The 57671-nt window shown below is 47.1% G+C and carries 41 protein-coding genes, 1 tRNA gene and 1 pseudogene (2 of these 43 running past the window's edge); 24 read left to right on the plus strand and 19 right to left on the minus strand.

The features are described 5' to 3' along the window. The 4 genes in view from EHQ17_RS02880 to EHQ17_RS02895 are tightly spaced (at most 34 nt apart) and all read left to right on the plus strand, a layout consistent with a single transcriptional unit that may run on beyond the window. Positions 1–1878 carry the 3' portion of an adenylate/guanylate cyclase domain-containing protein gene (locus EHQ17_RS02880; RefSeq protein ID WP_135595473.1) on the plus strand. It extends 999 nt beyond the left edge of the window, so the window shows 1878 of its 2877 coding nt (coding positions 1000–2877); its start codon lies beyond the left edge, outside the window; its stop codon occupies positions 1876–1878. Continuing rightward, positions 1862–3982 carry a FecR family protein gene (locus EHQ17_RS02885; protein WP_135595472.1) on the plus strand — a complete coding sequence of 707 codons (2121 nt, stop codon included), beginning with the start codon at positions 1862–1864 and terminating at the stop codon, positions 3980–3982. The genes EHQ17_RS02880 and EHQ17_RS02885 overlap by 17 nt, the downstream gene beginning before the upstream one ends. Continuing rightward, on the plus strand, positions 3972–5120 hold the full coding sequence (locus EHQ17_RS02890) for an LIC11435 family protein (RefSeq protein ID WP_135595471.1): 1149 nt from the start codon (positions 3972–3974) through the stop codon (positions 5118–5120). The genes EHQ17_RS02885 and EHQ17_RS02890 overlap by 11 nt, the downstream gene beginning before the upstream one ends. A gap of 34 nt (positions 5121–5154) precedes the next feature. Continuing rightward, positions 5155–7524 carry a hypothetical protein gene (locus EHQ17_RS02895; RefSeq protein WP_135595470.1) on the plus strand — a complete coding sequence of 790 codons (2370 nt, stop codon included), beginning with the start codon at positions 5155–5157 and terminating at the stop codon, positions 7522–7524. A gap of 17 nt (positions 7525–7541) precedes the next feature. On the opposite strand, the gene EHQ17_RS02900 is transcribed toward EHQ17_RS02895, so the two are convergent. Then, a complete protein-coding gene (locus EHQ17_RS02900; protein ID WP_135595469.1) occupies positions 7542–9422 on the minus strand; it encodes an ABC-F family ATP-binding cassette domain-containing protein in 1881 nt (626 codons plus the stop codon). 52 nt (positions 9423–9474) lie between these two features. Beyond that, positions 9475–10881 carry a sensor histidine kinase gene (locus tag EHQ17_RS02905; RefSeq protein WP_135595468.1) on the minus strand — a complete coding sequence of 469 codons (1407 nt, stop codon included), beginning with the start codon at positions 10879–10881 and terminating at the stop codon, positions 9475–9477. A 172-nt stretch (positions 10882–11053) separates the two neighbouring features. On the opposite strand from EHQ17_RS02905, the gene EHQ17_RS02910 reads away from it, so the two are divergent. Continuing rightward, positions 11054–14098 (plus strand): response regulator, encoded by a 3045-nt coding sequence (locus EHQ17_RS02910; protein ID WP_135595467.1) that lies wholly within the window; start codon positions 11054–11056, stop codon positions 14096–14098. Here EHQ17_RS02910 and EHQ17_RS02915 read toward each other — a convergent pair. Both EHQ17_RS02915 and EHQ17_RS02920 read right to left on the minus strand, forming a co-directional pair. Further along, complete coding sequence (locus tag EHQ17_RS02915) at positions 14093–15055, minus strand: alpha/beta fold hydrolase (protein WP_135595466.1); 963 nt, start codon at positions 15053–15055, stop codon at positions 14093–14095. The genes EHQ17_RS02910 and EHQ17_RS02915 overlap by 6 nt on opposite strands. Positions 15056–15117: 62 nt before the next feature. Continuing rightward, entirely contained in the window at positions 15118–15594 is a 477-nt protein-coding gene (locus EHQ17_RS02920) for a Crp/Fnr family transcriptional regulator (RefSeq protein WP_135595465.1), read from the minus strand. 1355 nt (positions 15595–16949) lie between these two features. Here EHQ17_RS02920 and EHQ17_RS02925 point away from each other — a divergent pair. Together EHQ17_RS02925 and EHQ17_RS02930 are read left to right on the plus strand one after the other, a co-directional pair. Continuing rightward, positions 16950–18176, plus strand: coding sequence for a DUF445 domain-containing protein (locus tag EHQ17_RS02925; RefSeq protein ID WP_135595464.1), 1227 nt, complete (start codon positions 16950–16952; stop codon positions 18174–18176). A gap of 318 nt (positions 18177–18494) precedes the next feature. After that, positions 18495–19496: an alpha/beta hydrolase gene (locus tag EHQ17_RS02930; protein ID WP_135595463.1), complete on the plus strand. Its 1002-nt coding sequence runs from the start codon at positions 18495–18497 to the stop codon at positions 19494–19496. Between the two features lie 105 nt (positions 19497–19601). Here EHQ17_RS02930 and pgsW read toward each other — a convergent pair whose 3' ends face one another. The 7 genes from pgsW to EHQ17_RS02965 all read right to left on the minus strand — a co-directional run bounded on the left by pgsW (position 19602) and on the right by EHQ17_RS02965 (position 25659). After that, complete coding sequence (gene pgsW, locus EHQ17_RS02935) at positions 19602–20705, minus strand: poly-gamma-glutamate system protein (RefSeq protein ID WP_246057348.1); 1104 nt, start codon at positions 20703–20705, stop codon at positions 19602–19604. Then, complete coding sequence (pgsC, locus tag EHQ17_RS02940) at positions 20706–21155, minus strand: poly-gamma-glutamate biosynthesis protein PgsC (RefSeq protein ID WP_135595462.1); 450 nt, start codon at positions 21153–21155, stop codon at positions 20706–20708. Beyond that, entirely contained in the window at positions 21143–22345 is a 1203-nt protein-coding gene (gene pgsB, locus EHQ17_RS02945) for a poly-gamma-glutamate synthase PgsB (RefSeq protein ID WP_135595461.1), read from the minus strand. The genes pgsC and pgsB overlap by 13 nt, the downstream gene beginning before the upstream one ends. Before the next feature lie 4 nt (positions 22346–22349). After that, a complete protein-coding gene (locus EHQ17_RS02950) occupies positions 22350–23609 on the minus strand; it encodes a SpoIIE family protein phosphatase (protein WP_135595460.1) in 1260 nt (419 codons plus the stop codon). Positions 23610–23668: 59 nt separating this feature from the next. Beyond that, positions 23669–24796: a sensor histidine kinase gene (locus EHQ17_RS02955; RefSeq protein WP_135595459.1), complete on the minus strand. Its 1128-nt coding sequence runs from the start codon at positions 24794–24796 to the stop codon at positions 23669–23671. A gap of 108 nt (positions 24797–24904) precedes the next feature. Further along, the gene (locus tag EHQ17_RS02960; protein WP_135595458.1) at positions 24905–25294 is read right to left on the minus strand and encodes an FKBP-type peptidyl-prolyl cis-trans isomerase; all 390 of its coding nucleotides are present in this window, start codon (positions 25292–25294) and stop codon (positions 24905–24907) included. Continuing rightward, positions 25291–25659: an RNA recognition motif domain-containing protein gene (locus EHQ17_RS02965; RefSeq protein WP_135595457.1), complete on the minus strand. Its 369-nt coding sequence runs from the start codon at positions 25657–25659 to the stop codon at positions 25291–25293. The genes EHQ17_RS02960 and EHQ17_RS02965 overlap by 4 nt, the downstream gene beginning before the upstream one ends. Positions 25660–25786: 127 nt before the next feature. Between EHQ17_RS02965 and EHQ17_RS02970 the strand changes: the two genes are divergently transcribed. The 3 genes from EHQ17_RS02970 (at position 25787) to EHQ17_RS02980 (ending at position 30003) form a co-directional block, all read left to right on the plus strand. After that, positions 25787–26833 (plus strand): serine/threonine protein kinase, encoded by a 1047-nt coding sequence (locus tag EHQ17_RS02970; RefSeq protein WP_135595505.1) that lies wholly within the window; start codon positions 25787–25789, stop codon positions 26831–26833. Between the two features lie 157 nt (positions 26834–26990). After that, positions 26991–29279, plus strand: a complete 2289-nt coding sequence (locus EHQ17_RS02975) for an inorganic phosphate transporter (protein WP_135595456.1) — start codon at positions 26991–26993, stop codon at positions 29277–29279. Between the two features lie 229 nt (positions 29280–29508). Then, positions 29509–30003: a GNAT family N-acetyltransferase gene (locus EHQ17_RS02980; protein WP_135595455.1), complete on the plus strand. Its 495-nt coding sequence runs from the start codon at positions 29509–29511 to the stop codon at positions 30001–30003. A 111-nt stretch (positions 30004–30114) separates the two neighbouring features. On the opposite strand, the gene clpX is transcribed toward EHQ17_RS02980, so the two are convergent. The 5 genes and pseudogenes from clpX to EHQ17_RS03005 form a co-directional block, all read right to left on the minus strand. After that, the gene (gene clpX, locus EHQ17_RS02985; RefSeq protein ID WP_135595454.1) at positions 30115–31377 is read right to left on the minus strand and encodes an ATP-dependent Clp protease ATP-binding subunit ClpX; all 1263 of its coding nucleotides are present in this window, start codon (positions 31375–31377) and stop codon (positions 30115–30117) included. Between the two features lie 11 nt (positions 31378–31388). Further along, complete coding sequence (gene clpP / locus EHQ17_RS02990) at positions 31389–32000, minus strand: ATP-dependent Clp endopeptidase proteolytic subunit ClpP (protein WP_135595453.1); 612 nt, start codon at positions 31998–32000, stop codon at positions 31389–31391. Then, entirely contained in the window at positions 31997–33352 is a 1356-nt protein-coding gene (tig, locus tag EHQ17_RS02995; protein ID WP_135595452.1) for a trigger factor, read from the minus strand. Before tig ends, clpP begins: the two co-directional genes overlap by 4 nt. A 36-nt stretch (positions 33353–33388) precedes the next feature. After that, positions 33389–33460 (minus strand) — tRNA-Gly (locus EHQ17_RS03000). Positions 33461–33522: 62 nt separating this feature from the next. Continuing rightward, positions 33523–34080 (minus strand): annotated as a pseudogene (locus tag EHQ17_RS03005) (arylesterase); the annotation flags it as partial. Positions 34081–34228: 148 nt separating this feature from the next. Between EHQ17_RS03005 and EHQ17_RS03010 the strand changes: the two are divergent. The 3 genes from EHQ17_RS03010 to EHQ17_RS03020 all read left to right on the plus strand — a co-directional run bounded on the left by EHQ17_RS03010 (position 34229) and on the right by EHQ17_RS03020 (position 37815). Continuing rightward, positions 34229–35965, plus strand: a complete 1737-nt coding sequence (locus EHQ17_RS03010; RefSeq protein WP_135595451.1) for a glycoside hydrolase family 3 protein — start codon at positions 34229–34231, stop codon at positions 35963–35965. Next, on the plus strand, positions 35965–37128 hold the full coding sequence (gene hemW, locus EHQ17_RS03015) for a radical SAM family heme chaperone HemW (RefSeq protein ID WP_135595450.1): 1164 nt from the start codon (positions 35965–35967) through the stop codon (positions 37126–37128). The genes EHQ17_RS03010 and hemW overlap by 1 nt, the downstream gene beginning before the upstream one ends. 285 nt (positions 37129–37413) lie before the next feature. Next, the gene (locus tag EHQ17_RS03020) at positions 37414–37815 is read left to right on the plus strand and encodes an acyl-CoA thioesterase (RefSeq protein WP_135595449.1); all 402 of its coding nucleotides are present in this window, start codon (positions 37414–37416) and stop codon (positions 37813–37815) included. A 115-nt stretch (positions 37816–37930) separates the two neighbouring features. Here the strand turns inward: EHQ17_RS03020 and ilvN are convergent, their stop codons facing one another. Further along, on the minus strand, positions 37931–38416 hold the full coding sequence (gene ilvN, locus EHQ17_RS03025) for an acetolactate synthase small subunit (protein WP_135595448.1): 486 nt from the start codon (positions 38414–38416) through the stop codon (positions 37931–37933). After that, a complete protein-coding gene (ilvB, locus tag EHQ17_RS03030; RefSeq protein WP_135595447.1) occupies positions 38413–40122 on the minus strand; it encodes a biosynthetic-type acetolactate synthase large subunit in 1710 nt (569 codons plus the stop codon). Before ilvB ends, ilvN begins: the two co-directional genes overlap by 4 nt. Before the next feature lie 451 nt (positions 40123–40573). Between ilvB and EHQ17_RS03040 the strand changes: the two genes are divergently transcribed. The 3 genes from EHQ17_RS03040 to EHQ17_RS03050 all read left to right on the plus strand — a co-directional run bounded on the left by EHQ17_RS03040 (position 40574) and on the right by EHQ17_RS03050 (position 44884). Further along, positions 40574–41683 carry a tetratricopeptide repeat protein gene (locus EHQ17_RS03040; RefSeq protein ID WP_135595446.1) on the plus strand — a complete coding sequence of 370 codons (1110 nt, stop codon included), beginning with the start codon at positions 40574–40576 and terminating at the stop codon, positions 41681–41683. 323 nt (positions 41684–42006) lie between these two features. Further along, a complete protein-coding gene (locus EHQ17_RS03045; protein ID WP_135595445.1) occupies positions 42007–44544 on the plus strand; it encodes a methyl-accepting chemotaxis protein in 2538 nt (845 codons plus the stop codon). A gap of 70 nt (positions 44545–44614) precedes the next feature. Continuing rightward, a complete protein-coding gene (locus EHQ17_RS03050; protein ID WP_002626512.1) occupies positions 44615–44884 on the plus strand; it encodes a hypothetical protein in 270 nt (89 codons plus the stop codon). A 174-nt stretch (positions 44885–45058) separates the two neighbouring features. Here EHQ17_RS03050 and EHQ17_RS03055 read toward each other — a convergent pair whose 3' ends face one another. Beyond that, complete coding sequence (locus EHQ17_RS03055; protein WP_135595444.1) at positions 45059–47062, minus strand: helicase; 2004 nt, start codon at positions 47060–47062, stop codon at positions 45059–45061. 167 nt (positions 47063–47229) lie between these two features. On the opposite strand from EHQ17_RS03055, the gene EHQ17_RS03060 reads away from it, so the two are divergent. The 8 genes from EHQ17_RS03060 to EHQ17_RS03095 form a co-directional block, all read left to right on the plus strand. Next, positions 47230–48531 carry an ABC1 kinase family protein gene (locus EHQ17_RS03060; protein ID WP_135595443.1) on the plus strand — a complete coding sequence of 434 codons (1302 nt, stop codon included), beginning with the start codon at positions 47230–47232 and terminating at the stop codon, positions 48529–48531. Then, entirely contained in the window at positions 48528–48779 is a 252-nt protein-coding gene (locus EHQ17_RS03065) for a FeoA family protein (protein WP_135595442.1), read from the plus strand. The genes EHQ17_RS03060 and EHQ17_RS03065 overlap by 4 nt, the downstream gene beginning before the upstream one ends. A 34-nt stretch (positions 48780–48813) precedes the next feature. After that, positions 48814–50883 carry a ferrous iron transport protein B gene (gene feoB, locus EHQ17_RS03070; RefSeq protein ID WP_425460672.1) on the plus strand — a complete coding sequence of 690 codons (2070 nt, stop codon included), beginning with the start codon at positions 48814–48816 and terminating at the stop codon, positions 50881–50883. Positions 50884–50886: 3 nt separating this feature from the next. After that, the gene (locus tag EHQ17_RS03075) at positions 50887–52848 is read left to right on the plus strand and encodes an LTA synthase family protein (protein ID WP_135595440.1); all 1962 of its coding nucleotides are present in this window, start codon (positions 50887–50889) and stop codon (positions 52846–52848) included. A gap of 4 nt (positions 52849–52852) precedes the next feature. Continuing rightward, the gene (locus tag EHQ17_RS03080; protein WP_135595439.1) at positions 52853–53851 is read left to right on the plus strand and encodes an N-acetylneuraminate synthase family protein; all 999 of its coding nucleotides are present in this window, start codon (positions 52853–52855) and stop codon (positions 53849–53851) included. Between the two features lie 19 nt (positions 53852–53870). Then, positions 53871–54989, plus strand: a complete 1119-nt coding sequence (locus EHQ17_RS03085; RefSeq protein ID WP_135595438.1) for a peptidoglycan DD-metalloendopeptidase family protein — start codon at positions 53871–53873, stop codon at positions 54987–54989. 583 nt (positions 54990–55572) lie between these two features. Then, a complete protein-coding gene (gene fliF, locus EHQ17_RS03090; RefSeq protein WP_135595437.1) occupies positions 55573–57273 on the plus strand; it encodes a flagellar basal-body MS-ring/collar protein FliF in 1701 nt (566 codons plus the stop codon). Then, positions 57273–57671 carry the start of a FliG C-terminal domain-containing protein gene (locus EHQ17_RS03095; RefSeq protein WP_135595436.1) on the plus strand. The gene runs 570 nt beyond the window's last position, so the window shows 399 of its 969 coding nt (coding positions 1–399); its start codon is at positions 57273–57275; its stop codon lies off the right edge, out of view. Before fliF ends, EHQ17_RS03095 begins: the two co-directional genes overlap by 1 nt.

Here is a 57671-nt window from a genome sequence, read left to right on the forward strand (position 1 = left end):
GATCCTTCTTCTACGAAATCCACTTCGGTCGCAAAAACCAAACTTCCCCTTCAGATCAAATTGATGGCGGTGATCTCCCTTTTGATGACGGTAACCGTATCGACGATCATCTTCTTCGCCTCCTCCGCGTTTCGCGGTGATTCCGAAATCCGGGTGCTCCAAAACAATTTAAATTTAGTGAATATACTCGGTTTAAAGATCAAAACCGATATCAACGATATCCTTTCCAACGGTAAACAGATCGCCGGGGCTCTCAACCAAGGCCGGGCGGGAATCGCTTTCGCAGATATCTTTTTTCAAAACGATCCGGACTTCATCTACGCGGGAATGATCCAAAACGGAAACGGAGGAGTTGTTGTTCTCAACGAATTCTTCAACGATCCGTATTTCAGCGAAATCAAATCGCAACCCAAGGAAATCACCGACCTCATTCTTTCCCGTCCCAACATGATCCAGAAGTCGATCGCCACGGGCGGGAAGTTCGAAAACCTCAGCGCTGAGTTCAAGGAACCGATCTTCGCGCTCTCGATCCCTTCCTCTTCGAGCCCCGACGCCAAGGTTTTGGTGCTCGTGCTTCGTTTGGAAAAATTTCTGAGCGCGTTTCAAAAACAGGACATTTCCGAAGTGTTTTTGGTGAACGGCGAAGGGGACCTCATCGCACATTCCGATCCGAAACTGCTCCAGTCCAATACCAATTTTTTGACTCTTCCGATCGTGGAATCCATGATCAACAGTTCGGAAAACACCAAACAGATCGAATACAAGGACAAGGAAGGCAAGGCCTGGTTCGGTTCGTTTCAGAAACTCGGTTTCGGAGGAGGCGCCGTAATTTCCATCGTTCCGGAAGACAAGGCTTTCGAAGCGGTGTATCGGATCCAAAAGACAAACATTCTGATCATGGGAATCGCCCTCTGTCTCGCTCTGATCATCGTGTTTTTCTTTGCGCGCACCATCACGAAACCTATATTAAGTCTTTTGCATGCGACCACGGAAATCGCCCGCGGTAATTTTAAGATCGGAATCAAATCCACCACGAAAGACGAAGTCGGACTTCTCACGGACTACTTCGTGGACATGGGCAAGGGTCTCGAAGAACGGGAAAAGGTCAAGGACGCACTCGGAAGATTCGTAAACAAGGAAATCGCCGAGATGGTTTTAAAACAGGAACTCACACTCGGCGGAGAAAGAAAAATGTGTGCGATCTTCTTTTCCGATATCCGTAGTTTCACTTCCATTTCCGAAAAACTCCAACCGGAGGAAGTGGTCGAGTTCCTAAACGAATACATGACGGAAATGGTGCGTTGTGTGAACGACACGCACGGTATCGTGGATAAATTCATAGGCGACGCGATCATGGCGACTTGGGGCGCAGCAAAGACCTCCAACCAAGACGCGGAAAACGCGGTGACCGGAGCCTTGATGATGCGGGAAGCGTTGCTTCGTTTCAACCAAGGTAGGGGCGGAGACAAAAAGCCCATCATCAAAATCGGATGCGGTTTGAACTACGGTCCAGTCATCGCGGGTCAGATCGGTTCCGAGGAACGACTGGAATACACGGTCATCGGAGATGCGGTAAACCTCGCTTCCCGTGTGGAAGCGTTGAATAAACCGTTCGGCACGGACATTCTCATAACGCAGGATATGTACGACCACGTTTCCGAATTTTTCCACGTGGAAAAAATGCAATCGATCAAAGTGAAAGGAAAGGAAGAACCGCAGGTGATCTACGCGGTTTTGGGCAGAAAAGACGATCCGAATTGTCCACAAACCGTCGCCGAACTCCGGACGAGGATCGGAATCGAATGGGAACCTCCGAAGAATAAGGCGGACAAGTCGTCCGAGCCGGGGGAAGAAGTTAAGTATGAGATACTTGACTGAGGGAAAATACGTAGTCACCGTACTCGCCGGTCTGGGAATTCTATTTAGTATATTATTATACTTTCATCTGTTTTCCGGAAGAAAGACGGGAACCAATCCGGTCATCGGAGAACTCCGTTTTAAGAACAAAAAGGCCCAGAGAAAATTAGATTCCGAAGTGGTCTGGGAGGACATGGAAACCTCGATGCCCGTAATGAATCGGGACACGGTACGTACGGACGACGGTTCCGAAGCGGTACTCGTTCTGAACGACGGAACCGAAATCAAACTCGATCAGAAAAGTATGATCTTTTTGGACTTCTCCGACAAAAACCTGTCCATCGACTTCGCATACGGATCCGTTTCCGCCAACAAGGAAAGCGGAACCGAGCTAAAGATCAAAAGCGGAGGAGCTACGGTCGCCGTCAGTCAAGGAGACTTGAAACTTTCCAAATCGGAGGACCAAGCCCTCAATTTGGAGGTCTCCAAGGGAAGCGCCAAGGTCGTTTCCGGAGATCAGGAATCGAGCGTGACCAACAACCAGGCCATCGAACTCAAAAACGGAAAGTCAGAAATCCGTTCCTTATCCATAGGATTGTCCTCTCCACCGGAAAGAAAATTTTTCCAAAGCGAAACCTCTTCCGTGCCAGTTTCCTTCGTCTGGAACAAGGTGGAATCCGTCCGTGACTACGTCCTGGAAATTTCGGCGCATCCTAGTTTTTCGAAAAAGGTGATTCGCACCAAATCCAATTCGACTGCGGCGAACAAATCCCTCGAAAAAGGAACCTATTTTTGGAGGGTTACGGCGATCAATCCCGCCACTCAAAAACCGGAATACAGCGAAACACGCTCCCTAACTATATTAGGAAATTTGAAACCTTCCGTTTTTACTCCCTCCAAATCGGAGGAATTCAAATTCACTTCCGTCCAACCGAGCGTAACCGTACAATGGACCATCGTGGATTTCGCCAAAGGATATACGGTGGAAATCGCGAAAGACAAATCCTTTTCGGATCTTGTGCTTACGCAGGAAACGCAGGGATCCTTATATCGTTGGGATAAAACCAAGGAAGGAACCTTTTTCGTCCGAGTGACTCCTAAATTTTCCCTAAACGATCTTAAGGCTTCCGTGTCCGAACCGGTTTCGTTTTCGGTACGCAGATTGGAAAAACCGGAACCTCCCGTTCTCAAACGTCCCGCGGAACAGGAAGAGATTTCGCTCCGCAAATTCTCCAAGGAAGGAGGATTGTTCGTATGGTCGGGATCTTCCGAATTCAAGGAATACGTTTTGGAAATCGCACAGGATTCGGATTTTAAAAATCCGATCGTCTCCAAAAAGACGAGCTCCACCTCTTCGGTTTCCCCTCCTCTGCAAAACGCAGGCGCGTATTATTGGAGGGTGAAAACACAATCCAAAGAGGGTGAAGTGTTTTCTTCCGCTTCGCGTCAATTCAAGTTGCTCGCTCTGGAAAATTTGGATCTATTGTTTCCCGCTTCCAATCAGCAGTTGGGACATCCTTCCAATCGTAAATTGACGTTTCGCTGGCAAAGACCGGAACCTTCCGGTATATATCGATTGGAGGTAGCGCAGAATTCCGAATTCACGGGAAACGTGATCCGTGAAACATTCCGGGCATCCATGGGAACGATTTCGCTTCCCGTCGTAGGACAATACTACTGGAGGGTTTCTCTGTTGGGAAGCCAAGGTGAGAACGTTTTGACGAGTCAGATTCAATCCTTCCAGACTTCGGACAACGCTCCTTTCCTCAGCCAAAGCAGCCCCGCTCCCGAGGAATCGATCGATATCTCCAATCGGGAAAGTATCGATTTCCGTTGGGAAGTCGAAGGTGAAAACGACACGATCACCTTCGAACTTTTGGAGTTGAGGGAAAAAGGAGGAGCCAAAACCCTCCTCAAACGAGAACTCAAAACGGATTCCTTTTCGTTTAAGGATTTTTCGATCTTGGACGAAGGCAAATTCCAGTGGAGAATCACCGCGCGTTACAAGGATAAAAACGGGGCGGTGAAATATACGATTCCCGTTTCCCGCAATTTCGAAATCAAGTTGAATAAGACGATACGACCGCCGGAAATTTTATCGCCTAAGGAAATTTATGTGGAATAGAGCCTATCGAATTTTCCTGTTCTGCTGTTTCCTAACCGTCTTCGTTTCTTTAAACGCGGAAGAGGAAAATCAATATCTGGAATGGAAATCCGTTCCCGAAGCGGGCGGTTATATGGTGGAAATCAAGGATTCTCACGGAAGGATTACCAGGGAAAAAACCAAAAACACCAAATACGAAGTGAACCTTTCTCCGGGCGTCTACGAACATAGGATCGGAGTTTTGAATAAATTCGGAAGGGTTTCCGTGTTTTCGGATTGGATCAGTTTCGAAGTGGTACTTTCCCGCGCCCCGGTGGTCGAACCCGATTCGAACCTGCGTCTTCTCCGGGAAAAACTGGGATCTCACTTGGTAGTAAAAGGCGACAACTTCACCGAAGCGATGAACGTCACCCTACTTCTGCCGTCGGGAGAAACGATCAAACCGGAATACGAATTCGTCAGCGCCAAAGAAATCCGCATCAAAACGGAAGGCCTGGATCTTAAAAACGGAAGTTATACTCTCTCTCTCGAAAATCCCCGAAACAAAAAAACCGCGAAAAAAGGGTTTCTCGTTCTTGCGGAATCCGAAACACAACTCGCCGAAATCGTAAAACAAGCGGAAAAGGAAAACCGGGATTCCGGCTCGTTCATGCATTGGAAACCGGCGCTTCAATCTTCCGTGTTACCCGGTTGGGGACAAAATACGCAGGAAAAAACCTACAAATCCTGGATCTTTCCTATTTTGATCGCGGGTGCGATCGCGTATTCCTCTCAACAATACTCGGAATACAACTCCAGCTTAGGCGCGTTAGACGATAGTAAAAACCTCAATCGCGCCCTTCTTTTATTGGACAACCCGGCGTTTCTTCCGTTTGCCACATACAACTATTTGCAGGTGGAATCGAACTACTCGCACGCCACCGCGGAATACAATCAATTCAATCTGTCCTTGGGAATTTTAGCGTTTCTTTATCTATTGAATGTGTCAGATGCGGCATTCGTTGGACCTTCCAGTTCTAAAACGTCCTTGTCCGCCGACGAACCGAAGGTAGTTCCTTATTTGAAAACGGGAACCTCGGACCTACGAGTCGGTCCCCGGTCAGGTCAAGAAATTATTTTTCCGAGTTCGATCGAGTTCGGGTTGAAATTTTTCTTTTAAGTTTGGAATCCTTTCGATAGAATAGGATTTGTCCGTGAAAACGATCCTCCCTACCAACGGAAAAATCTCCCGGATCTTTTTTTCCGCGATTTTTCTTTTAACGTTCCAGAGTTGTATCGCCAAACCCTCCGGGGAAGGCCTTTTGGATACGTATATCTTTTCGAATTTTTTTTCCATATCTCTGACTCCTCTTCCGTTAAACGTAAACGTATCGGGAATGAGCGGAGGTCTTCTCGTTTTACAGGACCAAAATTCGCAAACTTTGAATATAACCTCGAACGGAAATTTCAGCTTCCGCGATCCGATCCAAAGATATTCCTTTTACGACGTTTCCATCCTAAATCAACCGATCGCGTCTCCGGAAAAAATCTGTTCGATAACCAATCCGTCGGGAATCCTCACTCCATTCTTTTCCTATGTGGAAGTCGTCTGCGCGACCAAAACGTATCCCCTTTCCGTAAACGTCTTCGGAATCGCTTCCTCCTCCTCGGGACGTTTACAGATACGCAGCGGAAATACGGACGTTCTCGACGTTACATCGGACGGAACGTATTCTTTCTCCGCGCAGATCCCGGATCAATCCGCTTATTCGCTTCAGATTTTGGGAAGTCCGGAAAATCATACCTGCCAATTCGAAACCGTCGCCTCCTCCTCGGGTACGATGGTTTCCCCGGGGATCGCAGTGAACGTAAACTGTTTGAGCGTGATCGTATCCACTCCTGTGGACCAGACCGTTCTCAAACCCGCGGACAATATCGATCTCACCTTCTCCAAGGAAGTCGCCGGTTGTAATTTGGAAGGAACCGACGTACCTACGGGAAACCTGAAATTCTCACATCCGGCGTCTAACTTGGGTTTTACGGCCATCGACAAAGTGCGGATCTCCTCGGGAGGGGCTTGGGCGGCGGGATTAAATCGATACGTACGGATCACAGGTTGTTTCGATCCGAATACGGGCAAACAATTCAACAACGGAAATCCTCTCGTGTTCACCTATACCGTGGCCAACGAAGTAAAATACGTGACCACGACCGGTGCTCCGGCGGGAACCTGCGACCTGGCGACACCGTGTTCTTCGATCCGTTACGCGATCAATCAGTGTGCGGCAGTTCCTTGTTTCGTATTAGTGGCCGGCGGTACATACACGGTTTCGGATAACGCAACACAAAGGATAGAACTCAGGGATGGGGTCAATCTCCTCGGAGCGTTCAGCAACGATTTTTCGCAAAGAAATTCCAACTCGTTCAAAACGACCGTCCAGGATCTGTCCCCTCCCGGAAATTGCGGCGCAACGGAACCGACCACATGTGCGCCGATTTACGTGGGAGCACCTTTGGCGACGTTGACCGCCAATATTCTCATCAATCAGATCACGGTCCGGCCAAATCCGAACAACGCGTGGGCGACTGGAATCGTATTCAATAATTTGAATACGACCGCCGCCTTCCAAGCCGTCGTCGCAAACAACGGAATCGAAGGTACGTCGTCCTCGGCTCCGTATTCGGCGGGGACCGTTCGATCCGGCATCGCGGCATACAATTCCGGACCCAATCTTTTGATTGCGTATAACTACGTTTTGGCGGGAAGCGGAAACAGCGTATCCGCGGGAATTCTGGCGGACGCATCCGAAGGGGCGATCTACTCCAACTGGGTCAACGGCAACTCCCATTCGGGTACGAGCGCCGCCGATCATTCGATCGGAATCCTGATCCGAAATCTTGCGGGGGCGCAAACCCTTGCGGTTTCGAATAACGTGGTCAACTCGTATCAACAGATCGGCTCCACCGGAGTGACCGCGTTTCGAACCTCTGGAATTTTAACCCTCAACAGTTCCTCTACGAACCTTTTCTTTTTGCACAACACGATATTCGGAGGAGTTGGAACGAACGATTCTTTCGGAATCCAGCAGCTCGGATCCGCGTCCGCGGCAAAAATAGCGAACAATCAGGTATTTACCAATCCCGGCGCTACCGGAAACAAGGTCTGTATGAATTTCACTCCGGCACCGAGTGTGAATCTGGAAGTAAAAGGAAACAATTTATTTCAGTGTACTATATTGGCCAAAACACCGCTCTTTAATTCGACGTTATGCGCCGGAAATCCGGGGCCTTTACGAAACGGGCTTTGTCTTTTGGATCTCGCGCCGGTCAACGTACAAAACTTCAGCCATCCGGTTGTTTTTTTACCGCCGACCAATCCGTTCACGTTCTACTTTTTGGGTACGAACACGAATTGTAGATCCGTGTTCGGAGGAATCGATCCGGCGTATCCCGCGATCAACGTGTTGTATCAGAACGATTTGTTCGGAACGATAAGGACGCCTAACGTGGCACCTGCTCCGGTTCCGGCGGGTTCGTTCGGATATTCGATCGGAGCCTTCGAATACAACGGCGTTTGTCTCTGAAACCGGGAACGACCGGCTCAAATCAAATTCTGCAATTCCTCCCAACGTTCCAGCTTTGCGGGCAGAATGGAGTGGATTTCGGAAAGGCGATTCCCCGCGTTTACGAGATCGTCCGGGGTTCCCGTTCCGGATTGTAAACGGTCCGTGAGCGTTTTTTCCTCCCGTTCCAAGGATTCGATCTCCGATTCGAGAACCTCCAACTCCTTTTTCTGCTGAAAGTTGAGTCCTTTTTTGGAGGGTCTGTTCTTTTCCCGTTCCTCCGATTTGGTTTCGGTCGAGATTTCCTTTTTGTCCTTTTGCTTATTTAGATAATTCTTATATTCCAAATATTCTGAATAGTTTCCGGGGAATTTTTCTACCTCCCCCCCTCCTCCGAAAACGAAAAGATAATCCACGGTCCTATCCATAAAATAACGATCGTGGGAAACCGCGAGGATACAACCTCCGTATTCGGAAAGAAACTCCTCCAAAACGGACAACGTTTTGATGTCCAAGTCGTTGGTAGGCTCGTCGAGGATCAGAAAGTTCGGGTTAGACATGAGAACCGAGACGAGATACAATCTTCTTCTTTCCCCTCCGGAGAGATTCCGAACGGGACTGGCCTGTAGACGTCCGTCGAAAAGGAAAAGTTCGAGCATATCCGCGGCGCTCATCACGGAACCGTCGCTCATGCGTACCGAAACTCCGCATTCCTTTTTGATATATTCAATAACTCTCATATCTTCCGGAAGATCTCGGGAAGTCTGATCGAAGTAACCGAAAGAGGTGTTCATCCCAACGCTAACGTCCCCCGAATCCGGGGTTTCCCTTCCGACGATCAAATTGAGTAGAGTGGATTTACCCGCGCCGTTGGGACCTACGATCCCGATCCGTTCCCCGTTTTTGAACGTATAGGAGAAGTTGGAGATCAAAGGAGAAGTGTAACTTTTGGAAAGATTTTTCAATTCCAGAACCTTTTTTCCCAAACGTCTTCCGGAAACCGAAAAGTCCAAAACGATCTCTTTGCCGGATTTTTTTCGATTCAACACTTCGAGGGCGCGGTCCGTCCGTCCCTTTTGTTTCGTGCCCCGCGCTTTCGGCTGTCTACGAAGCCATTCCAATTCCTTTTTTAAAAAGCGTTTTTCCTTATGTTCGGTTTTCTCTTTGATGGTTTCCGCTTCCGCTTTTTTCTCCAAATAATAAGCGAAGTTCCCGGGAAACGAAAACAGGTTTCCGTTTTCCAATTCCAAAATCCGATCGGTCACTTCCTCCAAAAAATAACGATCGTGAGTGACCAACAAAACCGACTTCTTCGTTTCTATCAAAAAATCCTGCAGCCATAGGATCGTATCCACGTCGAGATGGTTGGTGGGTTCGTCCAAAATCAACAGATTGGATTCTTCCATGAGGGTCTGTACGAGCGCGACCTTCTTCAACATTCCGCCGGAAAGGGTTCCCATTTTTAAGGAAAGATCCGAGAGGTTCAATTCCTTCAACAAAGAACGGAACCACGACTCGAGTTCCCAGGCACCGAGCCGGTCCATTTCCTGCATGATTCTTCCGTATTCGGCTTCGACTTCCGGACCGCCGGAATGCAGACGTTCACAAACGTCCTCGTAAGAACGAACCGTTTCCAAAAGCGGGCTGGGGCTGGAAAATATATGTTCTAAAATCGTGTGATCGGGATCGAAAACCGGCGCTTGAGGAAGAACGCTGGTCTGCAGAATTTTATTTCTTAAGATTTGGCCTTCGTCGGGAACATCCTTACCCGCGAGAAGTTTCAGAAGGCTTGACTTTCCGGAACCGTTGATTCCAAGAATTCCGATCTTTTCGCCTTCGTTGATACCGAAACTGATTCGTTGAAAGAGGACCTTATCCCCAATCTCTTTGGAGATTTTATCGACGGATATGAGATTCATAAGACAGATGCAGGTTCGGTTTCGAAGCGAAGTTGGACAAGTGTTTTTAAACTTAAAATTGAATCTGAATCCTGGTGCCGACCTCGTTCTCGTTCGGAACCAGAACACATTTTCCGCGTAGCTGCCTGGAAAGAATTTCCACGAGTTTGAGCCCTAAGGATTCCGATTGGGAGAATTCGAAACCTCGCGGCATTCCGACCCCGTCGTCCGAAACCTCCAACACGGAACCTTCCGCGCCGGAACGAAGTTTTACGGAAACGGTTCCGATTCTTTCGTCGGGGAAAGCGTATTTCAGGGAATTTGTAACGAGTTCGTTCACGATCAAACCCAAGGGGATAGCCGTTTCAATGGATACGAAATTCGGCTTCGAAGAAACCCCGAACTTCACCCTCTTTTCCCTACCGAAGGAATGCAGAAGACTGACGAGAAGAGTGTTTAGATAATCGTAAAAATCGATTTTCGTAATATTATCGGACTGATAGAGTTCCTTATGGATCAACGCCATCGATTGGATCCGACGTTCGCATTCCTTAAGAATCTGCGATATCCTTTCGTTTTCGGAATGATCCGCCTGAAGACCGAGCAGACTCGCGACGATCTGCAGATTATTTTTGACCCTATGATGGATCTCCTTGAGCATCACTTCCTTTTCTTCCAGGGTCTTTCTGAGTTTTTCCTCGTCTAACTTGCGTTCGGTGATATCCCGGATGATTTGTGTCGCTCCGATGAGATTGTGGGTGGAATCCCGGATCGAACTGTGGCTCAATTCCAAAACGGCCACTTCTTGAACAAGACCGCGTAACGTGCGTTCGGTGGTATAAACTTCTCCGCGAAGGGCCCTGCTCCAATTTTCGATCACGACCGCTCTTTCGATCGGATCGGAGATCAGTTCCGGAAGAACGTTGCCTTCCTCGATTTTTTTACCGTATAGTTTCCAGAAGATCAGTTCGTACGAAGAGTTGAAAGCGATGATTCTAAAATGGATATCCACCGCACAAATCGCGTCCTTGGTCCCTTCGATCACGCCGAGAAGTCTGTCCCTTGTGATCTGCAATTTGGAACGGAGCCGCTCGAGCTCCAGTTCCACGCGTTTGCGCGAATTCACGTCTCGGACGATCACTTGAACATAGGGTGTTCCGTTTTCCGAAAACGGGGTCGCCAAAACCTCCACAAAAAGAGTGGAGCCGTCTTTGCGGACGAATTCCTCCTCGATCAAACCGACCGTGGAACCTTCGCGGTTCATCTTGTGGATCCTTTCTCGAACGACTCCCTGCGACCTCGGATGAACGAATTGAAGCACCGGCTTTCCGATCAATTCCTCCGCGGATTCGTAACCGAGCATTCGTACGAGCGCCTTGTTGGCCGAAAGAATTTTCCCTCCCGAATGGATCGCGAGTCCGTCCCGGGAAAGTTCGAAAAGCATTTGATATCGTTCGTCTGTGACCGTATTGGATTCCATGGTAAAGCGATGTTACAGGCATAGTAGAGGTTTTCGGCGGAAAGTCAATCAAACGAGTTCCTATCGCCCGTATCGTTTTATCAAAAGATTATGATTCCATTTTATTTTGCTTGTTCGAAGATTGAATCCGGTAAATTCTAAACAGTCGTCTTAGCGATGTAAAGTGAAACGAATGAACCGTATACAATCGGATTTTAATTATCTTCTTCTGGATGAATCCGGAACCGGAGTGAATTGGAATTTCACCGGAATCATGGACGAACTTTCCTCCCACCTGGAAGCAAACCTATCACCTGCGGAATGGAATTGGGAAACTCCGAAACGTTGGAATTCCTTTTGGAAAAAAGCGTCCGTATCCGAACGGATCGAAACGATACCGTATACAAAAAAAAACGGGGACGTAGTTCGGCTGCGTCTTCGATCGGTTCCTTCTCGGAATCGCCAAACGTTGCTTCTTTTTTCGGTAGAATCGACGAATCCCGAATCGGAAACCCCGAGCCTTTTTTCGGAAGATCCGGAATTGAGGACGATGCTTTTTCAAAAGTCCGCGAACGCGATTCTTCTTTTAGATCCGGAATCGGACGTTGTCCTGGACCACAATGCCACCGCGATGCGTTCCTTCGAGGTGGAATCCGCCGAATCGATTCGTAGCAGAACCTTTCCTTCCTTATTCGCAGACCTTTCCTTCGAGGAATCGTATCGAACCCTCAAACGGAAGTTCACCGAAACGGAAAACGTATCTCGGGAAGCGGAGTTACAAACCCTTCGAGGAAAGAAATTTTGGGCCAATCTTTCGTTCCGGATCCTTTCCTCGTCTCGGAATCGAATCCTTCTCGTTCAGCTCAAGGACGTAACCGAAAAGATACAAGCCGAAAAATCCCTGGCGGAACACGAGGCCAATCTGAACGCGATCATCGAAAATTCTGAGGCGCTCATCTGGTCCGTGGACAAAGATTACAAACTTATAATATACAATTCCAGATTCGAGACCGTGATGAAAAAATACTACGGACCTACGTTGGAGCCCGGAAGATCCATCTTTCCGGAAAACGTTTCCGAGGAAAACATACGGAATTGGAAATCCTTTTACGACCGCGCCTTATCGGGGGAACGTTTCAGCGTAAACGGAACCAGACCGGGAGAAAAAGAAGGAGAAACCGTATTTTCCGAAACCTCCTTCTACCCGATCGCGGACCCGAAAGGACGAATCACCGGAGTGAGCGCCGTATCCGTGGACATCACGGAAAAAAAACTCGCCGAGGAAAAATTCAGGATCCTTTTCGAACATTCGAGTGAACCCCACGTACTCTACGACGAAAACGGAATTTTCGAATGTAATCCCGCCGCGTTGAATATGCTTCGTTGCAGGGACAAGAACCTTCTTTTGGGAAAACATCCCGCTTCTTTTTCGTCCGGACTGAAACCGGACGGAAGCCCGGTTCAGGAAAACGTTCGAGAGACCGAAGAACGGGCCGTAAAAAAAGGATCTTATACCTTCGAACGAATGTACAAACGGATGAACGGGGAATTGTTCCCCGCCGAAATAACGCTTACACCGATGACCCTCCGCAGAAGAACTGTTTTCCTCGCGGTCTGGCACGAGTTCACCGAGCGAAAGGAATATGAGGATTCTCTAAAGCGTGCCAAGGAGATCGCGGAGGCCGCGTCCAAGGCCAAGACGGATTTTCTCGCGATGATGAGCCACGAGATTCGAACTCCTCTCAACGGAGTGATCGGGACGGTAAGCCTTTTGGAGGGAACTTCTCTGAGTTTGGAACAGAAGGAATACGTGGACATCATCAAATCCAGCGGACAAAATCTTCTCATACTTCTAAACGATATCCTGGATCTTTCCAGGATCGAATCCGGCCAGCTCAAATTGGAACCGCAACCCGTTTCCGCATCCGCCTTATCGCAGGACGTCGTGGGACTATTCCGTTCGATGGCGGAAGAAAAAGGACTTCAGATAGAATTCAAACTTTCTTCCACGGTCCCGAACTGGATCGTCGCCGATCCGTTTCGTTTGAGGCAGATCTTGATGAACCTTCTCGGGAACTCGATCAAGTTTACGGAAAAAGGTAGAATCTCCTTAAACGTGGAAGCGGAAAAATTTCCCAACGACAAACTCCGTCTCATCTTTCGCGTTCAGGATACCGGAATCGGAATACCGGAAGAAAAACTGGAATTATTGTTTAAGGCGTTCAATCAGTTGGACTCGTCTACGACGAGGAAATACGGCGGTTCCGGATTGGGTCTGACCATCAGTAAAAAATTGGCTGAATTGATGAAAGGAGAAATCATCGTCAAAAGCCAAGTCGGACGCGGTTCCGAATTTTCCCTTTCGATCCTGACCGAAAAATTGGATTACAAGGTTCCCGCGGGAATCCAGGAATTACATTCCAAAAATCTGGCGCGTCTCGCGCTCATTTCCGTACGGGACGTATCACTGCGGGAACAAATCAAAAAATTCTGCGAACGGAGCGGTTTTTCCGTACGGATCGCGCGTTCGGGAGCGGACGTGGTACGGATCGTTTCCGAAGAGGAAAGAATCGGAATTTTTCTCACGGATCTGGATCTCCCCGACAAGACGTTACCCGAAATCCTGGACGAACTCAAAAACTCCAATCCGAATCTCCGTCTAACGGTGATCTTGTTTATGGAAAGTGAATTTAGAAATTCCTACTATACCGCGACGGAAGGACTTTTTAATCGGCCGGGATTTAAGATTTTTATGATGTTTAAACCGATCCTTTTGGACGAACTGGCGAAAAACTTCGAAAAGGCGTTTCCCGTCCAGACGATCGGAGAAAATCGATCCGAAAACGGGAAACAAAAGTTGTCGGAGGACATTCCGTTGAGGATACTACTCGTCGAGGACAACGTCATCAATCAGAAGATAGCGCTCCGACTTTTGACCAAACTAGGATATTCCGCGGAGACCGCGTTGAACGGGGTAGAAGCCCTTTCCCATCTTGAAAAAAGGGAATACGATCTCATTTTTATGGATATACAAATGCCGGAAATGGACGGCTTCGAAACGACTCAACGGATCCGGAAAAACGATAGGATACGAAGACCGGTGATCGTCGCGATGACGGCTAACGCGATGGAAGGAGACCGGGAAAGATGTATCGAAGCCGGAATGGACGCGTATATCTCCAAACCGGTCCAAATCGCCGACATAGAATCGACGATCACACATTTGTTCACTTCATAGTTCGAATCGGCGGAGGTTTCCCGTTAAAAAATTCCTGTAGACTTCCGCTGATTCTTTGGGGCGTTCCAACTGAGGGCTATGACCGCAATCCTTGAGTATTACCCGCACCGAACCGGAAATTCCCTTATGTAAAACTTCCGAGGAACTAACATGAATTACACGATCCGAGTCCCCCCAAAGGATCAACGTCCTGGCGCGGATCGAGCTCATCTTTTCCTGTAAGGATCCGAACTCGGTCCGAATTTCCCGATAGATTTTTTCGTTAAATTCCCTACTTCGGATCGCCCGTTCGGAAAAATAAGTCTTTAAGAAAAACGGAATATACGGAGGTTTAACGAAGATAAAATTCATCAGAAACTCGAAATCTTTTTCGTTTTCCACGACGAGCGGATTTTTTCCCCGGGACAGATAACCGGACAACTCACTCGGAATCGGGGAATTCACCCCGGCGGTATCGACTAACGCGAGCGTAACGACCTGATCCGGATAAAGGATCGAATACATTCCCGCGATAAAACCTCCCATGGAATTCCCGATCAGATGAAAACGTTTCAAACCCAGAACGGAAGCGAACCCGTGCAGACGAAGCACCTGTGCGGAAACGGAATACTCGTCTTCGGGCTTACGGTCGTTTTCTCCGAAACCGGGAAGATCGGGCGAGATCACGTGATACGAATCGGTCAGCGTTCTCACAAAACGAGTCCAATTATCCTTATCCCCTCCGAAGCCGTGGATCAAAAGGATGGTCTCCCCCTTTCCCCCTTCCAAATACTTCCATCGATAGCCGTCCGCTACGACGGTTTTCGTTTCCAAATCGGAGCGATAGTGTTCCCAAGCAAGACCGGATTGAATGAGCGTGTTCGTGCAGGAAGAGAAAAAAAATACGACGGAGGCGGTAAAAAGAAAAACCTTCCCGAAGGAAGGCCGTGATCGGAAGGAAGAAAGCTCGAATTTCATTCTAGGTCTCCTTACGTAAACTGGGAGCGAAAAAGCGTCGGTCCCGGGCGAGGGACTTCGGATCAAATCGTATATCGTTTTCTTAATTCTCTCGCATACGTCAAATCGTGCGTCAACATACGGAGACGTTTGGCGAGAAAATGGGAAATTTCTTGATAAAACTTTAACGCCGCTTTGGAATCCCTGTCGAATACCGATTTCAAATGGTCGTAAGGAATCCTGAGCAGCTCGGAACGTTCCATCGCCTCGACGGACGCGGACCGTTTTCCCGGATCCAAAAAGGGCAACTCACCGAAATGATCCCCCGTGGCGATCGTAGTTACGTTAACGTCGTCCCCTTTTTCAGTGGCAGTAAGAACCTTTAAGGTTCCGTAAATCACGACGAAAAAAGCCTTCGCTTCGTTTCCCTCGTGGAAGATCGCATCCCCTTGTTCGTATACTTTGTATTCTGTTTTTTCCGCGATCGAGGCCAACTCGTCTTCGGTAAAATTGGAAAAGAGATAAATCTGCTTTAAAATTTCTTCTTTCGTATGTTGCATAAGTTTTCCCGAAATGCGAGTGTAAATCCCAGTTTAAATAATGCAAGCAGGTTCCGCAATCGATCGCCTGTAAAAAGTCGGACTTGCCCTCTCGGAAAAGACAATCCGAAAGGAGCTTCCTTTTGCCGAGGCAAAAAAGAAGTGTGCCAAAACAAGATAGGAATTCGATCCGCTCCCAACGAAACCAACCCGCTCGTTTTTTTGTTTTCCTACGAACGAAACCGTTTTCGTATTTCCATATTTTCGAATTTCTGGAATTCCGAATTTCGAACAAACGATCCCGTATTTGCGTCGGCTCGGATCGAACGATTCCACATCTGCAGTCCACAACCGCCCAGTTTCGAAAAAAGGAAAACGGATCCTGTTGTTTCGAAAAGCGTTGCGAAACCCAGCCGTATGGAACGCACGAAACAAAACGAAAGACTTAGTCGTATCAAACGTTCTAAGAAATGCAGGAGCTTGTTCGGATCCAGTTGTGTTTCCCGGAAATCGTATCTACCTTCCGGATCAAATCCCCGTCGATGGAACTAGAATCCACTTCGAACTAAAAAGACGAAGACTATATTCCATTTTTTGAATTTATCATTACGAATGACGATCGTTTCCGTCTTCGATTACGAAAAAAAAGACATAGAAAAATTTTCGACGCGTCTTTCGGAAACTTCCGCGTCGATCGAAAGAAGTCGTCCGCTTTGAACGAGTCCGGTCCAAATTCTATCAAATATTTCCTAAGAAATTTCGGCTTCCAAAGCGGAATCGGAGGAGATGTTCCACGTATCCGATCGCAAGTATGTAAGTTTCGCATCCTTCGAATTCATACAATTCCCTCTCGAAGAACCGGAAAACTCGAAAACGAACGATCCAACTCGAACTCACAAGCTGCAACCGAAACTCGAAAACTTCCATCACCGAACCCGTTGCAAAAGTAACGGATCGAAAAATTCTCGAAGGTCTTAAGAAAACATCTCGCTCGTAGGATTCTCTCCTTCACGAACGCTTATGCGGACCGCAAATAAATTTCAAAGACGGTCCCGTTGGAAACAGGATTTCTATCCGAACGTTCGTTGGAGGAGGTTTTCGCACCCGGTTTCCACGTTGAGAAGGCATCCGCCGGGAAGAAATCCGCGAAATAAGACGCCTCTTCAGTTTGTGAAATTTATAATTCTGCAAACCAAATGATAAATTTCGAAGACCAGTCAAACTCGGAACCAAAGTGAAATCCATTCGAAATCGAAAAAAACGCATTCTAGTTTCGTTTTTTTATTCGAATTGTTAGAAAAAAAGATTTGCGGTACCGAATCGGAAGAGCCAAAGTGCAAGAACCGAAAATTATAACGAACGCTACAGGAAATAAGATGGAACTTTTTACCGCCCACAAAGAACTATTCGGGATCTTACTGATGCCGATCACATACGGTTTTGTAGGTTGGTTCACCAACGTGATCGCCCTCAAAATGACCTTTTATCCGTTGGAATTCGTCGGAATTCCTCCCTACTTGGGATGGCAAGGAATTGTACCCAGAAAGTCGCAAAAACTCGCCCTCAAATCCGTAAATATCATGACCGAGCGTTTGATCAAGGTGGAGGATTTTTTTTCCAAGGTGGACCCGGATCAACTCGAAGCGGAATTCCAACCCGTATTAAACGGACTCGTTCCGGAGGCGACCTCGGAAATCATACATCATATCGATCCGGCATTGCGTTCCAAACTGGAAACGGAAACGGAAGCGAAAATCATCGAAGAAGTCCGCAAAAAAAGCGAACATACGGTTAAGAATATTATGATACAAGTGAAGTCCAACGTATCGAGCGTTTTCAACTTCAAATCGCTCGTATTACGCAAGTTAACCGGACCGAACGTAAAACGGATCGTGGATATTTTTCAGGAAGTCGGTTCCAAAGAATTCAAATTCATCGAACACTGCGGATGGTATTTGGGAGGAGCGATGGGAATTCTGCAAGCTCTCGCCTGGAAATTTTTTCCGCATTGGTGGACCTTGCCCGTTCAAGGAGTTATCGTCGGTTACGTCACGAACTGGGTCGCACTCACCATGATCTTTCGTCCTTTATACGAGAAAAAAATCGGACCGCTGCGTTACCGGGGGTTGTTTCTAAAACGACAAGAGGACGTTTCCAAAAAATATTCGAACGTATTCGCTACTCAGGTTTTGACGGCGAGAAACGTTCTCGAGGAGATTTTATACAAACGCGCAGCCCGTTCTCTCGTGGAAACGATACAAGCCGAAATCGAAGCGGAGGTCGAACGCCTTCATCTCGAAGGAAAATTGGATTCGGAAAACGGACGCGAAAACTCCGAATTTGAAACCGCCAAAAAACAGGTAATCGCACGGATTTCCGATTCTTTAGCCGATAGCTCCTATAAACTCGAAACGTATATGGGGAGAGCCATGTCGATCGAAAACAATATGTTCAAGCGGATGAAGGACCTTCCGCCGGAGGAGTTCGAGCCGATACTCCGTTCGGCCTTTCAAGAAGACGAATACGTGCTCATCCTCATCGGATCCGTCTTGGGCGCCTTGGTAGGCTTATTCCAAGGAATATACATGCTTTATGTTTCTTGAATATAAAATATACGTAACGTGAGTACGATTCCACAAAAGAGAGTTCCCCGGAAATTTTCCTAAAAAAACCGAAAGGCGCTCGAAACGGAAAACTCGCATCGATCGTAGAGCTCGATCCGCAAGGATAAAAGTTAACTACCCGCTTTTTCGGATTTGGCGTGTCCTAACTACCGTATTCGATCCGAAAATCGGAGGACGGTGAATACCAAGCCGTCAAATTGGGAAAAAGATCCCTTTTATCCATTCTTGCTTTCGTTTCGGAATCGAAACGGAATTAAGAGGCTTGCTGGAAAGATTCGAAGCGAAAATATCGGAAGAATGAACAAAGCCGTTCCCGAATCCGTCACGAAGAATATTACAAAATCGTTACACGTTCCGATCGAAGACGGTTTGACGATATCCGCAGAAGTCTACGGACCTTTACCGGTTGGGAAAGGTTCTCCGCCTCCGATTCTGTGCATCCACGGATTAACCGGAAATCTTATGAACTTTGCGCCGTTAGCAAGAAATTTAATGCGACAAGGTCTGACGGTCATCGCTTACGATCTCAGAGGAAGAGGAAATTCCTCGAAACCCGAAACGGATTACTCGCACGAAGTACACGCCGAGGACATACTAAAAATCATCGATCATCTGAATCTTTCGAAAGTCAATCTCCTCGCCCATTCTTTGGGATGTTGGATATCGCTCACGTTCGCAAAACTTTATCCGGAACGAACCGAAAAACTCTGTCTCGTTGACGGAGGAGGAAAAATTTCCGTTTTTCGAAAACTTTCTAACCTGCGAATGATTCGGACCTCCCTCGAACGTCTCGGAAGAAACTTTTCCTCACCGGAAGAATATCTTCAGCTGGCGAAAAATTCTCCTATTTTAGGCTCTTGGAACGAAGACGTGGAGGCGTTTTTGCGTTACGAACTCGAGGAAACCACGGACCAAAACGGCGAAAAAGTCTACCGCTGCAACATTCCGCTCCGGGTGATACGATCCGAACTCGTCAACATGGGCGGCGAAATGAAAGCGGAGGACATCCCACTACGTTTTATAAAAAATCCGATTTCAAGTTTTAGAATATTCAAAAAAAATAAAATTCTTCCATATCGTTCGATAACTTCACCCGTACTGATCATACGAGCGGGAAAATCGAACTTCAAAAAAGGGGACGAGTTATTGCCCGATTCCGCCTTGTCCATTTTCGAAAAGGAACTAAATCGACCCGTTTTCCTAACTCTTCCGGATAAAAACCACTATGAAACCGTTCTACTACCGGACCTAAAACGGGACGAAACGATCGTTTGGTTTTTCAAAAAGAAAGAAAGATAGATAGATATAAAATCGGATTTAAGCAAGGAGATAAAACTTTCGTATCAATCGATGAATCGATTCGAATCTGCTAAACCGACGTCCGAATCGAATGTATTTTTTCGCCTAAAGCCGAACGGACGGGTTTTGTGTTTGTTCGCTTCCGTTGGAAATGCGACCCGAGAAAATCCAAAGAAAAAGAATCAAAACAGCCAACGCGAACGCGGCCAAACTACGGGACGGTTTTCGTCTGATGAGAAGATTCGAAGAACCCGGTATCGCCACCGTTCCGATTTCGTATTTCATTCCCGCCTCAGAAGCCAAGGACTCGATTCCGATCACGTGTAAAATCGGGATTTTTTTTTCCAAAAACCGTTTCATTACGGAATCGGGGGACGAGATATTTTCGTCCGAAGAAAATACGATTCCGCGTGGGATTCTTCCCTTCCCCAATCCCGTTCCCGCAGAAACTGTGCCTCCTCCGATGTTCACGTAAAGCAATATATTCGAAGTTTCATATATTCTCATTCTTTTAAGTAATGATTGTTCGAACGAATCCGAGGAAAGAAATCGATATCCGTTTTTAGAGATCGAGTCCCGGATTAAATCCGCACCTTCCTTATCGATTCCGATTCCCCGGTCGTCGATTCCTCCGACGCTGAAAAAGGAGGTTCGGTTTTCGATGAATCCGTTTTTTATTAGGTCGCCTTCCATATCCGGCCACAAAAGCCCGGGAAGATTGGCGCCGAATTGCGAGGAAGAAACGCTTCCGATCACGATGGTTTTTAATCCCATCGCATCGGCCGCCGCAAAAAAAGCGACGTTCAACGCAGGAAAAGAGCCGGTTATTCCTGCGGAAATCGTATCCCCCGGTTTTAACCCCGCTTCCCGAAACCGCTGTACGAACCAAGCCGCAAAATCAGGATGCAACGACACAAGTTTAGCGGAGAGTTTTCCCGCGGAACTAGTAACGGACGAAATTTCTACCCCCACCAAACCGCTGTTATATGGATCAATCACTGGATCGATCGGGATGTTTTTCTCCGATCGTAACGTTTTTATCCGTTCGAACGCGGCGTAGGCCCGTTCACTCGCACTTTTTCGAATTTCATAAGCGTCCTGAAATTCCTCTTCCGGAAAATAGGATACTATTCCGTATAAAGACAAGGCGACTAACGTAATGGCCGAAATCCAAAACGGATTTTTATATCTTCGGAAGACTTCCTGCAACTAAAACGTCCCTCCTAAAAGGAGGATCAAAACCATCCGGAGAATACAAACGCAGACCGTGACTCCAGATACCGTCCGCAAGATCCCCTGTTTTTCCATCGACAACGCGATCAGCCCCGGAACCAGATGTCCAAAACCGGACGTTCCGACGCGTTTTCCCGCGTTGTGTTGGTTCAGAACTTCGCTTAACAAATATGAAATCAGAATGGAAACGATCAGAACGAACGCGATCTTCCTATTTCCGAAGGACAGAAAATGGGGTTCGGCGATCTTATAAATTCCGTAGGTGGAAAATGAAGAGAGCGTAACGATCAAAAGAAACCAGGGATCGGACAGTTCGAGCGCGAAATATCCCGGTACGATCCAACCTCCCGCGTGGATTCCCGTTTTTTCCTCGAAAACGAAACCGATAAGAATTCCGAGTCCAATAGAAAGCGTCAGGATTTCCATGCCGATTTTTCCCGCAAACGATCGCATAACGTTTCCATCCAAACACGTCCGCTTCCCCGAAAATTTCCCGCTCCGATCCAGATCGAGTTCGAAACCGTTTTCGTTTTTTCAGGACTTTCGACCGACGGATCGTAATACCCGGAAGTTTCCCTCTTTTTGTTTCGATCGACAACGAGGGCGGTCCCCCGGTAAACTCTCAAAAACGCTCTCATCCACGGTCCGAAGTAATGGATCGTTTCCACCTCCTTCAATCGTGAAAGTAATTTAGAAAATTCTAAAGTTCTAAATGGCCTTTCCCTTCGGGAATTAAAAACGACGACAACACGTTCGCACCTCCGTTCGTTCATCGCGGAACGGTAGATTTTTTCCCAGGAATCTACGTCGTTCGCCGCAAACGCAAAGATAAAACCGATTTTTTCTCCGTTTGATTCCGAATCGACGATTTTCAACGCGCCCGGATCCGGACGTGTTTTCGACATTCCGTCACGGATCGTAGATTCCGGAATATTCAATTTTTTGCATATTTCGTCCGCAATCTCGAGATTTTCCGAATGTTCCCGATAGGACAGTCGGCTCAGAATTTCCCGGAAACGTTCGGATTTTCCCTTGTCATCCGAGTCCGGAAAAAAAACGGTCGATCGTTTTACTTGAGCGGTTTTAAGCAAAATCGAATTCTCAAAAGAATTTCCCAGAACGAGCGTTCCGCCGGTCGGGACCGTTTCGGCGAAAGCAAGTTCGGTCCATTGAGTCGGATCCCCCCATTCCGAGTGATCGGTACGAAGATTGGTGATCACGGTATGGGTGGCACGAACGAGGAAAGTTTCCGATTTTCTTTGATACTCTTCTTGCACGGCCATACATTCCAAAACGATCGCATCCGCCTTACGTTCGGCCGCATAACGTAGAAATTTTCCCTGTTCCGAAATCGAAATCCGGTTTCTGTCAATTTTAATCTCGCTTCGATCGGGAAATAACAACCTCGGAGAGGAACCGGTGGTTTTCGCGTATACGTTCCATCCTGCCTCGACAAGTACGGAATGGATCAGTCGTGTGACCGAGGATTTGCCTCTAGTTCCGTTGACGTGAATTCGAATCGGAACCGAATCGATATCCGCGGATCTACGCCGTTTTTCCAGGAATAGATAGAGCGAAAAGAGGAAAAATGAAATCGATAAAATGATAAGCGACATCGGATCAATCGGGGGAATTTAAGGATATCAAAAGTGCGGTTATATCGTCTTGAATTTTTTGTCCTCCGAGATGATCCATGAGAGCTTGTAGAATCGCGGGGATGGTTTCCTCCATAGGCTCATCGAATTTTTCCGCCAGGATTCTCTGCACGGACAATTCGCCGAACTGTTGTTTTTCGGAATTAAATTCCTCATAAATGCCGTCCGTAAGAAGAAACAACCTATCCCCGTACTGATACGTCAACGAAAAGATCCCGTATCGGTTTTTCGAATCCAATCCCAATAGGGAACCTGTCCGATCCAAACCCATCACCAAGTCCTTGGAAAGAAAAAATTGAGGAGGATGTCCCCCGGAGGAATACACGATCCTCCTTTGAACCGTGTCTATATCGGCGAGAAAACAGGAAAAAAACATCCCTATGTTTCCGAAATTACGGCAGTATTCGTAGTTGAATTCCGTCAGTAGTTCGCCCGGATCGACTTCCTTCTTTTTTAAGGATTCCAAAATTCCCTTGATCGTCATCGTCAACAACGCCGCTTGGATCCCGTGTCCGGTCGCGTCCGCAACGAACACCCGCAAAACACCGGGACGAATTTCGAAAAAATCGTAGAGATCTCCCCCCACCTCCATCATCGGAAGATAAGCGGAATGGATCTCAATCCCGGAAACGGAAGGCATTACGGAAAGGATCTCCGATTGAAGACGTTTGGCGAGACTCAATTCCTCTTTCATCGCCTTGTAGTAGTTCGCGAGAAGTCTGGACCTCTGTCTTACCTTCTCTTCGAGTTTTTCCAGCAGCTCTTCCTTTTCACGGTCCATACGTTTGAGAGTTTGATTGGCCCGTTTCAATTCCATTAGAATTCTATGTTTTTCTGATATATCTCGGATGATGACGTGGTATTGAAAGTCCCCTTCCGGTCCGGTTACGGAGATCGAAACCTCGGAAACAAGCACGGATTTGTCCTTGCGAATCAGACGAATTGGGCCGAAGGGTTTTTGTCTTTTTTTATCCGGCAGTTTGGCGACGTTTTTCAGGATTCTATAAAACCGATTTCTAATACGAAGAGGAAACTGATGTTCGATGGTTTTTCCGATGATTTCGGAGGCGAGATAACCGGACATACGTTCCGCCGCGGGATTGATGAGAAACACTCTAAAATTCCGATCCAAGGAAACGATCGCATCGATCGCGGACTGGAATAAGATCGAATACCGTTCCTCCGGGTCGTACAATTCTGATTTGGATCGCGCAGGAACGGTCATATACGTTATCGAGAAGAGTCTATTAGAATAAGATAAACCTTCCCGAAGTCAAGGATCTTTCAGAAGGATTCCGGAAGATCGACGTAAAACCGGGTCGTTCCGTTTTCGGATTGAAACGAAAGTTCGCCTCCCATTTCCAAAACGAGATTGTAGGAAACGGTAAGTCCCAAACCCGTTCCCTTACCGATTTCCTTCGTGGTATAAAACGGATCGAAAAGTTTATGACGGTTTTCCTCGGGGATTCCGATTCCCGTGTCTTCTACGACGGTTCGTAGAAAGGGCCTGCCTTTTTTTTTCAGAGGGATCCATTCCAAGGTAAGAAGTTTCGGTTTCGTAGGATCGGTCTGAAGATCCAGCGCATCTTTGGCGTTCGTGAGAAGATTGAGATACACTTGTCGGAGCCTTCCCGCGGAACAAACCGCATACACGGGAACGTCCAAAGGAGGAACGACGACTTCGATTCCCGATTTGCGGAATCCGTTTTTCAAAAGCCCGAAAGTGGAACAGAAAATCGCGGTCAAATCGTGCAACCTCGCCTCTTCCTTTTCCAAGCGCGTGAACGTGAGCATATCTTTTACGATTTCGGAGATACGATTGCTTTCCTGCAGGATGATTCCCGCGTATTTGCGGAGCGGATTTCCCGATTCGATTCCGTTAAAGACCAGTTCCGCGTAGTTGATCACTCCCATCAACGGATTGTTGATTTCGTGTGCCACTCCCGCGGAAAGAGTTCCGATGGCCTCCAATTTTTGTTTTTGAACCCAGGAGTCGGCCGGTTTTTCCGGATCGTTTCCGTTTTCGTAGGAACGCATCGTTCGAGCCGATCGGGAAACTTTCGAAAATTCGGAAATTCTACCGGACTCTAAATATGCAAGAATTTGCATATTTTCGAAATCGAATGCAAAGAAAACGGAATATTCTCGAGAGGAAAAACCGCTTTTGCGGACGGATATCGTGTAGGAAGGCGGATCGGCGACAGCCGGTTCGGGCCAAAGCGAAGGATCCGAAAAATCGGGAGCTGCGCCCGAAAATTCGAAAACTTCTCCCCAGTACGTAGTTCCGACTTCCAATCCCTCTTTCGAAAAACCGAAGGACTTGCAAAACGAGGAATTTGCCCGTTTGATACGGAAGGACGGATCTAAGATACAGCCTGGAACGGGAGAAAGTTCGAAAAAGTTATAAGACATCCGGTGTAAGCTATCGTAAGAACGCTTCCTCACTGATAGATTAGAACCGGATTCCGTTTAGAATCTAACGTCAGAATACGGTAAATTCTGTTTCAAAAAGTAGAATCTTCAGTACACTTTTAGTAATTCCACTTCAAAAATGAGCGTGGAATTCGGAGGAATCGAGGCTCCCGCTCCCCGGGATCCATATCCCAATTCGGGGGGAATGGTGAGTTTGCGGATTCCACCTTCCTTCATTCCTCGAACCCCTCGATCCCAACCTTTGATCACTTCGCCCGCGCCCAAATTGAACGTAAACGGGGTTCTACGATCCCGAGAACTGTCGAATTTCTTCCCGTTTGTGAGAGTTCCCACGTAGTGAACGGTCACATTGGAACCGGAAAAGGCCTCTTTCCCGGTTCCGACACGGATATCCTTGAGAATCAGATCCCCGTCGGCCGACGCGGGAACGTTCGCCCAAAGAATGACAGCCGCCAAACAAAAATAGACTCGTTTCATTTTCCTCTTCCTCCGGTCCTTCTGACCCCGGCCCCGGAAAATCCTCCGGTTTTCGATTGGTTTCCGTGAATTTTTCCGGAACCGGCCGCTCCCCCTTTCAGGGATTGTTTTTTCTCGAATTCTTTTTTGAGCTCTTCCGAATCCACGACGGCGATCTGTTTGCCTTGTATTTCTTTTTTGTGCAAAGCCGCGATGGCTTTGGCTCCCGCCGAATCTTCCATATCCACGGATCCATAGGACAAGGAACGACCGGTCGTTTTATCTTTTTTAATATGCGCTTCTTGAACGGTCCCGAATTCCGAAAAAATCTTTTTCAATTCCTCTTCGGTCAGTTCCTGGGGCAAATTACCTACTGATATTTTCATGATTTTTCCTTCTTACGGAATCAATTTGTAAAATCCGATTCTATTGAAAACCAAATTCTAAACGTGCACGATGGAATGGAGCGTTTTTGTCTTGGAGGAAAACGAAACGAACGAATCCTGGAAGGGAATGGCCGATTTTTTTTCACTCCATCCCGGAGAAATTCTTACCCTGGCCGAAGCCGCCGGTTACGAACCGTCCGGACATTGTATGGCACTCAATAGTTTGGAAAATCGTGTTTTCGATCTTCGTTTGGAAGACGGTTCCCATATCATAACCAAATTTTACCGTCCGGGACGTTGGACCCGGGAACAAATTCTGGAAGAACACCGTTTTTTAGAAGATTTACGTACGGAAGAAATTCCGGTTTGCGCGCCTCTGCGTTTTCCCGACGGAAACACGGTGGCCTCGTTTCAAAACGAAATGTATTATTCGTTTTGGCCTCGGGTGGGCGGACGTTCTCCCGACGAACTGAACGCGGAACAACTTCGGATTTTGGGAAGATTGCTCGCGAGAATTCACAATGTGGGGGCCGCCCAACCGATGAAACACAGAATCACTCTGAATTCGGAGACGTACGGAAACGAACCCCTGAAAACCTTGCTCGCGGGAGAATGGATTCCTCCCGGATGCAGAAACGAATACCAAGACATCGTAAAACGAATCTTGGATCTATATCACCAAGCGATCGAATCGGTTCCGTTCCACAGAATCCACGGAGATTGTCACAAAGGGAATCTTCTCTTCGGAAACGAGGGTTGGTTTTTCGTGGATTTCGACGACAGTTTGAGCGGCCCCGCAGTCCAGGATTTTTGGATGTTACTTTCTAAGGGGCAGGATTCCTTCGAGGAACGGAACAAAATTCTCGAAGGGTATCGGGAATTCAGGGACTTCGACGAGGGCTGGTTTCGGCTCATCGAAATTCTCCGGGCGATGCGTTTTGTGCACTACTCCGCCTGGATTTCCAGCCGCTTTCGAACCGACCCGTCTTTCCCGAAAGCCTTTCCCCAATTTGCGGGCACCGATTATTGGGAAAAGGAAACCTGGGAACTCAAAGAACAGGTTCAACTGATTTTAGATTCCGCCGGAACCCGAAATTTCTACTCCGTTACGGAAATCCCCACCCCGGAAGAAGAGCTGACCAACAAGGATTTTTTTTGGGATCTGGAGGATTAACCGGTTGAATTTTGTAACGGAAAAGTAATAAACACGGATGGGCCGTCGGTAAAATTTCAGTTGTCCGACTTCCCCTATAGAAAACACTCAATCAACTGTTTTACGGATTTCTAAGCGAAAATCGTAGATTCTACAAAAAAACAATCGGAAGCGTTTCATGGACTTTTTCCTAATCATCGTTATCCTTATGGCCATTCTCGGAGTCGGCGACCTTTTGGTCGGCGTTTCCAACGACGCGGTCAATTTTACCAATTCCGCGGTCGGTTCGAAAGCCTCTTCCAAACGGATCATTTTAGTCGTTGCCGGAATCGGGATCATCTTCGGAGCGCTTTCCTCGAGCGGAATGATGGAAGTCGCCCGGAAAGGTATCTTTCATCCGGAAGGATTTGCGCTCCAGGATTTGATGTTCCTGTTTTTGGCGGTGATGTTGACCGACATCGTTCTTTTGGATCTCTACAATACCTTAGGGCTGCCCACTTCCACGACGGTGTCCCTGGTATTCGAACTTTTGGGCGCCGCACTTGCGATCGCATTTTTAAAAACCGGAACCCTCAACGGCGCGTTTCAGATCATCAACTCCGAAAGCGCCTTGAAGATCATTTTCGGAATCGTGACGAGTGTCATCGTCGCCTTCCTTTCCGGAATGATCCTTCAATTCGTATTCCGTTTTATCTTTTCTTTCCACCTCAAAAACTCGATGAAATATTTCGGAGGACTTTTCGGCGGACTTTCCCTAACCACGGTGGTATTTTTCACTCTTTTGTCGGCGATGAAAGGATCCTCGTTCATTCCATCCGAAACGGTAAAATACATCAACGAAAACTTCACCAACATACTGCTCGTCAGTTTCGCCGTATTTTCCGTCGTTTTCCAGATTCTAGTATTATTAGAATGGAATATTCTAAAATTCTTAGTTTTGGTGGGAACCGGTTCGCTCGCTATGGCCTTTGCGAGCAACGACTTGGTGAATTTCATCGGTGTTCCTTTGGCTAGTTTCGCTACATGGACCCTCATCCAACAGGGAGGAGATCCCAACGCTCTGGCGACCGGCCTCGCAGGAAACGTACAAACTCCGAATTTCATCCTATTGGGAGCGGCCTGCGTGATGTTGTTTCCTCTTTGGTTCTCCAAAAAAGCGGCCACGGTCACCCAAACCGAAGTCACACTCGGTTCCCAGGGAGAAACATTAGAAAGTTTTAATACAAGTCTGGTCGCCCGCGTTTTCGTCCAGATCGCGCTCGGAATTTACACTCCGATCAAGGCGATTCTCCCCGCGAGAGTCCGTCACTTCATCGGAAAACGATTCGAACAAAGGAATATCTTCGAAGTGGTAAAAGTCCACGAAACCGAAGCCTTCGATCTTTTGCGAGCTTCCGTAAACATACAGATTTCCAGCGCCTTGATTTTGATCGGAACACTGTACAAACTTCCTCTATCGACCACGTTCGTAACCTTTATGGTCGCCATGGGAACGTCTCTCACCGACGGAGCTTGGAACAAGGAGAATTCCGTAAACCGAGTCAGCGGGGTTTTGACCGTGGTAGGAGGTTGGTTTTTTACCGCCATCATCGCTTCCACAACGGCGGGGATCATCGGATCGATCCTGTATCTGTTCGGCTTTTCTTCGGTGATCGTTCTGGTTTTGGTCGCGGGTTTATTGATCTATCTTTTCGGTAGAATCCACAAAAAACGTCAGGAAACCTACGACGCCAATCTGGAAAAACTGATCACACTCAAAAAACATCCGGAACGCGCTCTCACAAGAACGATCTCTTCCATGCTCGCCAGTTTGAGCGTCGCAAGAAAGGCGCTCAACAACGCCTGCGCGGGTTATGTGAACGGAAAAAAGAAAAACTTCAGACAGACACAAAAACTTCTGAAAGATTTAAAAAAGATGAGGGAGAATTCCCTTTCCAGTTTTTTATCGATCGCCAACAAACATCTGGACGAAGAGGATCTTTCCGCAATCCATCCAGTCACCGATTCCATCAATCATCTCGATCGAATCACGGAAAGTATCTGGAATATTCTGCGGACCGCTTCCAACGGAATCAGCTCCTTTCAGGAAGTTTCCAAAGACGAAAAAGAGGAAGTGAAGGAACTGCGAAAATCGGCTACCAATCTCATGGAACTTTTGGCGGATTCGGATAAGTTTCCCGATCTACTCGAAAAAGCGAGATCGGAAAAGAAAACCAAAAACCTCGAAAAGATCAAACAAAACATCTACAAAAGTCAGATGAAACGTATCAAAAAAGGGGACAGCAAACTCAAGTCCAGCGTTTCCTATTTTGTAATCGTAGACGAACTCTTGGATATCAACGACAATCTTCTTTCTCTTGCAGAACAGTTGAGCGTCGCGATTCCCTGGGCGGAAAAGAAAAAAATCGAACTGCAGGGAAAACTTCAGTCTTCTACCAAAACCGAAGACAAGAAAAAGAAAAAGTAATCTCTTCGATTTAATTTAATTCGATTTAATTCGAAGGGCGATCGTTCTCATCGGGAACGGTCGCCTTTCTTTTGAACGGAAGTTCGGAACAAAAAACGAAATCGAATTACGGTTTTTAGAAAACTCTCGCCCGCCGGGTTTCATTCAAACTTGACGTCTCGTATAAAAATGCCGGAGTAGAGAGGGATTCGCTTCCTAAAAAATCGTAAGCGACTCGCAAAAGGTTTCTATGGAATTCGAAATCAAATCCTATCCCCTCGAACAAACCGATTTCGACCGGAGCATCGAGAAATTGCTGCAGCAGAGTTATGTGGACGCTGGATTCACTTCCCCGGAAATTGCGGAGCGGATATTTTCGATCGGAGAAGTAAAAAAACGGGGAACGATTCTTTTAGGAATTACGAAAACCGAAGTAGTAGCGGGAATGATTGTTCTCGGAAACGCTCACAATCCGTATCGACAAATCGCAAACTCTCACGAAGCGGAAATGCAGCTGCTCGCCACCTTGCCCATCTACCGGAAAAACGGGATCGCAGATCGTCTTTGTCGCGACTTCGAAACGGAGGCGAAAAAATCCGGTTTGAGCGGTGCGGTTCTTTCCACACAACCGGCGATGAAAGCGGCCCACGCCTTGTATGAAAAATGCGGATACATTCGAAACCCGATGCGAGACTGGAATAAAAACGGTCGAGAATTCTGGGTGTATGAAAAAAAACTGGGATAACCGAGGATAAGCGAGAACCGAGGCCCAAGCAGCAAAACGGAACGACTTCCCTCTCTTTCAGACGAAAGAAAAAATCTACTGTGCCAAACCCCGATCCGATCGTTTGAAACGTTATGCGATCTTGGATTCTTTTTTGAGAATCAAGGTAGGAGCGGCACGATCCGAGATTACTTCTCCCGTGATCACGACTTCCTCTATGTCCTTACGGGAAGGAATATCGAACATAAGATCCAACATGATATTCTCCACGATGGCTCTCAATCCTCTTGCTCCGGACTCCCGTTTGATGGCAAGTTCCGCAATGCGATCGATCGCGTCCTCCCGGAAAGTAAGTTTGACGTTTTCCAATTCCAACAAACGAGTGTATTGTTTGAGAACCGAGTTTTTCGGTTCTCTGAATATTTCCTTTAGCATCTCTACGTCCAACTCCTGCAGAGTGGCGACGATCGGTAATCTACCGATAAACTCAGGGATCAATCCGAACTTGATCAGATCTTCCGGGATCACCTGCCCCATGAGGGCGTCCTTGCTGTCGGCTTGTTTCCTTTGTTCTTCGGAACCGAAACCGATCGTTTTTACACCCGTTCTGGACTTGATGATGTTCGGAAGATCCACGAACGCACCACCGAGGATAAATAGGATATTTTTCGTATCCACCTGGAGGTATTCCTGGTGAGGATGTTTTCGTCCGCCTTGCGGAGGAACATTCGCTACGGTTCCTTCTATGATTTTAAGGAGAGCCTGTTGCACTCCTTCCCCACTTACGTCCCGGGTAATGGAAGCGCTGTCCGATTTGCGGGCGATCTTATCCACCTCGTCGATATAAATGATTCCGATTTCGGCCCGCTTGATATCGTTGTCCGCGTTTTGGATCAGTTTGAGAATGATATTTTCCACATCCTCGCCGACATATCCCGCTTCCGTAAGAGCGGTCGCGTCCACGATCGCAAAGGGAACCTTGATGATTCTCGCGAGGGTTTGAGCTAAGAGTGTTTTACCGCTTCCGGTCGGTCCGATCAAAAGAATGTTCGACTTTTCGATTTCCACCTCGGACTTTTTTTCTTTCAGATTGATCCGTTTGTAGTGATTGTAAACTGCTACGGAAAGTGCCTTTTTTGCGTGATCTTGTCCGATCACGTATTGGTCTAAAATATTTTTGATTTCCGCCGGATTGGGAACTTCCCCGAAAACGTCTGTCTTTTCCTGAGTATGATCGTGATCCTCGGCGATGATTTCATTACAAAGGGAAATACATTCGTCACAGATATAAACACCCGGACCCGCAACTAAACGTTTGACCGCGTCCTGTTCTTTTCCGCAAAACGAACAGAATAGTTTTTGTTTACCGTTGGTTCCTTGTGTTTTTTTAGCCAAGAGAAACTCCTTTATTGAGCCGCAGCAGCGGCCTTTTCCGTGCGGTCGATCTGAATTACGTTGTCGATGATTCCGTAATTTTTGGCTTCTTCCGCAGTCATATAAAAATTCCTTTCGGTATCTTTTTGAATTTGCTCTACACTCTTTCCGGTATGTTTATGATAAATCGAATTTAAAATTTCTTTGAGCTTCAAAACTTCCCGTGCCTGGATCTCGATATCACTGGCCTGGCCGGTCGCACCACCCATGGGTTGATGCATCATGATTCTGGAATTGGGAAGAGCCGAGCGTTTTCCGGCCGCACCACCCGCCAACAACAAAGCCGCCATCGAGGAAGCCTGTCCGAGACAAAGTGTACGAACGTCCGGTTTGATGTATTGCATCGTATCGTAGATGGCCAATCCGGAGGACACATAACCGCCCGGAGAATTGAGATACAGATAAATGTCTCTTTCTGGATTTTCGGCTTCCAAAAATAACAACTGAGCCGTGATGACGTTCGCGTAATCGTCGTTGATTGCGTTCCCAAGAAAGATGATTCTATCTTTTAAAAGTCGGGAAAAAATATCATACGACCTTTCCCCTCTGCTGGTTTGCTCGATCACATACGGGATTACACTCATGCTTTCTGCTCTTCCTTTTGGTTCAGATACTCTTTTACCTGGCCAATGCTCAGTTTGTCAGTGTATTTTTTTTCTACAAGATCAAAGAGGGCATCGTCCACTTTTTTCGCAAAAAAATTCTCTCGATAATTATCCATGAGTTTTCCCTTTTCCAGCTCTTTTTTAAGATCGGACAGGGAAATTTGGTAACTGGATGCAAGTTTTTCCAAATCGGCATCAAAATCCGAATCGGAATAGGTGATCGTTTCGGTTTGGGCGATCTTTTGGCGCGTAAAAAAGTGTTTCAGACGGGTTTCGGCTAAATTTCGGAAAGAATCCTGAACTTCTTTCAGATCCTTTTGGATCATTTCCGCATATCTTTCCAAGGTCATGTGCGGAAGACGGAATTCATGAATCATATTGTGGAAAACGTGCTCGGATTCTTCTTTCACATAGGATTCCGGCAGAACGTATTTCGAATCCTCTATGATTTCCTTGTAGATGTCTTCCATCTTTTTGTTTTTGACGCCTTCTTCAAAACGTTCTTTTAAGTTTTTACGGATTTTATCCTTCAAAGCCGCCAAAGACTCGGAACCGTCAAATTCGGAGGCCAAATCATCGTCCGCTTGCGGAAGAATATTGCCATACAAGGATTTTACGGTTACGGAATACTCGAAAGACTTACCCGCCACTTCGTTTTGCGGGTAGTCGTCCGGAAACGTATGTGTGAATTCGCGCGTTTCCCCGGTTTTCATTCCATACAAATTCTCATCAAAACCCTTTAAATTACTTTCATGACCCAAATGATAGTCGTTGGAAGTGTTGCTCGCGTTTTTCGGCTCCTGCCCTTTTTCGCGAACGGTATATTCCATATCGATGATATCCCCTGCCGCCGCCGTTTGTCCTTCTTCTTTGAGTTGTTTTCTGGCGAGTTGTTTGCGGATCGTTTCGATTTCTTCCTGCACATCCGCTTCCGTCACCGCGACTTCGGGAAGTTTGATTTTGAGTTTTTTATACTTTCCTAAGGTGATTTCCGGATTGGTTTCGTACACCGCGGTGGCGACCAAAGTTTTTTCAGGCTGATATTCCTGAATTTCGAACTTCGGAAAACGGATCATAGGATATTCCAATTTTGTGATGATCGAAGTCATACCGTCCACGATCAATGTGTTGATCGCATCACTCGCGATCGAATCTCCCAGATGACGTTTTACAAGATTGAGCGGAGCCTTTCCCTGTCTGAAACCCGGAAGTTTTACGTCTTTTTGTTTTTCGGAATAGGTTTTTTCGAAGGCTTTTTCTAGGTCGGTAGCCTCGAAGGTAAGTTTAATATCTACGGTGGCGTTCGAATTCTTCTTAAGTTTGTAATCCATGATTTGAATAGGCCCGGAGGAGAATTTAAAAGAAAAAGCGGGAAACGGGATTCGAACCCGCGACCCCCTCCTTGGCAAGGAGGTGCTCTACCACTGAGCTATTCCCGCGATTATTCAGGTAGATCCATGATTTTCGGGAAAAGTCCGGTGTAAACTCACTTTTTAGAGAATCATCTCTTCCGTAACAATTTTTGGAAAAAGGGAAGAAGATGGTTCGCTAAAATGGTATGACCCTCCGCCGTCGGATGAATTCCATCTTTCTGATTGAGACTTTTTACGCCGGCCACTCCGTCCAAAAAAAACGGAACCAAGGGAAGGTTTTCTTCTTTGGCGATTTTCGGAAAAATACTTTCGAATTTCTTTCGATATTCCTTTCCTAAGTTCGGAAAGGTTCTCATGCCGAGGAGAAGGATCTTTGCTTGCGGATTTTTTTTTCTGACCCGGGAAAGAATCTCCTTCAGGTTGCGTTCGGTTTGTTCGGGAGAAATTCCCCGCATCGAATCGTTGGCGCCGAGTTCCAAAACGAAAACGTCGAACCCTCCGGACAAGGCCCAATCCAATCGAGCCAGACCTCCCGAACTCGTATCCCCGCTCATACCCGCGTTGACGGATTTCACCGTCCATCCCTGTTTGGATAATTTTTTTTCCAAAAGTCCGGGAAACGCATCTTCGGGTGAATCCAAACCCAGACCCGCCGTCAAACTGTCTCCGAAAAAAAGAATTCGAACCGGAGACGCACCTCCTTGTCCGAAACTCGCAACGCTAAAAACACAAATCGAAAGAAAGAACAAAACTGCATTTCGATACATAAGATATTGAAAACCTTCCCCGGAATTTGTTTTTACAGAATTCAAGGTTTTCCTATTCTGTCAAACTATGATCCGCCGTTTTTTATTCGCGTTCCTCCTTCTTCTCGGTTTCTTAACCGTGTTCTACTACGTGTCCTCCTATCAACAGGAACTGCAAGCGGACGGATGGGACGGATATCTCGAATCCCAAGCCAAGTCCATCGTGGATAAAATGACTCCCGAAGAATTGACCGGTCAGGTGATCCACGTCGCGATTCCCGGTAAAACGTTGGATCAAACCGCGGAAAAGGAAATTCAGGAAATTCTTCCGGGAGGAATCATCCTCTTCGGCATGAATTTAGGAACCAAACAGGAAATCCTAAAACTCAATATGGAATTGCAAAAGAAAAGTATGGAGGCTTCCAAACTTCCTCTTTTGATTTCTGTCGATCAGGAAGGCGGTCGGGTCCTACGCGTCAAAGACGGGGTCACTCAGTTTCCGGGAGCGATGGCGCTCGGACAAACCAAAAACGCGGACCTCGCTTATAAGGTGGGATTCGTCACCTCGTATCAACTCCGCAAATTAGGACTCAACTTCGTTTTCGCTCCCGACTTGGACATCAACAACAATCCCGACAATCCGGTCATCAACACTCGTTCCTTAGGAAGTAGTCCCGAACTCGTAACGAAAATCGGAATCGGTTACGAAAAAGGCGCAAGACTCGGAGGAGCGATTCCTACGATCAAACACTTTCCCGGACACGGGGACACCAACGTGGACAGTCACCTCGGACTTCCTAAGATCGATAAGGATCTGGACGCATTGGAAACGATGGAACTCATTCCCTTTCGGGAATCGATCAAACAAGGCGCGGAAGTGGTGATGAGCGCGCATATCGTCTATCCCAAATTGGATCCGAACTTTCCCGCTACTTTGTCCTCCAAAATTCTAACGGGAATTCTGCGGGAAAAACTGGGCTTCCAAGGAGTGATCATCACGGATGCTATGGAAATGGACGCAATCGACGTTCATTATAAGGACAACGATCCGGGAGTTTTGGCTATATTAGCGGGAGCTGATATACTTCTGATGACGAGTTGGGGAAAAACTACGCGGGATATGAAGAATCAGATCCTTTCCGCATACAAAAAAGGGACGTTCCAAAAGGGAGAACGGGATCTCCTAAAGGAAGCGGCCTACAGACAGATCCTCCTCAAGCTCAAACACGGTATCGTTTACGAGTTCTCCAAAAAACCTTCCAACCCCGCCGCGTTATCCGCCATGGAACAAAAGGAACTTTCCTTCTTTCAGGATCAGATCGCGGAACGGGATAAAACCTTCTTGGAAATTTTTTCACCGGAGTTGAACGCGGAAATATCGCGTGCCTCCATCGTATCGTTTCCGGAATCGTTCCGCCCGAACGCGGTAAAACCTGAGGACACGATCTTTGCGCTTCGCGGAAAGGAATTCGAAACCCTGTTGAACGAAAAAAACGTAACGAACGTGAACGCCGGTAAAATCCCGGGTTTGACCAAGGACGAACGTTACAAACGGATCGTGGTGACGACGTTCAGCCAATTGGAACTGGACTTGGCCGCGGGGCTCGCCAAACGATATCCCAAGCTCGAAGTGGTCGCGCTTCACTACGGAACTCCATTCTTAAAATTGAATACTCTTTCCAACTTGAAAATTCTCTTCTCTTTTTCCCCGACCCTGGAATCCAAACGGGCGTTGCTCTATTCCGTTTTGGAACGGACGTCTCCGATTCCAGTTGTGGATCTGATCCTGAAAACGCAGGAACCGAAACCGGCTTCGAAAAACTGATGTCCTCGTTCTCGGAAAATCCGGTGGCCAAAACCGGAGTTCCGGGAATTTACGTACACTATCCCTACTGCATTCAAAAATGCGAATATTGCGATTTCTTTTCGTTGGGAAACGGCAAAAATCCGATCCCCGACGAACGCGGACTTTTCGAACGTTATAAAAACGAAATTCTGCACAGGATCCAGGACGATCCATCCATTCAAAAAATGGAATACGATACGATTTTTTTCGGAGGTGGGACCCCGTCCCGAGCGGAACCGGAACGAATCGCGGATCTGATCCTTTTTTTGAAGGAATCATTCTCTTTTTCGAAAACGTCCGAAATCACGATGGAATGTAATCCGGAAGACGTAACTCCTTCGTTTTTGGAAGCGATCTCTCAAGCGGGAATCAATCGTATCTCGGTGGGAATCCAGACCTTTCAACCGGAAAAACTCCGTTTTTTGGGAAGACACTACGATCCGGATCGTTATACGACCGTACTCGAAACGGTAAAACGATCGAGGATCGATAACTTCTCCGCGGATCTGATATACGGAATTCCTGGACAAACCTTGGACGAAATTCTCGAAGACATACTTCGTGTTTTGTCGTACGGAGGCAAACACGTCAGCTTATACGCCTTGACCGTCGAAAAAGGAACGGAATATTCAAGAAAGGTAATAGATAAGATTTCTCCGGCTCCGGAAGAGGAGATCCAGGAGGAAATTCTAAAATTACTCCCCGATCTTTTAAAACCGTATGAAATGAAACAATACGAGGTCAGCAACTATTCGAAACCCGGATACGGCTCGGTGCACAACCTCAAATATTGGACTTTGGAACATTATCTGGGAATCGGTCCCGGCGCCCACGGATATCTTCCAAAGGGAAGATACTCCAACCCAAGAAACGTGGAAACCTATAAACGACGCGATTTTTCTCGGGAATACCTAAAACCGGATTTATACGAGGAATTACTGTTGTCCGTGTTCCGTCTGTTTCGACCGATCGACTTACGCTCGTTTTACGAACTGATTCCCGAAAGATACCCGGCGTTAGAAGAATATCTCGAAACACATTCGGGTGAGCGCAACTTCCAATACAAGAACGGAATTTTTCTCTGGAAACCGGAAGCGGTCTTGTTTTTAGATTCCGAAATTCTAAAATTCTCCGCCTTATAACAAGAAGATTCCCGATGCCGGGAAAAACTTCTCTTTTTCTTTTTTCAGGAGCAAAACGGAGCCCGCAAGACGATGCAAAGGCCACTCCTCCTCAAAAAACATTCAAAAATAATTGTATACAATTTTTAATATATACGATATCCATAATTCGTAAGATACGAACGGGACAAAAAAACGTTTCAATGCCAAACAATACGGTTTTCCAACGCTTCCGTTCCGTTTCCGATCCGGACTTTCAGAAAACGACGTCGATCAAACCTTGGGGAACAAAAGACGATTCAAACGATGAATAAAACACGAATTCACACGACCGAAATTTCCGTCTTAAGAAATCAATACGATTCGGACGGGGTTCTCAAGAACGATAACTTCCAGAAATTTCTGCACGAAGGAAGGATACAAGCGCTACGAGTTTTCGATTCCGAACTCAAAACGTCCGATTCCGAATCAGTGGAGCCGATGATCCTTTGGTCCGAACCGGAATACCAAGACGAAATCCGTTATCCGGAATCGATGCTCATTCACACCGAATTCGAACCTCTTTCCGGTCCACGGTATAGGATTTACCAGAAATTGATCCGAAAGTCGGACGGCAAAATACTGTGTTTCTGCAATTCCTTTTGTATTCTTTTCGATTCGAGCAAAAAGAAACCGTGGAAAAACGCCTCCCCTTTGTTAGCCGGTTAAGGAAAGTCTTCGACGGGATTGTTGAAGAGATTTTATCCGTTTTCGATCGATCGCAAAAATTGCCGAGCATGCGCTCGCTCAAGACTCCTCCGGAGACGAGTATCAAAACGCAAAATTACGCGGTGATACTTCTGTAACGAAGTGCGATCTGCCCCGTCCGAACGATCTCTTCGATTCCGTATTTGGACATGATCTCGACGATCGCGTTCACCTTTCTGGAATTTCCGGAGTATTCGATGGTAAGCGAAGAATGGGTTAGATCCGCGATTTTCGCTTCGAACACTTCGCAAACGGAAAGGATTTCAGTACGCGTGTCTTCCGTCAATTTCACGACCAAAAGTACGAGCTCTCTACTCACACAATCGTGGTAGGCAAGATCCTCCACTTCCAGTACGTCCGGTAGTTTTAAAAGCTGACGTTTTACTTGGTCCACGATGGATTCGTCGCCTTTGACAACGATTACCATACTAGACACTTCCGGGTTTACGGTGACGCCCACCGCGATGGAATCTATATTATAACTTCTGCGAGTGAATAATCCGGAGACGTGGCTCATCACTCCGGGATGGTTGTTTACCAGAATTTTCAGAATGTGTTTCATGATTTTTTCAGTCCGGCGAGATCCTTAAATTCGATCATATCCTTTTGCGATTTTCCCGCCGGGATCATAGGAAAAACTTTCTCTTCCGCCGGAATCATCACTTCCAAAAACGCGGCTTTGTCGTCTTTGGTGAAAAATTCGATCGCTTTGTCTATCTCGGACTTATCCGAAATTTTCATAGCGGGAATCGAATACGCCTCTGCGAGTTTAACGAAGTCCGGATTGTAGTTCCACTCCGATTGGGAAAATCTTTCCTCGTAAAAAAGTTCCTGCCACTGTCGGACCATTCCCAAAAAGTTATTATTGAACACCAGAACTTTGACGCCCAATTTGTTGGCGGCGATAGTTGCAAGTTCTTGAATATTCATCTGAATGGATCCGTCTCCGGAAACGCAGATCACCGTTTTATCCGGTCTTCCGAACTTGGCTCCTATCGCTGCGGGAAGTCCGTATCCCATCGTTCCCAATCCTCCCGACGTCAACCAGTTGTTCGGCTCGTCGAACAGATAATACTGAGCCGCCCACATCTGATGTTGTCCCACGTCTGTGGAAACTACGGCCTTTCCTTGGGTCTTTTTATACAATCGATCCAGAAAATCCTGCGGTTTGATCGTGGAACCGGAATTGTCGAACTCCAGAGGATGATCTTTTTTCAAACCCTGTAGATAATTCGTCCAAGTAGTCCTGTCCTTTTTTTTCACGAACGGGAGAATCGCCGCGATCGCGTCTTTGAGATCTCCGTGCAGAAGATGATCCACTTGAATTCGTTTATTGAACTCTGCTACGTCGATGTCTATGTGCGCGCGCACCGCTTTCTCCGCGAACTCTCCGATCTTTGCCACCCGATCGTCGAAACGGGCGCCCAGATTGAGTATATAATCACATTCTAATACGGCTTTGTTGGCGGCTGCTGTTCCGTGCATACCGAGCATTCCGACGCTCAGGGGATGAGTCCCCGGGAAGGCTCCGATTCCCATCAGGGTCGTAGTCACCGGAGCTCCGGCCGCCATCGCGAGGTCGAATATTTCCTTATGCGCGCCCGCATTGATCGCGCCTCCTCCCACATACAAAAGAGGTTTTTTAGAAGAGTTCAGAGCTTCCGCGAAACTCTCCACATTTCCCCTCACTTCCGGTTTTTTGTAGTGATGTTGTGCGATTTTGAGCCGCGACGCCTTACGCACGTTAGTCAGTTCGGTCTGTACATCCTTTGGAAAATCGAGAAGGACGGGCCCCGGTCTTCCGCCTAACGCAATCAAGGTGGCTTCCTCGAAATGACGCGCGATATCGTCCGCGGATTTCATAAGGGCGTTGTATTTTGTGATCGGAATGGTAATTCCGAAAATGTCCGCCTCTTGAAACGCGTCGGTCCCGATCGTATTGGTGGCCACCTGACCCGTGATCGCCAAAACGGGAATCGAATCCATTTTGGCGTCGGTAAGACCGGTGACGAGATTGGTGGCTCCGGGACCGGACGTTGCGATGCACACGCCGAGTTTGCCGGTGGCTCTCGCGTAACCTTCCGCCATATGAACGGCGCCTTGTTCGTGTCTTACCAGGATATGTTTGATTTTTTTACTTTTATAGATTTCGTCGTAAAAGGGAAGAATCGCCCCGCCGGGATATCCGAAAACGATATCCACCCCGTATTCTTCCAGAAGTTCCACCATCAATCTGGCACCGGTAATTCTTCCTGAGTCTTTGGACATGATCCCTCCCCTTACGTCCATAAAGATACCGGAAAGGCTACTGTCAAGAGGAACGAAAGTCGAAGACTTAGGGATTCGAACCGGCAAAGAAGCCGTTTTAGAAGAGAAACCGAACCGGTCAAATTACCGCGCAAAGAATCGTGGTTCGATGGTTTTCACAAAGAAAAGAAAGCGGAAAACGAATCGTAATTTCGATTTCTTCGGGAAGTCAAAAATGCGGAAAGAAAGTTTTTCGAAAAAAGTTGAAACGGAAATTTTTTTCCGAAATCCGATAGAGAAAAAGGGTTATTCCCGGGAACAAAGCACTTTTTACTTGAGTTCGTTGTAATCTGTTCTTATTTTCTTTACAGAATATTTAAGCCTCAAAAAAATATTCAATCAAAGTCTCTCCGAAAAATAATAATACGAATTCTAAATTGGAAAGAGAGAAACTTTAAAAAGAGAGAATCAAATGGAAAATCCTAACATTGAAAAAGAAGAAGAGGACAAACAATTCGCGATGATCAAAAGCCTCGCGAAGGAAGCCTACAAACTTTTAGATTCTCATCAATTTCCCAAAGCGGAAGCCAAACTCAGGGAACTCTTGGAAAAGGACCCGCATAACACCTACGGCCTCGTGGGAATGGGGGATCTTTTTTTCAAAAAGAAGGACTTTAAAAACGCGATCGAATATTATCATAAATGTATACAGGAAGATCCTTCCAATAAATTCTCATTGATGGGTTTGATGAATTGTTATCGCGAGATGAATCTTCTTTCCCGCGTGATCGAAGTAGCCGAGGAATACAGACATATCACGATCACGGACGCTTCCATTCTCAGTCGTGTCGCGGACGCACACAGAAAACTGAAGAACTTTAAAGAATCTGAAATTTATTATATGCAGGCTCTTCAGATCAATCCGAAGGACCAGTATGTCATCGTAGGCCTGGGACATCTTTACTTCGCCTGTCAGAAATACAAGGACGCCATCCATTGGTGGGAAAAACTGCTTCTGATCCAACCGGACAACATAAAAATCCTCACCGAAATCGGAAACTCTTACCGCAAGATCAAAGACTACGACGAAGCCATCCAATACTATCACCGTGCGGCGGAACTAGATCGGAAGAATTTTTTCGCGTTGTATGGTCTTGCGGAAAGTTACCGAGGCAAAAAGGACTTTCACAAAGCCAATCAGTACTGGGAGCGGATTTTGGAGTTCGATCCGGACAACAAACTCATCATCAATCGATATGCGGATAGTCTGCGCGGTATGGGTGAATTCGACAAAGCTCTGGAATGTTTCAATCGGATCTTAGCGGAAGGAGAGGATTACTTTGCGCTTTTAGGAAAAGCCTCTTCCTTAAAGCTGATCGGCAAACGGGACAAGGCGGAGGAGATCTACGTCGATCTTCACAAGAAATTTCCGATGGATCCGAGACCGGTCGTGGAACTTTCGGATCTTTACGTCGAATCCGACAAACCCGCCGAAGCGATTCGACTTCTCGAAGACTTCCAAAAAAAACAACCTCTCAACGAAGAGATCAAACACAAACTGGAAGCCATCAAAGGCGAATAACGTTCGTTCCTAAAAACGAAACGACTCTGTGTTTTCCGAAACGTTTCGGTGGAAGCGTCCTCGGCCGAAGATCGCCCGATCATCGTGGATCTTTCGGGGAGAACGTTTTAGAACGGGTCGGGCCTGGAATCGAAACCTTGGTCTCCTCCGGATCCGAACCGGCGCGTCAACGGTAACTTTGTAAAAACGGAAATCGCTTCGGATTTTTCATAGGACGTTAGTTTCTCCTTGTGCTGGAATAAACGAATCGGGAAATTAACCGGTAAGAAACAAAAACCGTCTCGCCTAAGCCGCGACCGGAAGGGAATCGGGCAAACCTTCGTATGGATGAAATCACTCAGTCGATCCGGAAATTTACCGCACAATTCATTGTATTGACCGAAGTCGTAAGTTACGTCGTCGCCATCATGACTTCCGTCGTGTTCTATTTTACCTTTTTGGAGTTGGACGCCGAACAGGTACGAATCGCGGTCTATCTGACTTTGGGTTCTTCTGTATTCACGCTTTTGTATACTTTTTTTTCCGATCGCAGACGTTTGTCGCCCATCCAAAAATATCGTACCACCGTGGAAACCGGAGTGATCGATCGCGAAACTGCGATCCGCGCCCAAAGGTCCATACTACGTCTTCCCCTGTTCCAAGCCCTGGACGTTTCCGGCAGAATCTTTGTGACCGGTTTTATCATCATCGTTACTTTGGGGAATTTCGCGGCTTTGGATAAGGCGGATTATTACAATCTATTCGCCATCTTGTTGCTTTTGTCTTTTTCTCTGGGAGTTTATACGTTTTTGATCACCGAGCAGTTATCGTCTCGACTGATCCAATCCGGAGCCTTCAGCAATATCGATACTTCCAGTTTCGTCAAAGTCAGACTGACTCGATCTCTGACGTTCACTTTCTTTTTTATAGTGATCGTTTTGGCGATCGGAGTTTCCAGTCTGGTATTCAAACTCAATTATACCGCAATCCGGAACGCCTACTTCAACCAGATGGTGAACGTAAACGAAACGCTTCACATTCTAACCGAGACGATTTTTGAGGAAGTGCAAGGCGACGCGGACCGCCTTCGTTCGGACGAATCCTTCCTTTCCCTGCTTTCTTCTTCGAGAAACGCGGACATCGCCCGGGTTTTGGCGAATCTACTCGGACGTTCTCCGAAATACGAATCGATCTCGGTCCTACAAACCGACGGTTTTACCTGGAAGGTGGTCGTAGGAACCGGAACCCTGGCACCCAATGGAGCGTCCCGACTTTCGGAGTTTCAACTTCCTTCTCTAAACAAAGTGGACGAAGCCGTTTCCAAAAGTAGGATTTTTTTGAGCGAACCGATCGCGTCTCCGGTCAGTGGAACTCCTACCGTACTCGCTCTCGAAGCGATTCCGGGAAACCCTTCCTTATATCTTGCGTACGGACTTCGGATCGCGGATCTTACGAGCAAACTGATCGGTGCGATTCAGATCGGGAAATCGGGATATCCGGGACTTCTCAATCATTCGGAGGTCGTCATCAATCACGTAAATCCTGCGCTCAATCTGAAACGACTGAAGGACTTTCCGTTTTACGAACAGGTGAAAAACTACCAGGACAACGTTCCCGTGCGATATCTGTTCGACGGCAAATACAAATATATGCTGCTTCGAAAGAATCAGAAATACAACTTCATCACGTTCGCTTCGATCGAAAACGAAGAGATCACCGAAAACGCGATCGTATCGGTCTACGCGATGGCGTCTATTTCCGTCATAGGACTGTTGTTCGTCGCGTTTTTGATCTATATCATCCTCAAAAAAAGACTACACCCTCTCGAGGAAAGTAAGGACGTCGTGGAAGCGATGGCCGAAGGGAATCTCACCAAAACCCTCAAAGTACTTTCGATGGACGAGATCGGAGAAATGGCGATTTCCATCAATTCGTTTAACAAAAAGGTGAAAACGGTTCTGGGAAAAATCGTGGACGCCTCTTCCAACCTCGCTTCTTCCTCGGACGAAATGTCGGGTGCTCTCAACTTTATCTCGGACAACGCACAGAATCAGGCGGCCTCTTCGGAGGAAATATCAGCGTCCATCGAGGAGATCTCCGCGGGAATGGACGGGGTCGAAACACAAACCAGAGAACAGGTAGGTCTTCTCGATCGACTCGCGCTTGATATGGAGAAATTCTCCGAATCCATCCATGAAACTTCGGCCAATCTGGAAAAGACGATGGAGGAAGTGGAAAAAATCACGGAAGACGCGAAACAAGGAGGAAGTTCGCTCGAACTGACCAACCATTCCATCAATAAGATCAGCAAAAGTTCCGAGGACATTACCGGCGTCATGGAAATCATCAATACGATTTCGGAACAGATTCACCTGCTCGCATTGAACGCCGCCATCGAAGCGGCTCGGGCGGGCGCTGCGGGAAAGGGATTCGCCGTGGTAGCGGACGAAATTTCCAAACTCGCCGACAAAACCACACGAAGTATCAAGGACATCGAGGAAATCATTCAGAGCAACGAAACCGAGATCGGACACGGAATCCAGAACATCACGAACACGGTAAGCATCATTTCCGGAATCATCACAGGAATTTCGGAGATCAACAAACGTATGAAAACGGTGAATCAGTTTATGGAGGATCAACTTTCCAAAAACGATCAGATGAATCTCACCGCCCGGGAAGTGAAGGGAAGATCGGACGTGATCCAAGTGGCCGTTCGCGAGCAAAAGCTCGCGATCGAGGAGATATCTCGAACGATCACGACCATCAACGAGCTCAATCAATCTTCGGCGGCTTCTTCGGAGGAACTCAGCTCCAGTTCGATAGGATTGGCCGGACTTGCCGAAGAGCTAAAACGAGAAGTGGAATTTTTTAAATTATAGTTCCGCTTCTAAGGATTCAAGACGGCGGAAAACCCTTGATTTTTCAACCCGTCCTTTTAGCTTGCACTTTATGGAATGGGAAAAGATACTTAGAGACTCCGTAAAAGACAACAAAATCAAGGAGTTACATCTTAGAAAAGTCCCCACTCTCAAAACCTGCGACGACTGGAGCAAGGTCCGGGAAATCGGATTGATCGACCACAAAACCAAATACGCCCACTACAAAGGTGGTCTTGTAAAATACGGGGACGCGCTTTTTTTCGTCACGGACGAAAGACTACAAGCCATAGCGCCGTATCGTAAGTGGGAATTTAAGACCAAAATCAAAGTGGAAGAATGATCGGTTCGTAAACCGCTCCCCGCAAAATTCCATTCGCGCTAACGCAAACCCTCAAACGAGCGAATTTTCAAAACACGCAAGTCCGAAAGGACGCAATCAAGAGCGAGTATTTTCACTGCGCCGCCCCGAAAAGACGCGCAAAGTAAGGAGTACGACCGAGAAAAAACGGATGTCCTATCTCGTAAGATTTACGATGAGATTGAGTTTTTCAGAAACCGTAATGACGTCCTGTACCCGGTTTTTATCCACAAGAACGGCGGTAGGAGCGATTTCATCCAGGACGATTTTTTTACCCTTGATCTGACCGAGCAAAAGTTCCATCGTATTCTGATCTTTCGTGCGCACCAAAACACAATCTTCCGTGATGTCCACGACGGGAAGATTTCCTCCCCAATCCTCCAATAGAAAGAGAAGGTTTTGCGCCAAATCCGCCTTGCTGGAGGATTTCAAAAAATCGATGAACTCGGAAGGTTTATAACCGAGAAGAATTCCGAGTTGAAACGCTTCCTTGGTCAACACGAAGGTATAAACCCGATCATAGTCCTTGAGTTCGGTGAAGGCCTTGAGAAGATGCAAACCGTGTATGGAAACTCGATCCGGAAACGCGATGATCGTAAAATCCGGATTGATCGTAATCCCGCCCTTTTCCGTTTTGTGGGAGAGTTCTCCCGTTTGGAAAAAATATTCTCCCAATCGGGAAAGCGTCAAAAACCGGTTCGGATATTCCACTTCCAAAAGTCCGAAAAGGTGAAGATAAAAGATACCGCTCATGATTTCTTTACGGAGTTCCGCGAGATCGGATTGGAAGTTTTTCGTCCGAAATCCGGGAGAAAGAATCATATGTTCTCGGATTATGTTCGAGAAGATCACAGAAAGATGAATCCGTTTCGCCTTGATGATCAGACTGACGCATTTGTCCAAAATGAGTTTATCGTAAAACGGCATCTCGGTCGCGGTGAACACTTCCGCGGGAATCACCCGTTTCATCCTCGCCTCGTTGACTTCGTGAACGACCAGTTTCATAATTTCGAAAATGTCCTTTTCGATAAAACCGTTCACGTCCCCTTTGAGAACGATGTTTTCCCCTTTGATGTCCACCAGATTGAGAAGTTTCAAAACCGGCAGAATCAGCTCCATCTGATAGATCTGACTTTTTTCGGGAAAAATTCCGATGTCCGGATTGAGAAGTTCCTGTTCGGTCCGTTTGTGATCGGCTTGTTTTACCTTTCCGGACTTGGCGAGAACCAAACCTTTTCTACTGATATAGGAAATCAGCTTTTTGGTATTGAGAAAAAAATCCAAATCGTTGGATGCGAGTTTTTCCGTCCTTTGTTTGGTTCCCTTTTTTACGGAGGGAAGAATCGGATGAGTCTGCACGTATTTCAGGATCTCATCCGGAATGGCGAAAACTCTCACAAACTTTTCATCGACGAAACAAACATCGAGAACCAAACCCTTCGCGATCAAAGTAGGAACGATCTGTTCGTATTTGCCTCGGCTGGTTACCACGTAACTGCGGATATCCTCCGCTTCGGAAACTCCTCCGCTGAGATAAATGCGAACCAAAGTATCCCGCTCCAAGTCGCCGAGGGACTGTAGATTGAGATCGATTCCTTCCTCGGAAGCGGCGATCTGATAAAACTTTTTTACCGAATCGAGTTGTTTCGGAGCTTTTACTGCCGCCTTCCACTCGTCCGCGATCTCGGTCGTCTTTTTACGATCGAGATACTTTTCCAAAGAGATTTTGTATTTCTCTCCTTTGAGATTTTGATCCAAAGGAACGAGATCGGCGATCTCTTCGAACGCATGATATTTATCTAAATTGTTAGTAAGACGTTCCCTGTTTTTTCTCTGATAAACGAGCTGATACTTCCTAAGAAGATTGAGTTCCATCTCCACGTTGATCGGAGGAATGTTGACCTTCCTCGAAATTTCACCGAGGGTCAGCACGTTCTTATTCTTCAGGATGCTCGTGTAGATGGTGACCTGAAGTTGTGTGAGTTTCTCCAGAACGCCCTTGAGATAAAATTCGTCCTGAAAGATTTCGTAGAGATACGAAACGTTTTTATTTTTTTCTTTGTAAGGAAGTTTGCTGAGATTCCAGAGGGTGGCGACTTTCTTCAGGTCGTTGAGTTCTAGTTTATCGAGTTCCTGAAGTAATACCGAATCGCCACTCATAGAAAGTATACGCCGAGAAGGTGTATTTTATGTAGCCATAATCAGAATTTAACCTGGTTCGTAAACAAAAAAGCGCTTTCGACCCGTAAACGGAGAAGGAATTCGATCGTTTTTTCCTCCTTCTTTCTCTGTTGTCTTTTGAGAGGAACTTGCAAACCTTTGTGATTATGGCAGGATTTTTTGACTCCCTGAAAATGGGATTTGGAGGCGCCTCCCGAATTTTAAACAGCGGTCTCGTATTCTCCACAAAGACCCTGTTGCTTCTCAAGGACCTCGCTCTGGGAGGAGATTCCTCGGAAACCATCGCTATCCGACTCAGAGAAGCCTTTGAAGAACTGGGCGCCACCTACATCAAGTTAGGTCAATTCATCGCTTCGGCCCCTTCCCTGTTTCCGGAAGAATTCGTAACCGAGATGCAGAAGTGTTTGGATTCCGTTCGTCCTCTTTCTTTTTCCGTCGTGGAAAAAATCATACAAAGGGAATTGGGAGGAAAACTTTCCGATCATTTTTATTCCGTGGAACCGGTTCCGATCGCGTCGGCTTCGATCGCTCAGGTGCACGGCGCCGTGACCAAGGACGGGTTGGACGTGGTGATCAAAGTGCAAAGACCCGATATCGAATCCACGTTATCCGCCGATTTAAACCTAATCTACTTTACCTCCGTACTTTTCGAACGTTTCGCACCCGGATTAAACAAAGCCGGAATTTCGGACATGGTGGAACAGTTCCAGACTTCAATATTAGAAGAAATTGATTTTCATAAGGAAGCGGACAACATCGTGGAGTTCGAACTAGAACTCCTCGCCATGGGAGAAACCCGTGCGCGTGTCCCGAAAGTTTATCGCGAATTCTCCACGAAAAAAATCCTCACGATGGAACGGTTCTACGGCGCGCCTATCACGGACGAAACTTCGATCCGAAGATATTCCTCCGATCCGCAAAAAACCCTCACGGAGGCGCTGGAAGTCTGGTTTTCCACGCTCGCCCGGAACGGTTTCTTTCACGCGGATGTACATGCAGGAAATTTAATGATCCTTCGCGATGGAACCGTAGGTTTCATAGATTTCGGAATCGTAGGCCGAATTTCTCCGAGAGTCTGGGAAGGTCTGATGATTTTTTTGGAGGGATTGAGTCTAAATCGAACCGAAAAAATCGCCAAAGGACTGATCCAGATGGATTCCACCGCGAAAGGTGTGGACGAAAAAAAACTTTCCAAAGACTTAGAAACCGTGTTTTCGCGTATGACCGAAATGGTGATGAAGGTCCAAAGAGGGGATTTGGAATCCCTGGACGATAAAAAATTGAACGCGCTCCTTTTCGAATTCAGGGAAATTTCTTCCCGCAACGGTTTGAAAATTCCCAAAGAGTTCGGGTTGTTGATCAAACAGATCCTTTATTTCGACAGATACGTTCGCGCAATGGCCCCCGATATCGATCTCATACGGGATCGGGAAAAATTCCTCCGATGACCCGAACGTTAAACGAATTAAAAAAAGGGGAAACCGCGTCGATCCTTTCTTTGGAATCCCGTCCCGGCCACGAGGAACTTTTCCGCAATATCCTCGACGTCGGCCTTCTACCGGGAACGAGGATCCACATCCTGGAAAAATACGAATCCCAAAAAAAAATCGTGGTACGCGCGGGCGAGGTGGAAATAGCGCTTCGAGAAAGAGAGGCCGAATTGATACGTATAGGGGAAACTCTCGATGGCGCATAACGTGGCTTCCGGTGCCCTAACGGAAAGAATTTTGATGGTGGGAAATCCGAACTGCGGCAAAACCACCTTGTTCAACCGCCTAACAGGGCTTAGACAAAAAACCGGAAACTACCACGGAGTCACCGTGGAAAAAGCGGAAGGAATCCTACAAACCAAAGGAACATCGGTTCGGATTCTGGATCTTCCCGGGGCTTACAGCCTCGGAGGAAACTCGGAAGACAAACAAGTCACGAGCGGGGTTCTCGTTCGTCATAAAGCCGGGGACCGGATCCTATTCGTAATGGACGCGTCTATTGCCGAACGTAGTCTGCAATTTCTTCTTCAAATTTTGGAACTGAACCTTCCCGTATTGGTCGCGGTAACGATGAAGGACGTGCTCGAAAAAAAAGGAATGCGCCTCGACCTGGATTTCCTTTCCCGGGAATTCGGAATCGTATTCCAATTCGTAAATCCCAAAAACGGAGAGGGTGCGGCCGAATTCAGGGAGTTGCTCGGTTCTCCGGGAGCCTTTCGTCTTCCCGTCAAATCCTTCCGTTGGGATAAACGGCGGGAAACGTTTCTGAACGAAATTCTGGCTTCGATCCGAACGGAAGACGAAGAATCTATAAAATTCGTCCTGCTCAATTCCCTCAAACAATTGTCCGGGGAAACTCTACAAAAAGGACTCCCTGGTTTGGAAATCCTAAATCCGGAATTCCGCGACTTGGTGGAAAAAAGATTCAATTCCTCTAATATACCGTTCACCTACGTCGAAGAACTCACCCAAAAGTCCATATATATTAAAAAAATATTAAGTTCGGCGCTCTCCGGAACCCCTTCCTCCGCGAAAGGCGGCCTACTTTCCAAAGCGGACGTAATACTTCTGCATCCCTTTTGGGGATTGGTTTCGTTTTTGGGAATTATGGCCTTGATGTTCCAGACCCTTTTCACCTGGTCGGAAATTCCTATGGATTGGATCGAATCCGGAGTGCAAACGTTAGGCGAAATTGCGGGGAGTTTTTTGGAGGAAGGGCCTTTGCGTTCCCTCCTTCAGGAAGGAATCATAGGCGGTGTGGGGGCAGTTCTCGTATTCATACCGCAGATCAGTTTGTTGTTCTTTTTTATCGGGATCTTAGAAGAAACCGGATATATCGCCAGGGCTTCGTTCGTAATGGATCGATTTATGGGAAGGTTCGGTTTATCCGGAAAATCGTTTATTCCTCTGCTTTCTTCCGCGGCGTGTGCGGTTCCGGCGATCATGGGAACGAGGACGATCGAAAACAAAGCCGATCGTATCACTACCATTCTCGTATCGCCTTTGATCACTTGTTCCGCTCGTTATCCCGTTTATATTTTGGTGATCGGAGCCGTGTTCCCCGCAGGATACGTGGGCGGAATTTTTAGGATCCAAGCCCTTACACTTTTCGGACTTTTCCTTTCGGGAATGTTCGCCTCTATGATCGCGGCTCTCGTTTTCAAAAAGACCTTCTTTCGTTCCGAACCATCGTATTTTCTGATGGAACTTCCCCCCTATAACACGCCTTCTCTGAAAAGCCTCGGAATAAACGTATTCAAAAAATTGAAAGCGTTTTTGGCCACTGCCGGCCAGTTGATCCTGTTTATATCCGTATTACTTTGGTTTCTCGCGAATTATCCGAGGATCGATTCGTCCCGTTTCCCGGACGCGACTGAAACGGATTTGAAAAAAATACAAATCCGTCAGTCATACGCCGGATCGATGGGGAAATTTATGGAGCCAGTACTGGAGCCGATCGGTTTTGATTGGAAGATGGGAATAGGAATCATCACTTCCTTCGCGGCAAGAGAGGTGATGGTATCCACCCTATCCATCATTTACGGAGTCGGCGGGGAAGAATCGGAGGAGGATCTCAAAGAGGCCCTTCGAAAGGACGTAAACGAACGAGGGGAACCGGTCTGGGGATTGCGGAATTCCGTAAGCCTTCTTTTGTTTTTTGCGTTCGCCTGTCAGTGTATGTCCACTTTGGCGGTGGTAAAAAAAGAGACCAACTCCGTGTTCTGGCCGATGTTTCTTTTCGGATATATGACGATTTTAGCATATTCCGTCTCTTGGATCGTATTCAAAACTTGGAACCTGTTTTTGTAAACGATGCGGATTCGGATTCCGGACAACCTCAGAATCCTTTTCGGTTATACGTTCGCGTTTATGATATTATTCACGATCTATAGGATCGGATTTTTTTTCACTTTTTCATCGAAACTCGAATCCGCCCCGATTTCGGAAATCCTAGTTTCCTTTCTGGTCGGTCTCCGTTTCGATCTTTCCGTTTGTTGTATGCTCTTGGCCCCCTTTGTGTTTCTTTCTTCCGCGCATCCGCTCAATCGTTGGAAACCGTATTCGTATCTCTGGGAACTGGGACCGATTCCAGTCTTTTTCTGGGCATTCGGGCATTCGATCGCGGACATACTCTATTTCGGAGAAACGAATAAACACCTAGGTTACGAAGGTTTCGTGTTTTTGGGTCCGGATTTTTTGGTAATCCTTCGCTCCTTCCTTTCCGGGAATCCCTTCGTCGCAGCTGCGTCTTCCGTATTCGTATTGACCCTGTTTCCTACGTGCATTTTTTTATATATTCAAAACTCATTGTATTCGTATAAACGCTCCGAGAGAATACGCGAAACCGTCTCCGGATTGATTCTCCTCCCAATACTATTCGTAGGAGTCCGCGGAGGATTACAATCCAGGCCGCTCCGCCCAAGCGATGCGATGACTTCCCGAAACTATCTCGTCAACCAACTTGCCCTCAACGGAATTTTCACATCCGTCATGGATATAGGATATCAGTCAATTCCCTCGAACTTACGTATGTCGTACGAGGAATCCGTGCGAGTCGTCCGTAAGGAGATCGGATATTCCGGAGCCGAGTTCGTATCGGAAGAATATCCGATCCTGCGGGAAACGAAAGAGAAATCCGTCACTTCCACACCGAACGTGGTTTTGATTCTTCTGGAAAGTTGGACGGGTAAATACGCATATTCGGAAGGAACCGGACGCCCCGACGGAAAAACGGTCGCTCCGTATTTCGAAAGTCTGATTCCCCAAGGAGTTTATTTTCCTTCCTTTTTTGCGTCCGGAGGGAGAACTACGAACGGACTAATTTCCACGTTAACCGGAATCCCCGACGGACCGGGATTAACCGTGGTCCGTACGCCTCGTATTCTGAGTCGTTTCGGGGGTTTGGGAACCTTGCTCAAATCCCTCGGTTATCAAACCGTTTTTCTACACGGAGGAGACGCGGGGTTCGACAACATGAACTTCCTATTCGAACACTGGGGATTCGATCGTATTCTGGACAAGGGATATTTCGACTCTCTCAACCGATATGAATCCGGGCCGTGGGGATATTACGACGGAGATTTGTTAAACGAATTACATGAAATTCTAATGCACCAAAAATCCCCCGTCCTAATAACGACGTTGACGTTGACGACCCACTATCCCTATAAACTTCCGTCCTCCGCGAAACCGGTTTTTCCTCTGGAATTGGAGGAAAACGAATACTTCAACGTCTATCGATACGCGGACGACTCGATCCGAAACTTTATGGAAAAAGCGAAAAACGCGTCGTATTTTCGCGATACCGTTTTTATTTTTGTGGGAGACCATTCCCATCATAGAAACTTGGATTATTACGAAGACAGAAACGTACCGTTTTTGATCTATGCCCCGGGAAGAATTCGTCCCAAATTGGACTACAGAATTTCGTCCCAACTCGACGTGCTTCCGACCGTTTTGGGAATTTTGGGAAAGAAGGTTCGTTTTTCCGCGATGGGAAGGGATTTGCTCGATCCGTCGCTCGCAGGAGGAGGAGCTTATTTCGCGTTCGGAAACCTTTTCGGCTGGATCGAAAACAACTGGATCTTTTATAGTTTTACCGATAAGATTCGCAAGTCCTCCTTTTCGATACGACCGAGAATCGGGGAAACCGAGGAATGTAAAGAAGATCCTGCGTTATGCGAAACGTATCATTCCAAAGCAAAATCCTTCTGGAATCTAAGCTACGAACTAATGAATCGAAACAAAATCTACCCTTCCGAAACTAAGAAATAAAACCATGAACTTTCTAAAAGAATTCTCCCTGACTCGCGAAATTTCCGTAGGTCCCGAACACACTCCCGTTGTCGTCGCAGAAATCGGACTCAACCACAATAACGACGAAGAGATCGGCAAACGTACGATCGCCGCCGCCAAAAAAGCCGGAGCGCACGCCGTTAAGTTCCAGTCGTATAAGACCGAGGAATTCATCGACGTCTCCAATCCGGAAGCGAAGATCCTCGTAGATATATTCAAAAAATATGAACTATCCGAAACGATGCACCGCAGGTTCCAGCAGACCGCTTTCGACGAAGGACTCGCATTTTTTTCCACGCCTCTCTGCGTAAGTTCACTCCGTTTACTCCTGGATTTGAAAGTGCCGGCCGTCAAAATTGCGAGCGGCGACGTGACGAACCGTACGCTGCTGATGGAAACCGCGAAATCCGGACTTCCGGTGATCCTTTCCACCGGAGCCGCCGATTTTTTCGAGGTGGAACGCGCCGTATCCTTTTTGAGTCAGGAAGGAACGGATAAACTTTGTCTTTTACACTGCGTGTCCCTTTATCCGACGCCGCCCGAAAAAACCAATTTACGTACGATCGAGACATTCAAAAATCTTTATAAACTTCCGGTAGGATTTTCGGATCACACGGCAGGCTCGGCCGCGGCGGCGGCCGCAGTCGCGTTAGGCGCCTGTATGATCGAAAAACACTTCACGTTGGATCACAAATTGGACGGTCCGGATCACGGGATTTCGGCCGATCCGGAAGGATTAAAATCACTGTGCGAAAACGTTCTTACCGCCTGGCGAATGTTAGGCGATGGACGAAAAAAACCCTGGCCCGAAGAGACAAACGGACGTTTTTTCGGAAGAAGAGCGTTGTATGCGGACGCACAAGGAAACGCGATCGCCTTACGTCCGGACCTCACACAGAAGGATTCGCGATTTTTGGATTCCTGGGAAACGAAAAAAGCCGCTTTGTTGGAGGCAATACCCGGAAAACCGTTCCGGGTTTGAAAGGATCCGCCGCCTAACAATGAAAATACGATTTAACCTCGTCAGCCTTTTCGTCCCTTTCGTAGTTTCGGGTTTTGCCCTAACCGCGGCACCCAATTACGGAAACTTCGGATCGGAAGTCGATTTTTTGGACTTCGGAAGATGGACCACGGCCCCCTTCAGCTACTCCGTCTCCTCCGCGTTTTCCGGGGAATACGGCGGGTTCAACCTGTTCGATTCCGATCCGACGACCCATTGGTATTCCTCCAATCGATCCGGCGAAGAATGGGTCATCGTTGACTTCGGCTCGAAACGCCTCATCAACGGAATCGGATTGACCGTCCCTTTGTTCCGAGGAGAAAGAGCGGTAAAAAAATACCAGATCCAAGTTCTGATCCGGGACGAATGGAGAACTATATTCACGAATCAGAATGTGGAACTGAATAACCTCCACAGACTGGAAAACCTGGACGCATCCGTGATACGGATACATTTTCCGGAAACCACTGAAAAAGGAATCGTAATCAGCGACCTTAAACTTTTTCTCAACGATCGACTTTTAAACGGCATCGATCCGAAACTCCGCGGCTACTCGTTTCCCGTTCCCGGCGGATTAATTCCCTCCCACGACAACCAACTCCCCAACGCACCGCGCGCTTATAGAAACGGAGTCCATAAAGGAATTGATATATACAAAAAACGTGATACTAACGGTCAAATCCGCGGACTTAACTTTCAGGACGAAGTTGTGGCCCCCGCCGACGGGATCGTAGTCCGCTCCGATCAGTCCTACGTTGCGATGACGTTAGCCGATTACGAATTTCATACCTCCCAATCTCAAAAAGGTACCGTAACCTACGTGGAAAAGGATTTCGGAGGAAGACAAATCTGGATCGACCACGAAAACGGGGTTATGACTAGTTTCAACCACCTTTCCTCGATACGAAAAAATCTGAAACTAGGAGATAGGATCAAACGGGGGGAAGTCCTTGGCACAGTCGGCAACTCGGGACTCGTCGAAGAAGCGAAAGGAATTCCGGACAACACACACCTTCACTTCGAGATTTGGGTGGACGGGGAATTTTTCGGAAACGGGGTTGCACCCGCGCAGGTACGCAAAATGCTTCAGTTCTTTTTCAAACGATCCGGTGCGGATTGAGAACCGAAGGGGCTTCGGGAGTTTTCTTTTGTTAAGGTAGTTCCCACGTTGCTGCGCTCTTAATCGCGGTAGTTCCCACGTTCTTTTAAATCTTCGATTATCCGAGAAACCGCAGGAATTCCTACAGTTTCGAAATTTCGGAATCAGACAAAACCCCCACATACGTTTCCGTTTCAGATGGTTTGGCTCCGATGTTTCCCGCGAAAGCGATCGATGCGGAGTCAAGAAATTGATATTCAATGAGTCGAATATTCTAAAAATAAAATGCAATTTCTTGACTGAAGCGGAGAGCGCGGTTTTTCTTCGCGCACGCGGAGAAAAATTCGCCCCGAAACGATCGACCGAGGCGATACGATTCATGGCTTTTTCTGGCTAAATCCTTTCGTTCCCGCCGCCGCCCCACTACACAAAAATTCAGTACGAATATCCTTCGTAAACACATTCAAAATGACGAATACTCCCGCTCCACTACGCTTAACATTTGTGTACCCGGGAAATTTTTCTAAAAAAATTCGAAAAGGGATTGTACTTTCTTTCCGATATTTGATTATGTCCCGTATCGTAAATTCGTCGGAGATCCGCCATGCCTGAGCAGCTACAAAAATTATTGAACAACGTCCGGGAGTTTTTCACGACTCTGGACACGACCAAAAAACTGATCTTAGGCGGAGTCGCGTTAACCGTCATCGTTGCAATCGGAATCCTTTCAACGATTTCGTTACAAAAAAACCGAGTCGTTCTTTTTAAGGATTTAACGAGCAAGGATTTCGCGGAAGTGACGAAAAAACTGGACTCCCTCGGCTATCAATACGGATCCTCCGACACGAGCGTCATCACGGTCGATCCGGAACAAAGACAGGAGATCGTCACCAAACTCGCGCAGGAAAACCTAATCCCCGCGGGCGTCCAAGGCTGGGAACTTTTCAACGTGGACAAGTTCACCGAAACCCAGTTCGACAAGGACATCAAAAAATACAGGGCCCTCAAAGGCGCCATCGAACAATCCCTGATGACCCTTCGTTCGGTGGACAAGGCTTACGTGAACATCGCCTTTCCCGAAGACGAACTTTTCACTTCGAACGCTTCTCCGGTTAAGGCTTCCGTTATCCTCCACTACATCCCGGGCGTGGATTCCCTTTCCCGAAAAGAAGTCAAAGGGATCGTCAATCTCGTCTCCAGAGCGGTCCCCAAGTTAAAACCCGAAAACGTCAGCGTGGCGGACGCGGACGGTAAAATCGTAAGCGATTTCGAAGAGGATCTCGAAAAGGAAAGATTGGAACTAAGAATCGTTCAGGAGAAATTGCGGATCGGAGAAGAACAAAGAATCCAACGTTTGATCGATATGAGAAACACGCTTCGTTGGCTGCTCGGCGGCGAAGAAAGAGTGGACATTACACGTTTTGAATATAACTTAAACTGGGACAAGGAATCCTACAAGGACAACTCCGTTTCTCCCGTGGTCGCAATTCCCGACAACCCGAACACTCCCTACTCCGAATTAAAACTCGTGGACGGTTATTCCCTAAAAGTTTCCTCGAAAGAAACCAAGGAAGACTTCAAAGGAAGAGGTTTTACCCCCGACGGACCCGCGGGCACGGAACCGAACATTCCTCCCGGTTACAAGGACACCGACTATCAAAAATCGGAATACAGCAAATCCGAAAACATCAACAACTTCGAATTCAACAGAAGAGTTTCCGAAGTCCAAAAACAACCTTGGAAAATCGAAAAGATCAATCTTTCGGTCGTCATAGACGGAGTCTGGGAGAAAAAAGAAAAAGAGGACGGAACCGGTTACGATCGCAAATACGTTCCCGTTTCGGAAGACGAGCTCAGACAAATTCGTAAAAACCTCGAAGCCGCCGTAGGAATCGACAAAGCAAGAGGAGATCAAATTTCGGTCATCACGGTTCCGAAGGATCGTTCGGCACAATTCGCCGCGGAAGACGAGGAACTTCGCAAACAAAAAGCGATCCGACAGATGATCATCGCATCCTTGGTAATCATCCTTCTTTTGATCATCAGCATCCTGGTTTACAGAGCGGTCAAAAAAGAAATCGCAAGAAGAAGAAGACTCAGAGAAGAAGAACTCGCCGCGCAACAACAGATGATGAGAGAAGCGGCCCTTCGAGTCATGGACGAAGGCGGTGCGGAGGTAGAACTCTCCCTCGACGAAAAATACAGAAGAGAACTTCTCGAAAACGCGATCAACCTCGCCCGGGAAAAACCGGAGGAAGTCGCCCAGCTCTTACGCACATGGCTCTCTGAAGAGGAAGCCGGTTGATGAACAACCTGTCTTCCAGACAGAATCGGGCGGGAAGCCTACTCCGTATCCTCGGAGAACATCTTCCTCCCGAAGTTTACCGGCATCTCGGCCCGGAAGCTACGGGAAAACTTCTCGAAACCTTCCACAAAACGGGAAAGCCGGATTCGAACGAGGAAAGAGAGGTTCTTTCCTCGTTCTTAAACTCTCTCGGCAAAATCCAAAAAGAAGCGAACATAGATCCCGAAAGCCTGAATCTGATTCTGGAACTCGAAGCGCTTCTCCGGGAGGAAAAAGAAGAACGGGATCTCCTTCAGGAACTTAAGTCGAAAACTTCCGAAGAAATTTCCAGAATTGTCTCCGGAGAAAACGCGGCGATGATCGCCCTGGTGCTTTGTTTCGGAAATCCGGACGCGGCG

It is taken from the genome of Leptospira gomenensis (assembly GCF_004770155.1).
In the GTDB taxonomy this organism is placed as follows: domain Bacteria; phylum Spirochaetota; class Leptospiria; order Leptospirales; family Leptospiraceae; genus Leptospira; species Leptospira gomenensis.

Coding starts and splice junctions, on each gene's coding strand:
- EHQ17_RS02930 (WP_135595463.1), top strand. CDS start 18,495: ATGAACAAAGCCGTTCCCGAATCCGTCACGAAGAATATTACAAAATCG.
- EHQ17_RS02950 (WP_135595460.1), bottom strand. CDS start 23,609: ATGACCGTTCCTGCGCGATCCAAATCAGAATTGTACGACCCGGAGGAA.
- EHQ17_RS03045 (WP_135595445.1), top strand. CDS start 42,007: ATGGATGAAATCACTCAGTCGATCCGGAAATTTACCGCACAATTCATT.
- feoB (WP_425460672.1), top strand. CDS start 48,814: ATGGTGGGAAATCCGAACTGCGGCAAAACCACCTTGTTCAACCGCCTA.
- EHQ17_RS03040 (WP_135595446.1), top strand. CDS start 40,574: ATGGAAAATCCTAACATTGAAAAAGAAGAAGAGGACAAACAATTCGCG.
- EHQ17_RS02975 (WP_135595456.1), top strand. CDS start 26,991: ATGGACTTTTTCCTAATCATCGTTATCCTTATGGCCATTCTCGGAGTC.
- EHQ17_RS02885 (WP_135595472.1), top strand. CDS start 1,862: ATGAGATACTTGACTGAGGGAAAATACGTAGTCACCGTACTCGCCGGT.
- EHQ17_RS02905 (WP_135595468.1), bottom strand. CDS start 10,881: ATGGAATCCAATACGGTCACAGACGAACGATATCAAATGCTTTTCGAA.
- EHQ17_RS02970 (WP_135595505.1), top strand. CDS start 25,787: ATGGCCGATTTTTTTTCACTCCATCCCGGAGAAATTCTTACCCTGGCC.
- EHQ17_RS02920 (WP_135595465.1), bottom strand. CDS start 15,594: ATGCAACATACGAAAGAAGAAATTTTAAAGCAGATTTATCTCTTTTCC.
- EHQ17_RS03060 (WP_135595443.1), top strand. CDS start 47,230: ATGGCAGGATTTTTTGACTCCCTGAAAATGGGATTTGGAGGCGCCTCC.
- EHQ17_RS03050 (WP_002626512.1), top strand. CDS start 44,615: ATGGAATGGGAAAAGATACTTAGAGACTCCGTAAAAGACAACAAAATC.
- EHQ17_RS03055 (WP_135595444.1), bottom strand. CDS start 47,062: ATGAGTGGCGATTCGGTATTACTTCAGGAACTCGATAAACTAGAACTC.
- EHQ17_RS03075 (WP_135595440.1), top strand. CDS start 50,887: ATGCGGATTCGGATTCCGGACAACCTCAGAATCCTTTTCGGTTATACG.
- EHQ17_RS03085 (WP_135595438.1), top strand. CDS start 53,871: ATGAAAATACGATTTAACCTCGTCAGCCTTTTCGTCCCTTTCGTAGTT.
- ilvN (WP_135595448.1), bottom strand. CDS start 38,416: ATGAAACACATTCTGAAAATTCTGGTAAACAACCATCCCGGAGTGATG.
- hemW (WP_135595450.1), top strand. CDS start 35,965: ATGTCCTCGTTCTCGGAAAATCCGGTGGCCAAAACCGGAGTTCCGGGA.
- pgsC (WP_135595462.1), bottom strand. CDS start 21,155: ATGGAAATCCTGACGCTTTCTATTGGACTCGGAATTCTTATCGGTTTC.
- EHQ17_RS03080 (WP_135595439.1), top strand. CDS start 52,853: ATGAACTTTCTAAAAGAATTCTCCCTGACTCGCGAAATTTCCGTAGGT.
- EHQ17_RS02960 (WP_135595458.1), bottom strand. CDS start 25,294: ATGAAACGAGTCTATTTTTGTTTGGCGGCTGTCATTCTTTGGGCGAAC.
- EHQ17_RS02925 (WP_135595464.1), top strand. CDS start 16,950: ATGGAACTTTTTACCGCCCACAAAGAACTATTCGGGATCTTACTGATG.
- EHQ17_RS02890 (WP_135595471.1), top strand. CDS start 3,972: ATGTGGAATAGAGCCTATCGAATTTTCCTGTTCTGCTGTTTCCTAACC.
- EHQ17_RS03020 (WP_135595449.1), top strand. CDS start 37,414: ATGAATAAAACACGAATTCACACGACCGAAATTTCCGTCTTAAGAAAT.
- EHQ17_RS02955 (WP_135595459.1), bottom strand. CDS start 24,796: ATGTCTTATAACTTTTTCGAACTTTCTCCCGTTCCAGGCTGTATCTTA.
- EHQ17_RS02910 (WP_135595467.1), top strand. CDS start 11,054: ATGAACCGTATACAATCGGATTTTAATTATCTTCTTCTGGATGAATCC.
- tig (WP_135595452.1), bottom strand. CDS start 33,352: ATGGATTACAAACTTAAGAAGAATTCGAACGCCACCGTAGATATTAAA.
- EHQ17_RS02965 (WP_135595457.1), bottom strand. CDS start 25,659: ATGAAAATATCAGTAGGTAATTTGCCCCAGGAACTGACCGAAGAGGAA.
- EHQ17_RS02915 (WP_135595466.1), bottom strand. CDS start 15,055: ATGAAATTCGAGCTTTCTTCCTTCCGATCACGGCCTTCCTTCGGGAAG.
- clpP (WP_135595453.1), bottom strand. CDS start 32,000: ATGAGTGTAATCCCGTATGTGATCGAGCAAACCAGCAGAGGGGAAAGG.
- EHQ17_RS03010 (WP_135595451.1), top strand. CDS start 34,229: ATGATCCGCCGTTTTTTATTCGCGTTCCTCCTTCTTCTCGGTTTCTTA.
- EHQ17_RS02980 (WP_135595455.1), top strand. CDS start 29,509: ATGGAATTCGAAATCAAATCCTATCCCCTCGAACAAACCGATTTCGAC.
- pgsB (WP_135595461.1), bottom strand. CDS start 22,345: ATGTCGCTTATCATTTTATCGATTTCATTTTTCCTCTTTTCGCTCTAT.
- EHQ17_RS02900 (WP_135595469.1), bottom strand. CDS start 9,422: ATGAATCTCATATCCGTCGATAAAATCTCCAAAGAGATTGGGGATAAG.
- fliF (WP_135595437.1), top strand. CDS start 55,573: ATGCCTGAGCAGCTACAAAAATTATTGAACAACGTCCGGGAGTTTTTC.
- EHQ17_RS03065 (WP_135595442.1), top strand. CDS start 48,528: ATGACCCGAACGTTAAACGAATTAAAAAAAGGGGAAACCGCGTCGATC.
- ilvB (WP_135595447.1), bottom strand. CDS start 40,122: ATGTCCAAAGACTCAGGAAGAATTACCGGTGCCAGATTGATGGTGGAA.